Origin of the sequence: Thiomicrorhabdus heinhorstiae (genome assembly GCF_013391765.2) — a bacterium.
GTDB lineage: Bacteria > Pseudomonadota > Gammaproteobacteria > Thiomicrospirales > Thiomicrospiraceae > Thiomicrorhabdus > Thiomicrorhabdus heinhorstiae.
This window is the reverse complement of record NZ_JACBGI020000005.1, coordinates 1-56918: the sequence shown is the minus strand read 5'-3', so window position 1 is coordinate 56918 and position 56918 is coordinate 1. Positions and strand designations below refer to the sequence as shown.

Here is a 56918-nt window from a genome sequence, read left to right as displayed (position 1 = left end):
GAATGGAGCGAAAGCGGAATTACCCTTGAAGGCATGAACAAACTGAAAGACGCTCTGGTTGACGCCGGTTCCGCTGACGAAATCAAACTGGAAGGCTTAAAAGACGAGCGCCGTCCGGTTCTGGTTGGCGGCCTGGCGATCCTGATTGCAACCTTCATCGAACTGAAAATCGAACGTATGGCAGTCTCTAATAACGCTCTGCGTGAAGGATTGGTTTTTGACACTCTCGGACGCTTGCACGAAGAAGATGTACGCGAAACCAGTGTCCAAGCGATGCAGAAATGGATGAAAGTCGATCTGCAACAAGCAGACGCAATTGCCAAAACCGCCTATACCCTTTACAAGCAGGCACACAATGTCTGGGAACTGCATAGCAGCGATTACGACTTTAAGCGTTTGCTGAAATGGGCCTGCATGCTGCATGAATGCGGTATCGCCATCAGCTATAAACGTTACCGTCATCATAGCTCTTACCTGATCCGCCAGGCGGACATGGCCGGTTTCGATCAGCAGGAACAACTGCTGCTCAGCATGATGCTGTTAAACCACCGTGGTAAATTCCAAGCCGAAGTATTTAGCGAACTGGATAAATCGCTGGCGAAAAAGATGATTTTCCTGACCGTTGTACTTCGCCTCGCTGTACGAATTCACCGCGGGCGAGACAGCGGCTTGCCTGACCCGGTTCTGGTCATTAAAGACACTAATCAACTGCAATTGGAATTTGACGATAATTGGCTGGAAGAACATCCGTTAACACGAATGGATCTGGAGGTTGAGGTCAAACGTCTTGAAGCTGAGGGCTTTACCTTAACAATCACCTGATTGCTTTTGGCAATCACAGAATACTCAATAAACGTCTAATTGCAGGCGTTTTTGTTTTTTCATCTCTTTCAAATAGGCTTCGGCGGCCTCGCCGTCCAAGTCCGCTTCCGACTCCAGAATAGCTAATAAGGTTCTGTGTACCGAATCCATCAGGTTATTTTGGCTACCGCAGATATACAGATGTGCACCCTGCTGCAATCCCTGCCACACTTCCGACTTTTGCTCCCACAAGCGCTGCTGGACATAAACCTTGTGCGCCTGATCTCTGGAAAAAGCGAAATAGCATTTCAACAAGCCCGCTTTTTGCCAAGCTTCCAACTGCTCGCAGCAAAGGCAGTGTTCAGCCTGTGTCGTTTCACCAAAAAACAGCAGATTATCTTGCGCTTGTTGCTGTTCGCGCTGCTGCATGAACCCGATAAAAGGCGCGACTCCGGTACCGGCGCCGATCATGATTACCGGTACAGTAGAATCCGGCGGCAGTTTAAAGCCCGGATTGGGGCGCAATTCCGCCGAAACCACATCTCCGACGGCAAAGCGTTTCATCATGCCGGTTGCCGCTCCATGCCGGTGGCGCTCGGCATTCTCGTATGCAACCAGCTTGTATAGAATGGAAACCGAATTATCCTTGTTCATTGAGGCAATCGAATAAAAGCGCGGCGCCAACGGCGATAGCAGGCTTAAGGCTTCCTCACCCATCTCCGCAATCTGCGGAAAAGCATCCAGTAGATCAAGAATATCTTTGCCTTCGGCATAATCGATCATCGCATGGCGATCTTCCCACTCACCCAAACCATAGCTGCGCTGCAACTTGTTAAGAATCGCCGGATTGAGCTGAGTGATTTCGAGATGCTCGCTTAAAGCGCATTCCACCGTCACCTCTCCGGCACGACGCAATGTGACGAGCTGTTGCGGAGAGAGAGAAAGGCGTTCGAGCAGCGCCGAGACCAGTGATTGAGGGTTATAGGCTTTGACGCATAGCCAATCACCGGGTTGGTAGTCGAGTTTTTGGCTATCATCCAGAGGGGTCAGATTCAGCCAGAAGACTTCCTTATGAGTGGAATCCGGCGTTAGACAGTACTGTTCGAGAACGATAAAATTCTGCATATTGAATCCGTATAACCATTTGATTTCTGAAAGCTTATGATGCTGAAGCAACGACCGAAGTCAACCAAGGTGCAGTAACGAAAATCGTCAGAGCGGAAGCTAGGCCGGCGACAACACCGATAGCCAAACTTTGCATGAAATGCTTCGGATTATGCATATCCGCCATCTCTTTATCCATCGAGTTGAACAGGTCGACCTGCTTTTTCAACAAGGCATTCAAGGTCTTAATCTGCTTGAACAGCAATTGCTGCTCGCGTTCCAAGTGGACGCGCGACTGCTTCGACTCCTCTTCCAACTGCTTTAGACGCAGTAGCAACTGGTTGATTGACTCCTCGATCTCTTTTTCGATTCGACTCATGTTTGCCTGTGAAGCCGGTGGCGGCGTTTTGACATTCTGGGTTGCTGCCGACGGAGCGGAAGCTGCAGGAGTCGCTTCTTTCTGTCTGCGTTTTGCCTGTTCTAGAAGTACACTTTTTGAACCCAGTGGTTCAACTTGCCTTAAGTCTATTGCCATTTAATGATTCCTCTTCTTTCGCGAACAGAGATACCCAGTCGTCAAAAACTTGTCAATCCAAGTTCTATTCCACTGAAACAAAGCCTCTTTCGCCATTGTAATACAGAGCTATGCAAAAAGTATGCCCGAAGCTTTAAATTTGCCGCGCCTCCAAGTAGACTTTTAGCCTTCTTAACAAAATACCAATCACAGGTTCAGATTATGAAATACATCGGTGCCCATGTTTCCGCTGCCGGCGGTGTTGAAAATGCTCCCTTGAGAGCTCACGCAATCGGCGCGACCGCTTTTGCCCTTTTTACCAAAAACCAACGCCAGTGGGTGGCCAAGCCTTTGACTGAACAATCGATCGAGGCTTTTAAACATAACTGTGAAACCTACGGTTACGGACCTGGGCAGATTTTACCGCACGACAGTTATCTGATTAATCTCGGGCATCCTGAAATCGATAAACGCCAAAAATCCTTGGACGCCTTTATCGACGAACTGCAGCGTTGCGAACAGCTCGGCATCGATCGCTTGAACTTCCATCCCGGCAGCCATCTAAACCTGATCAGTGAAGAAACCTGCCTGGACCTGATTGCCGAATCGATTAATTTCGCCTTAGATGTCACCAGTGGAGTTTGTGCGGTGATTGAAAACACTGCCGGGCAGGGTTCCAATCTGGGCTACCGACACGAACACCTGGCCCACATTATCGATAAGGTCGAAGACAAATCCCGCATCGGCGTCTGTATTGATACCTGTCACGCTTATGCCGGTGGCTACGACTTGAAAAACGATTACGCAGGCGTCATGCACGACTTCGAGAAAGTGATCGGTTTCGAATTTCTCAAGGGCATGCATCTGAACGACTCGAAAGCCAAACTTGGCCAACGCCTCGATCGCCATCACAGCTTAGGTCAGGGCGAGCTGGGCTGGGAGCCTTTTAGCAAACTGATGGCCGATCCAAGAATCGATAATATTCCGATGACGCTTGAAACCATTGAACCGGACATTTGGCCTCAGGAAATCGCCGAATTAAAGCGTCTGGCGCATTTAACCTAAGCGCAAAAACCATAATTCTTCAGGGAAAACCTGGGGGATTCTTATCAGCAAATGCTTAAATTAAATTTCTTGCTTAGGCGTTTTTGATTGGAGTAAGATATGACTCTAATTCATACCAAGTTTATTCACTTCAATGAACAAAAAACAATTCATCGAATTCGTCATGCAAACCGGCGTTTTGCGCCTTGGCGAATTTACACTTAAATCTGGACGCATCAGTCCTTATTTCTTTAATGCCGGTCTGTTCAATACCGGAGCTCAATTAGCCAATCTCGCCGAAGGGTATGCATCCGCAATCCACACTTCGGGAGTTGAATTCGATGTACTGTTCGGCCCGGCTTACAAAGGCATTCCTCTTGCCGCAACCACCAGCGTTTCTCTGGCCCGTGATTTCGCCACCGATAAACCTTACGCTTTCAACCGTAAGGAAGCGAAAGATCACGGCGAAGGCGGCAATATTGTCGGCCACCCTCTAGAGGGCAAAGTTTTGATTATTGACGATGTCATCACCGCCGGAACCGCGATTCGCGAAGCAATGGACATTATCCTTGCTGCCGGAGCCGAACCGGCCGGAGTAGTGATTGCACTGGATAGAATGGAACGTGGGCAAAGCGAACTTTCTGCCATCCAAGAAGTGGAACGCGACTACGGCATTCCGGTAGTCAGCATTATCAACCTCAACGATATCATCGATTACCTGGCAGATGCCGACACTGAAGAAAGCCGTCAATATCTTACTGCAATGCGTGAGTATCGCACGCAGTACGGCATCGCCTGAAATGAAAAGTGAGCGGTCTCCCTTTTTCGATTTGTTTACGCTGCAAAGCAATGCGCAGCGCTTTTTAGGAAGCTTTTCGAGATGAAAAAGTTACGTGAATTGCTACTGATTCGCCACGCAAAATCGGATTGGAAGAATGCGGAAGATCTTTTAGATATCGAACGCCCTCTTTCTGAAAAAGGTAAAAAACAGGCCAAAAAGATCGGGGTTTGGCTTAAGCAACAAGAGATTTTTCCCGATTTAATCCTGGTCTCCCCCGCTGTTCGAGCCCAGCAGACCCTGAAACGTATCTGTAACGAATGCCCAACCGAAACCCACACCGTAGACAAACTCTATAACGCCGACCTAGATACCTTAATCGAAACTCTCTCTGAAGCACCAACTGCAGAAAGAATTATGCTCATTGGACACAACCCGGGACTGGAACAGCTGTTCCAGTATTTAAAAAACGAACACAGCACATCGGAAATTCAACTTTTCCCAACCGCATCCATCGCTCATTTTATTCTTCCCGGCGATTGGTCGCATCTGGAAGCGGGTGACGGTAAGCTTCGACAATTCATCCGTCCGAAAGAAATTCAGATTAAAAAGCCTGAATCAGCATCTACAGTATAATCTTTTAAAGATGCCTGTTACATCTATGCAACAGGCATTAATTTTCAACGTTAAGCCCCCAATTTCCCTAGGAATTCCCTATGTAAAGTGGTATATTCACGTTGAATTTTAAATTTACAAACCTTAATTTTTTATCACATAGAAAAAAGGGATACACATGAAAACTAGATTTCTTCCCCTTATTGCTGCTCTAGGTTTCGCCACTATGGCACCTGCTCATGCTGAAGACATCAGCGGCAAAGGAACTGAAGCCTACGTTATAGACAGTAATGGTAACGTCGTTCGTGACTCCTATGATCGTTGCGTTAGATCTATCAAATGGTCCAAAGAAACTGCAATCAACAAGTGTGAAGGTTGGCCTGAACCTGCTCCAAAAGCAGAGCCTAAGCCAGAACCTAAGCCACTTCCTGAAATCGCTCCGGCTCCTGCTAAAGCACCGGTAATCACTCCAGCGCCTGAAAAAGCGATGCCTGCTCCTCCAGAATTCCGAGGATTCTTCGATTTCGATTCAGCCGTTCTTAAGAGCTCAGCTCACCAGGAATTGGATGTATTCGCTGATTACATGAACGCGACTCCTGAGAGTAAAGTTCAAATCTCTGGTCACACCGATAGCACCGGTCCAGCAGCTTACAACCAAAAACTGTCTGAAAGACGTGCTGATGCGGTTAAAGAATACCTAGGATCTAAAGGTATTGCTGATGACCGTATGAACGCAACCGGTATGGGTGAAACAGCTCCAATCGCCAGCAACGCTACGCGTGCAGGTCGTGCTGAAAACCGCCGTGTTGAAGTTGAGATCGTTAAGTAATCGATTGATAAACTTCGGTTCAAACAAAAATACCCTCCTTGCGAGGGTATTTTTTTGTCTACCTAAAAAACATATCTATCCTTTCATCAAGACAGAAGAAAGCGGTCTAACAATTGAGCACTCCCTTCCTTCCATTTCAAGCCGAAAAGGCCTTAATAATCAGGGAAATACCGACCAGAACCGTAACAACCTCAAAACTGCGTTTGACCAAACGATTCCCCTTAACAATCGCATAATGCGCTCCCAAATAGCCACCGATCAAGGAACCCAGAATCAAAGCCGGTAACCAGCTCCACTGAATATCACCAAGAATACCCAAGGTCAAGGCTCCGGAGCCATTCCAGAAAATGCCGACCAGCACCAGAGTGTAGGCCACTGCCGATTTATAATCCAAACCGAACCAGCGAACCAGCCACAACGTCACGAATAAACCGGTACCGGATGTCAAAGAGCCATTCAAAGCACCAATGATAAATAACACCGCAAAACCGATTAAATAACCTTTCCTATCCCGGTTACTTTGCTGCTCAACCTGACCTAATTCCGGTTTAAACCACGAGTAAATACCCAGGCCCAAAGTCAGCAAGCCCAGAAGCCCTTGAGCGAGATGATCGTCTATCATTAAAATTAAGCTGGCGCCGAGCACGACGCCCGGCAAACCGGCCGCCAGAATAAAGGCGGCAAACTTCCAATCCAGACTGGAGCTTTTCATATGACGTGCCGTCGCGCCCAGGCCTAAAAACACGCTGGCGACTTTGTGTGTTGCCAAGGCTAATCCAAACGGTAACCCCAAGAAAAGTAGCGCCGGTAACTGTAATAGGCCCGCTCCTCCACCGGCTAAAGCAGAAAATAAGTTGGCAATTAACGAGACTAAAAACAGTAGACCTTGATCTAATAAATTCATCTTTGTGTCTTATTCCTGTAAAAACAAAAAACGGCCCTCATCGGGCCGTTCAGAAAGAAGCATAAGATTCCAAACCGAAAACTGTCGGAAACTAATTCTTTTCACCTTCGGAGACTGCTGCACTTTCAGTATGCAAATGTACATCCATTTGCGGGTACGGAATCGACACTCCGGCGTCATCGAATGCCTGTTTCACCTTCTCGTTCATTTCCCACTTTACTTTCCAGTAATCGCCACTGTTAACCCAAGGACGAACGATAAAGTCGACACTGCTGGCTCCTAACTCAGACAAAGCAATAACCGGGGCCGGTTCAGGCAGAATGCGCTCGTCTTCGCTCACCAAGCGTTCCAGAATCTGCTTCGCCAGACGGATATCGTCATCGTAGGAAATGCCGAAAACCATATCGACGCGACGCGTGTCACGCGCAGAATAGTTGGTAATCGAACCGCTGTATATCGATGAATTCGGTACGATGATCTCTTTATTGTCTCCGGTACGGAAAGTGGTGGTAAACAGTTGTACCTTTTCCGCCACGCCGCTGACTCCGCCGGCTTCAACAAAGTCTCCCGTCTTGAACGGCTTGAAAACCAGAATCATCACACCAGAAGCAAAATCCTGCATCGAGTCTTTTAATGCCAGGCCGACCGCCAAACCGGCAGCACCGATCAAAGCCACCAAGGAGGTCGTATCGACTCCAAGCTGATCAAGCGCTGCAATGATAACAACCAGTAACAGGACTGCACCGGAAATCGACATAATAAAGTTAATCAACATCTCATCAAGCTTACCTGCTCTGATAAGCCCTTTCTTCACCAGTTTAAGGACGATGGAAATTAAAAATTTCCCGACAATAAATACCAGTAATGCTGCTCCGATCTTAATCGACCAGGGCAACGCATAATCTTGAATCAGGCTGTTAAAATCCATCCGCGCCTCCGCTATGTAGAATATCTGTTAATTAGAAGTAATCAGCGTACCGACACCTTCATCGGTAAAGACTTCCAGCATCACCGCATGTTCGACACGGCCGTCGATAATATGCGAACTGTGTACACCTGCTTGAACGGCATCCAACGCGCATTGAATCTTTGGAAGCATCCCGCCGTAAATCGTGCCGTCCTTAATCAAAGCATCCACGCTTTGGGCATTCAGGCCGGTTAGCAACTCACCTTCTTTATTTAACAAGCCCGGAGTGTTGGTCAACAACATCAGTTTTTCCGCCTGAAGCGCCTCGGCGACTTTCCCTGCTACCAGATCGGCATTGATATTATAAGAATGACCGTCTTTACCGACACCGACCGGAGCAATAACCGGAATAAAATCGTCCTGAATCAGCATATCCAGGACCTTAGTGTTAATTTTATCGACTTCGCCGACATGCCCTAAATCGATAATTTCCGGCGCATTTAATTCCGGCTTATCGATGGTCATCTTCATCTTGTTGGCGGTGATCAGATTGCCGTCTTTCCCGGTCAGACCAACCGCATTCCCGCCATGTTGATGAATCAGATTAACAATCTCTTTATTGACCAGCCCACCCAGAACCATCTCAACAATATCCATGGTTTCGGTATCAGTAACCCGCATACCTTGAATAAATTCAGACTGCTTGCCGATCCGTTCAAGAAGATTACCGATTTGCGGGCCACCGCCGTGAACCACTACAGGATTCATGCCGACCAGTTTCATTAGCACGATATCACGTGCAAACCCGGCCTTCAACTTATCGTCGGTCATCGCGTTCCCACCGTATTTGACGACGATGGTTTTACCGGCAAAACGCTGAATATACGGAAGCGCTTCCGCCAAAACAGAAGCGATATTGTGGGCCTGTTGCTGATTTAAATTCATGGTCTTTTGAACTCTCATTTTTTAATCTCTAAAATTATTGAATTGCAGAGGCATCTCCAAATCCTCCATGCCTCTCAAAAGTTGCATCACTTGTTGCAAATCATCACGTTTTTTTCCCGTGACTCGAACCGAATCGCCTTGATTCGCCGCCTGCACTTTTAATTTACTGTCTTTGATCGCCTTGATGATTTTCTTGGACAGAGCAGCGTCCAAACCTTCGCGCATAATGATGTCCTGCTTAGCACTCTTCAGCTGAACATTCGGATCCTTCACTTCCATACACTTCACATCGATCCCGCGTCGATTCGCCTTCTGTACCAAAATATCGTACATCTGGTTCAATTGAAAATCAGATTCGGTGCTTAAGGTCACGGTCGTTCCGCTCAAAATAAACTCCGATCCCGTTCCCTTGAAATCGTAACGGGTCGTCACCTCTTTATTGGCCTGATCAACGGCATTTTGCAATTCATGTTTATCCAATTCGGAAACAATATCAAATGACGGCATGTTCTCTCCTATCCCGAAAAAAATGAAATGCTGTTTATTTTATCACCGAGCATATCAAAGCTCCTTAAAACTAGATCAAACTTCATCGCTTTCCGGTAACTTTTTTTCGCAAACCCTCTCCATGTATGAAATTTCACTATAATATTGATTTTTCACGCCCCGAATACCTGTTTGCCCCGGCTCTTTTTATCCACTTTACAAATGTTGTTTTAACTATGCCTCAAAACACCAACACCTTCCCTGTTTCGACTTCTGCCAGTGAAATCGAACCCTTCAGAGTGATGAAAATTCTCGGAGAGGCAAAAAAATTGCAGCAGGCCGGGCACGACATTATCCACATGGAAATCGGCGAACCGGATTTTCCATCTCCGCCTTGCGTGCATGAAGCCGCAATGCAGGCTGCAGAGCAGGGTTTGACGCACTATACGGCAAGCATGGGGTTGCCTGAGCTGCGTCAGGCTCTGAGCGACTTTTACCGTGAATTTTACGGCGCGGATGTCGAAGCCCAACGCATTGTCGTCACTCCCGGCTCTTCCTGCGCTCTGCAACTTGCTCTCAGCGCCATACTGGATCAAGACGACCGAGTGTTGATGGCCGACCCGACCTACCCTTGCAACCGCCAATTCGTTAAACTTTTAAACGCCGAGCCGCTACTAGTCAAAGTCGACCATCACAGCCGTTACCAACTCAATCTGCAAATACTGCGAGACAACTGGCAGCAAGGAATTAAAGCGGTGATGGTAGCGAGTCCTGCCAACCCGACCGGCACGCTTATCGAACAGGACGAGCTGCTGAAAATGGCGCAATTTCTAGCGCAGCAAAATGCTTACCTGATTGTCGATGAAATCTATCAGGGCTTGGTATATCAACGCCCGGCGGAGAGCGTTCTTGCGCAAGAAGATTTGCCGAATAACGTCGTTGTCATCAACTCTTTTTCCAAATTTTTCGGCATGACCGGCTGGCGACTCGGCTGGTGCGTAGCACCGCCGCATCTTATCGACATATTGGATAGATTGGCGCAAAACCTGTACCTGTCCGCTCCGACACCTTCACAATACGGAGCCTTGGCGATATTAAAAAAAGCCAATCTGACCGAATTGGAAAGACGGAGAAAAATATTTGAACAGCGCCGGGATCGTCTATACGACGCCATGCAAAACGCCGGATTCAGATTAAAGCTACTGCCGCAAGGGGCATTTTATTTGTACTGGGATATTTCCGAATGGAGCAAGGACAGTGAGGCTTTCTGTCGCGAACTGTTATTAAATACCGGTGTTGCCTTAACTCCCGGAACCGATTTCAGCCCGGGACAAGGCTGCCAGCATGTTCGACTCGCCTATACCACGGATGAAAACAGGCTTGTTGAAGCGGTCGACAGAATCGCCGCTTATCTGCAGACAAAAACGACTACTTAGGTAAAAGGGTTAATGGGTTCCGGTATGACCGAAACCGCCCTCGCCACGTTCGGTGGCATCACCGAATTCTTCGACTTCGGTAAACACCGGTTGTAAAACCGGAACAATCACCATCTGCGCGATACGCTCGCCAACCACAACCTTATACGGCTGGTCACTGCGGTTCCAGCAGGAAACCATCAAAGGCCCCTGATAATCTGAATCGATCAATCCGACCAGATTGCCCAATACGATACCGTGCTTGTGTCCCAATCCCGAACGAGGCAACAACATCGCCGCCAACCCTGGGTCATCCAGATGTATGGCCATCCCGGTAGGAATCAATACTGTTTGACCTGGCTCGATAATCATGTCATTATCAATACAGGCTCGTAAATCCAGACCAGCCGAACCTTTGGTGCCGTAGTGCGGCATATCGATCTCTTTGCCCAATCGCGGATCCAAAATTTTGTATTGCACCTGAATGGTCATAATCTAACTCGTCCATCTAATATTAAAATCGCCCCTATTTTACTTCATTCGCCAAAGGGCGGGCTTCTTTAAAAGCGGTTAACCCAAAACCTAACAATTCCCGAGGCTAATCAATAGCCGGAAACTTGTCATATAAGAGAATTATCCATCGCTGCAAAGCAAAGGAGGCTACATGGCTAAACCCGCCTATTACGACGATAAGGTAATTAATCTAAGATATCGTTTGAAAGGAAAACAACTTCTCGAATGCTTCGACAAAAATCTATTGCGGCTGCAAAGATTCGGTGTTGACGAGAATGAATCGGAAACCAGTACACTGGAACTTCTTTCCGAGTGGCTTGAAGAGGCAATCGAAAACGGCATAGAACCGTACGAACTGCAAGAGCGAGCCAACCGCCTGGCAAGATACGCTTTTGAACACGGTTATCACTACCACGAGGTGGAGGCCTTACTCACAATGCGTCCAAACCCGAACGGCCGTCGTCTTTAACGCCTTATGCCAAAATAAAAAAGGGCCCGAAAGCCCCTTTATAACCTCTCAAAAACGCCGACGCTTACTTCAAAGCATCACTGACGATCGCCTGTGCTTCAGTCAAGATCGCCTGTAAATGCTCTTCGCCTTTAAAGCTCTCGGCATAGATTTTGTAGATGTCCTCAGTACCGGAAGGTCGGGCTGCAAACCAGCCGTTTTCAGTGGTGATTTTCAAACCGCCGATCGCCGCACCATTACCCGGTGCATGCGTCAACTTGGCCAAAATCGGCTCGCCTGCCAAAGTATCGGCTTTGACCATATCCGGAGAAAGATTCTTCAGAATCGCTTTCTGTTCACGATTAGCCGGCGCATCGATTCGGCTGTAAACCGGATTGCCGAATTGCTCGACAAGCTCTTTGTATAATTCTCCCGGATCTTTACCGGTAACAGCGGTCATCTCGGCCGCCAGCAGGTTCATAATGATACCGTCTTTATCGGTACTCCACGGAGAACCGTCAAACTGCAAGAAAGACGCACCGGCTGACTCTTCACCGCCAAAACCGAAATCACCGGTCTGCAGACCATCAACAAACCATTTAAATCCGACCGGCACTTCGTTCAGTTTCAAGTTCAACTGATCGGCGACACGATCGATCATCGAGCTTGAAACCAGCGTTTTACCGATCGCTGCCTGCGCCGGCCAATCCGGACGGTGAGTAAACAGATACTGAATCGCCACCGCCAGATAGTGATTCGGGTTCATTAAACCAACCGAAGGCGCAACGATTCCATGACGGTCGACATCCGGGTCGTTACCGAATGCCAAATCGTAATGATCTTTCAAATCGATCAAACCGGCCATCGCATACGGCGAAGAGCAATCCATGCGGATCTTGCCGTCTTTATCGACATGCATAAACGAGAAGCTGGCATCGACTCGGGCATTGACCACTTCCAGATTCAACCCGTAATGTTCAGCAATCGGTTTCCAATAATCGATTGCCGCACCGCCCATCGGATCGACCGCCAACTTCAAACCGGCATCCTTGATCGCTTGCATATTGACGACCTTATCCAGATTCTCGACATAAGGCGTGATCAAGTCCGTCGGTGTGACGTACTCGGAACCCATCGCCTCATTCAACGGAATACGTTTGACGTCTTTCAAACCGGCCAAAATCAGATTATTGGCTCGCTCCTGAATCCAGGAAGTCGCATCGGTATCAGCCGGCCCGCCATTCGGTGGGTTGTATTTGAAACCTCCGTCCTGCGGCGGATTGTGTGACGGTGTGATAATGACGCCGTCGGCAAAACCGCCCTGACGACCGGCGTTGTAACTTAAAATCGCATTTGAGATCACCGGCGTTGGCGTATAACGCCCCTGACTCTGAACCTTGACTTCTATACCATTGGCTGCAAACACCTCTACCGCCGTAGAGTGGGCCGCTTCCGATAAAGCGTGAGTATCCATGCCGATAAACATCGGACCATTAATGCTCTGCAAGCGGCGGTACTCGACAATCGCCTGGCAGATCGCCGCAATATGATCGTCGTTAAAGGTTGCTTTGCTTGAACATCCTCGATGCCCGGAAGTTCCGAAGGAGACAGCCTGATCAGGATTGGTAACATCCGGTTTCAAACGGTAATAGTCGGCAACTAATTGCGGGATATTGTCCAATAACTCATGCGGTGCCGGCTTTCCGGCCAGAGGGGATAATGCCATAGATGCTTCTCTTCTATTTTTGTAGGTATGGTTTGGATTCTTCATTAAAAAGGATAGTTAGATTGTTTGTCAAACAGATGACAAATGAAAATTCCGCATCTTGCAAAAACATGCGCGCGGTCAACTAATTTGCCATCAACACCCGCGTCAAATCTTCCAAGCGATAAAACGAGTATGCTAGGATTAGTTTTCGGCCTGCTGCCGGGTTCTGATCTTTTTTAATAAAACCGGTCGTCTGAATATGGTTACATTTATCGCAACGATTATTATCGTCATACTGGCTCTAATCGCTTTCTCTTTAGGACTGTTGCTGAGCCTGCCAAAAGAGTTGCGGGTTACGCAAAGCCAGGTTCTCCAGCACCCGCAAAAGCGGATTGCCGAGATGGTTTCAAACCTGAACCTGTGGCATAAATGGAATCCATGGCTGCTACATGACCCGGAATCCAATCGTTCCAATGAATCGGAACATAGCTGGAACAGCCAATTTTTCGGTAAAGGTCGTATCGATGCCAAGAATGGCGTTCAAAACAACAAGCTTCACTTCTCCGCTGAATTCAAAGGCATTCAAAGCAAAGTCGAAATCGACTGGGACGGTAATGATTCCACTACCGAAATAACTTGGCGCATCCATAGCGCACTTCCCTGGTATCGTCGTTGGCAGCAATTCCGTCTGCAACACCTGCTAAAACAGGATTTACAACTCGGATTATTTTTGCTGGACAATCTTCTGGAAGAAAGTCCGGAAATCTTTCGAATCGAATTCGGAAACCGGGTCGAGCGTTCCGAAGCACTCGGTATCAGCCAGCATTTCTTCGGCAGCTTTGATGAATTGAGTGATTATGCATCCGAGGCCTTCGAGAAACTTTTCGGCGAGTTAAAAGAACAACAACAAGCCTCAGCTCCGCTGACTGCGTATCACAAAGTTGACCTAACCAGCATGACCACCGAATGCGAGCTCTTCATCCCGGTAAATGACGTCGCCGAGGGACAAATCTCTTCCCGTCTGCCAGGAGGCACTTATTATCGAATCGATTATTTCGGTGCTTACCGTCACCTGGAACTGGTCTGGAACCAGTCGATTCAACATTTGTTATCGATCGGACTACGCATCGACCGCAGTCGACCTTATCTGGAAGAGTATTTAACCAATCCGCAGGAAGGTGCCGAGGACACGATGCACACGGTTCTCTATTTGCCGATTAAATAAAAGGCTTTTCCGGCACGGAACAGACACACGACCATGAACCCACAATTAAAAAAGTCTCTGCGCAACAGTTTCTGGCTCTCTCTGCTGATTCTCACTTTGGGAATCTACCAGCAGGAATCTCTGCTTACCTCTTTTCTGAGCGCTCTTTTCGGATTTGCCATTATGGTCCCGGCGTTCTGGCTCTCTTTCCGTCTGACTCGATCAGGTAATTAATCGCAGCGACTGAACATCCTTCCAAAAAGGAGTATCATTTAATTAATATACGACTGCTCCTGAAGCCGATTTACGAAATTACGGTCGGCAACAGACAGGAGATCAAGATGAGTAGGGTGGGTGGCCATAACCTGAACACTCTATTCAACGGCCGGGATTGGACACGGTGACGACGCATACCTCTCCCATCGAGACGCACCGTTCTATTTATGGCTGGAATAAAGAATAAACTGCATTCCTGCACGAAGCGCTTGAAGAAGCCCATGATTGGAACGAAATGTTTGACCAGTCAGACGCTCTTTCAAGGCAATAATTTAAAAAGAGGAACACTCGCATGACACTCTCGCTGTTCTCGATTCGCACCAGACTACTCTTAAGCCTAATGTTTTTTAGCTTGCTGGGCGGATGTAGTCTTCCGGTACAAAAGGATTACGACCCGCAAGCCTCTTTCAGCAATATCAAAACCCTTGAGTGGCTTCCGGAAGAGCGACAAGTCACACCAAAGGCTGCCGAATATGCCCGTCAACAGCCGTTGCTGGCAAAACGTTTGCAACTGGCAATCGCCAACAACCTGAATGCCAAAGGTTTGTTACTGACGACAACCAAGCCGGATGCCTATATCACTTACCACATCGGCACCTATAAACGTTTACGTCCCGATCCGGTTTCCGTCTCCTACGGCTTTGGCGGTTTCTGGCGTCACGGAGGGATTTTCTTTGAAACCGCCCCCGATTACATTGAGGAGACCGAAGGTTCCATTACCGTCGATATTCTGAATGCTCAAGGCGATTTGATCTGGCGCTCAAGCTTAGAAGTTTTACTTCGCCAGCAAGAGACGCCGCAGGAAACCGAACGTTGGATTCAATCGCTTGTCGATCGCCTGTTGGCAGATTTTCCGCCTAAATAACAAAAAAGCGTCCATAAAAGAGAATACCGCTACCCGGTTGGAAAAAAGCTGTGTTACTCTTTTATGACGCACAAGGTGAATTCAGTAAACAAAGCCCGTCCTGATATAAAAATTTGACCCCCAGGTACGGCATTCCGAGGATACGAGATGAAACGATTAACTCACTGGTCGGTTGCGGCCTTCGCTTTGTGGTGCCTGGGTAGCGCGCCCGTTTACGCAAGCATCGATAACGGCGAACGTAATAAACAGAATGTTTTCACCTACTTCAAACAACTTGCCGATTTAGGCGACGCTAACGCCCAATATGTGGTCGGAAAAATGTACCATAAAGGCAGCATCGTCAAGCAGAACCACCATCATGCCAAAGCCTGGTTTAAAAAAGCCTGTGCGAACGGTTCTGAAATGGGTTGTAAAAGTCTAAGCTACTACCGCTAAACCTTAATAAGGAGAATCCGCTCCTAAAATGGAACCTTCTTCTTCACCGCGAACCATAGGCTTGATCGGTGCAATCTCCATCGGCATCGGCGGCATGGTGGGCGGAGGGATTTTTGCCGTTTTGGGAGAGGCTATTTCCTTTGCTGGCGGAGCAACCCCGATCGCATTCGGCTTCGCCGGCATTATCGCACTGCTTACCGCCTACTCCTATGCCAAACTGAGTGCACATTTTCAAAACCGCGGCGGAACGGTCTTTTTCGTTGACCAAGCTTTTCAGCACAACCTGCTCTCCGGCGGATTGAACCTGTTTTTATGGCTCTCGTATCTGGTAACCATCGCCCTGTATGCTAAAGCCTTTGCGTCCTACGGCGCCACTTTTTTTACCTCTTCTTCAAACTATCTGCTACATGTATTGATCAGCGTTTCTATTGTCCTGCCGATGCTTATCAACTTAATCAGCAGCAGTTTTGTCAGTAAATCGGAAACCATCATTGTTGCGGTTAAACTTCTGTTACTGCTACTGATTATGATACTGGGAGCAGCAACTGTGGACTCCGAACGCCTCTCTCCGCATAATTGGAAACCCGGATTGGAGATTTTTATTGCCGGCATGATCATTTTTGTCGCTTTCGAAGGTTTCGAATTAATCGCCAATTCCGCCGAAGAAATTAAAAACCCCGAAAAAAACCTCCCGTTGGCTTTCTACTTATCGGTCGTCGGCGTACTGATTCTGTATATAGGAATTGCCGTTATTGTAGTCGGCAGCGTGCCCGAGAAACAGCTGATTGCCGCGCAGGATTATGCTTTGGCCCTCGCCGCCGAACCAGCTCTGGGCAAAGAAGGCTTTCATCTGGTTGCCATTGCGGCCGTTCTGGCAACCTTTTCGGCAATTAACGCCACCCTCTACGGCAATGCCCGCTTAGGCTACCTGATTGCCAAAGAAGGCGAATTGCCCGAAGCGCTCGATCACGAAAAACGCCATATCCCGATGAACGGCATTCTGACAATTGCAATCATCAGCCTGCTTCTGGCCAACAGTATCGATTTGACTGAAATTGCCATTCTGGGCAGTGCCGGTTTTTTATTAATTTTTGCAGTGGTTAATTTCAGCGCTTACCGGCTCCGAGAGCAAATTGGCGCATCGGCTCTTATTCCTCTTATTGCGACCTTGGCCAGCCTTCTGGCTCTGATTACTTTGCTGATTCAAACTGCGCAAAGTAATCCGACTGCATTAGTCATTTTTTGTGGTTTTGTACTGGCCTCTTTCGGGTTTGAATGGCTGTATGGCCGCTCCGTGCGCGGCCATTGGTTCCACCGGAGTTACTGACAAGGTAGGCGCTGAAATAAAAAAGCGGCCGAAACGACCGCTTTAAGGAAGAAAGTTCACAAGAAGAATATCCGTAAACTCTTAGAATCCTCGAGCTTGACGGAATTGTTGAACCTGTTCCAACTGCTGAGGTGTCAGAACTTTATCGATCTCAGCTCGTTGCTGCAAACGCGCCGCTTGCATTTTTTGATGCTGGGCGGTCATAATGCCGCGAATCGCGTCTTGCTGATCCTGGCTCAACTGCAGGTTTTGCGTCATACGTTGCAGACGCACTTCCATACGTTGCTGGAAGCGCTGTTCGCGTGCAGCAGGGTCCATATTTTTCCCGCCTTTAAACATGCCCGCTTTCTGGCAACCTTGAGATGCCGGGCCAGGGCCGGCTTTCACACCAGGGCCGCCGAAGTCACCATAAGCCCATACTGAAACACTCAGTGCAGATAAAGCCAAAATTCCTACTACTTTGCTTGTTTTAGTCATGTCGAATCTCCTATTGAATCTCATTTTCGGAACCCGGTATTTCGAGCTCACAGTCCGCAGATTCGTTTCTGCTTGTAGTTAGTATGCTCTTTAAAGTTGCAAACTTTATGCAAGGAAAAAGAGACTCTGTGCAATTGATTCAACAAGCTTAATTTTTCAGGAAATTGTCTCTTTTTCCGTCTCTGATTCAGTCTCCGGAACCGGCTCAACAAATTTATAGCCGACTCCGTACACCGAATGAATCCATTCGGCTTCACCGAAAGCGGCGGCCAATTTTTGACGCAACTTCTTGATGTGGCTATCAATGGTTCGATCGGAGACGATACGATGGTCATGGTAGATATTATCGATCAGCTGGGCTCGCGATAAGATCCGGCCCGGCGTTTCAGACAGAGCCCGCAGAATCTCGAATTCGACCGCAGACAAATCGGCATCCACACCGGCGTAATGAACCTGATAGCGCTCTTCGTCCAGCTGCCAATAACTCTGCTGTTCCACGGCCGGTTGCGCCCGGCGCAATAGCGCCTTGACGCGAGCAACCACTTCGCGCGGACTAAAGGGTTTGCACATATAATCGTCGGCACCAAGTTCCAGTCCGAGAATACGGTCAATCTCTTCCACACGGGCGGTCAGCATCATAATCGGCACCTGACTGAATTTACGGATCGCCTGACACAATTGCATACCGTCGGCATCGGGCAGCATGACATCCAGCAGCACCAGATCGACCGGATGCTGCTTCAGCCAGCTTTCAACTTCGCTACCATGATCGAAATAGACGGTTTCATAGCCGTGGCTCTGCAAATATTCCACCAAAATATCGGCAATTTTATGCTCGTCCTCGACAATTAAAATAACCTGCTTACTCATTCCGCCTCCTTCGTCGCGATGGGCAGCTCAATATTAACCTCTAAACCACCCAGTTCGGAAGAACTCAATAGTATCTTTCCGCCGTGCGCTTCAACGATTCTGCGCACAATCGCCAGCCCCAATCCCGCACCGCCGGAACGGCGATTACGCGATGGCTCGGTCCGGAAAAAACGTTCGGTCAGTTTAAGCAAATGCTCTTCCGCAACACCGGGGGAACTGTCGGCGATACGCAAAGTCAAAACACCGTCTTGCTTGTGTAAGGCCACTCGAATTTCACCGGCTCTGCCGCTACTCTGCCGAGCATCGGTGTAATTAATCGAATTCTGCAACAAATTATTCAACATCTGCGTTAAACGCGCCTCGTCTCCTTTAACCCAAAGCACGTCATCTACCGTCGCTAAACTAAGCTGCAATCCCTTCGAATCGCAGGCATGACGTTGCGACGAAACAACCTGATCAAGCAGTGAGTTAAAATTGAGGCACTTCATGCGATACTGCAACGCGCCGACGTCACTTAAACTCAACTGATACAGGTCTTCAATCAAACGGTTCAATAAAGCAACTTCATCCGACAGTTTCTGCAGATTTTCACTATTCAGCGGGCGAATGCCGTCACGCATGGCTTCGATCGAACCGCTTAACACCGTCAAGGGCGTCCGCAATTCGTGCGAAATGTCGGCGATCCACTGATTGCGACTGTTTTGTGCCGCTTGCAGCGTTTTAGACAAATAGTTGAAATCGCGTTGCAAAGCCCCGAATTCATCACTGCGATCGGTCGGTAAACGCCGGGCAAAATCGCCCGCAGCCAAGGCTTTTAATGCATCGGTAAGCTGTCGGATCGGCGTCAAAAAATGATTGGCCAAAGGCCATAACAACAGCAGCGCCAGCAAGGTGATCAGCACCGCCCCCTGACTGAGCATTTTCGACTGGGTTTCCGCAAATTCGATATCGGCGCGTTCGGTCAGAGCCTTTAAATGATGATAGCCAAGTTGTGCGACCACATGATCCCCGTCACTCACAAGAATACGCATGGCGGTTGGTTCCAGTGAAGGGCCGTAAACCAGTCGACCTTTACCGTCCAATAAACTGACACGACTTTCAAATTCGTCTGGCGGCGGTGCACGACGATTCGCACGATGTTTCAAAATGAATTCCATCGGAATCGAGTTCTGCGTCAGATCGATACGGTGCGATAAATTCAGGAGTTTTAACCAGACCCTTTCCGGTATCTGATCGGCCTTCTCGGTCGGCACATCCTGCAGGTAAACCTGAAGATTATTCTTTAGTCGCTGCAAGCGCTGCTGATCTCTTTGATCGACATATTGCAGCATGGTGGTGTGCAAGACATACTGATTGCTCCAGATCAGAGCCCCCAGGACCAGAAAACCGAACAGCAGTAGAAACGCAGTCAGTTTTAAACGTATGCCCATAGTCCCTCTCTATATAAATCTCAGTCAATATCTCCTGTTACTTTAATAGATTTAAATGGCTAGAAGTTGCAAAAAGCATGCAATTTGAACACTATTCATTTCTGTGCGCGGCGATAAAATCGGTATAAGAATCACGAATGTCATACTGCTGCAGATGACGGTGCGCATGCTTGCCCCACTTTTTGCATTGAGCCGGATCCTGCAGAGCTTCCGCCAGATTCTGCACCCAAACATCAAGATCGTCGGCCTTGAGCACCAAACCGCTTTCCTGATCGTCTACCAGACTTTGCGGACCGCCGACATCAGAAACAAGGCAGCCCAGACCACTGGCTTGAGCTTCCATGACCACCTGTCCGAGCGTATCCGTCACCGACGGAAAAATAAACAATTCAGAACTGGCGTAGAGCTGCGACAGCGTTTCTCCGACCACCGGGCCTAAAAAATAGATATGCTCGGCTCGCAAACGGTCCGCCCATTTACGGTAACGCCCTTCGCCGATAAGCACCAGATCGGCCTGAATCTGCGGGAATTGCTCTCTTAAAGCCTGCCAGACATCCACCAGAAACGGAATATTTTTTTCGACATTAATCCGTCCGACATACAACACCTTCGGACGTTTACCCGCCAGACCGTACTGATTCCAGACTTCCGGATCGCGATGACGGGGATGAAATTTTTGCAGATCGGTTCCCGGAGCCAATACCGAGGTTTTCGCATAATCCAAACCAATATCGTGCGCCATGATTTCCCGGTAGGCTTCGGAGCGCGAAAATACATGTTCGAAATCTTTATAGAAGCGCGCCATAATCCGGTCGGTATAGCGCTTGATCGTCAGCAAACCGCTCAGGTCGTACAAATAGGCGGGAAAGTCGGTGTGGTAGGTTCCGATCAGACGGAAGCCCATTTTCTGCGCGATATTTTTGGCCCGCCAACCGAAAGGACCGGGAGTGGAGATATGCACCCAATCAGGCCGGATCGCCTGTAACAGTTGCTCAATCTGTTTTTTACCGCAGTAGACCAGATCAAGTTCCTGATAGAACGGCATCGGCATCCGCCAAACATAAGGAAGGTTATGAATATAATCCGCTTGCGGCAAAGTCTTGGCCGTTGACGTCACCAGATGCAACTCAACCTCTTCGCCCTGCATAGCCGCTTCGTTGGCCAAAGCACCCATATCCTGAATAAAGCGGGTCACCCCGTTCAGATCGCCCAAGGTATCGGTAAACAGACAGATTTTCATGCTCAAGCTCCGTGACAGACATTTTTCACAATTCAGCGGAGCTTAACTGTTTTTACCGGGCGACCCTTTTAAGCATTTATGACAAAGCCTTGCCGATGATTTTTAGCAGCTTTGAAGAGAGTTCGCTCTTACTGGATTGCGGAAGGGCAAGTGTTTCTGAAGCACTGATCACGGTTAAGCGGTTATCGTCACGCTCAAAGCCCAGTCCCTGACCAACCTGATTGGCGCAGATCATATCGAGTTTTTTTCGGCTTAACTTATCTCTCGCATAGCTCTCCACATTTTCCGTTTCGGCGGCAAAACCGACGACAAACGGCTTATCCTGCTGCGCCGTAACCCAAGCGACAATATCCGGATTCTTAACCAGATTCAGGCTCATGGAATCGACATCGTTCTGCTTCTTAAGCTTCTGCTCTGCCATCTGTTCGACTCTGAAATCGGCAACGGCCGCCGCACTGATAAAACAATCCGCAGCGGCATAGTACTTCTGCACTTCGGCAAACATCTGTTCGGCACTGCGCACATCGATGCGCTCCACACCAAACGGTGTCGGCAAGCTGACCGGTCCAGAGATCAAAGTCACTTCGGCTCCGGCGCACGCTGCCGCTTCGGCAATAGCATAGCCCATTTTTCCGGAACTGCGATTACCGATAAAACGTACCGGATCGATATCTTCATAAGTCGGACCGGCGGTGATTAACAAACGGCGCTGCTTCCATAACTGTGCATTGGCGAGCAGCTCGGCCTGTCGATCTTGCAAAGAGGCCTGAAAAGCTTCAACTGCAACTAAAATGTCTTCCGGTTCAGGCATGCGTCCTTCGCCGATTTCTCCGCAGGCCTGCTCTCCGCTGCCGGGTTGCAAAACCTCAAATCCCCTTGCTTTCAAAACGGCGATATTTTCTTGTGTGGCCTGATTAGCCCACATCAGACGATTCATTGCCGGTGCCAGCATAATTGGGCGATCGGTAGCGAGACACAAGGTTGTCAGCAGGTCGTCGGCACGTCCCATTCTCAATTTTGCCAAGGTTTCTGCTGTAGCCGGCGCTATGACGATCTGATCGGCCCAGCGTGCCAGCTCGATATGCCCCATCCCCGCTTCCTGGTTGGCGTCGAACAGACTATCGCGCACCGGATTGCCGGATAACGCCTGAAAGGATAACGGCTGAATAAACTCCTTGGCTCCTTCGGTCATTACCACCTGTACTTGATAACCTGCTTTGACGAACAAGCGGGTCAATAACAGTGATTTATACGCGGCAATCCCGCCGCTGACGCCCAATAGAATTTTCATTTTGCATTCAGGTTCGATTGTTAAAGTGCCTATTATGATACTGCGAAACACCTGATAAACCGTGATTTCTTTTAGAAACCATGCATGAACTTCGCTCGCTTAACTTGACGGAAAACCTTATGAACGCGATACGTTTTAGTCTGACCATTTTTATTTTGCTGTTCTTAATCGCCGCGGTCGATATCGTCTACGATTGGGAAGAACGCGGAACCATGACCACGCATATCTGGGTCGAAATCGGCATGGGGTTATTAAGCCTGAGTGCCTTTGCGGTGTTGATGGCCTATTCTTGGAAACAGAAAAACCAACTGCAGACAACACAGCAGGATTTGACCGAGACGCAAATCGAACTCGATTCCCTGGCGCAGCAGAGTGAACGTTTACAGTCTAAATTTTCCAGCCTGATTCAGAACCAATTCAATACCTGGCGTCTGACGGAAAGCGAGAAAGAAGTTGCTTTGCTACTTCTAAAAGGACTCAGTTTGGAAGAAATCGCCCAGATCCGCGAAACTAAACAGAAAACCGTACGGCAGCAGGCTTCCAACCTGTATAAAAAAGCCGGCCTGAGCGGTCGTCATGAATTAACAGCCTTCTTTTTTGAAGATCTGCTAACCCCGTAATAACCGCCGGCCGTAAGGGAAGACGCGTAATGAAACTCAGAGAGTTAAAATTACGCAAAGGTGTCGGAGAAGAGATTTCCACTCCAATTAAACATATCCTGATAATTTCGCGTGCTTGGTGCAGACGATTTTGGATAGTTTGCGCCGGAAACCAGCAGCATCTGCCCCTTGTCGCTGCGATATTCGTAGACAGCCGTCAACCATGAAGCCTCGGTTCTGGAAACCGGGCTATAGCAAGCCGAATTGGTTTTCGGCGCCGGATCCGGAGCGATACCGTTAAGCGAACGCAAAATGGCATCGGCGCAGACTTTCGCTTCCGAGTTTCCGATATGCCCAGCCTTAGGCATGGCCGTACCCTGGGCATCACCGATGATATGAATATTGCTCGCTACCGTCGACTCGTAGCTCAACGGATTAACAGGCGCCCAATTTCCCTGATTGACTCCGGCCAGGAACACCAGCTCGCCGGCTCTCTGGTTCGGAATCACATTCAGAACATCCGCCTGTAGATTCTGTGTGGTGGCGCCGTCAATCTGATAGGAAACAATTTTCTGGTCGGAATCGACAGCAACCACTTCGGCATTCGGAATATAGCTAATGCCGTATTCGCTAAATTTCTGTCCGAAGGTATCGGCTTCAACCGTGATTGCAGAGTTCTGATCCAGAACCGTCACTTGAACATTCAATCCTTTGGCGTTCAGCAGATAGTCCGCTACCACGCACGCACGCTCATAAGGTCCCGGAGGACAGCGATACGGCGCCTTGGGAATGGTCATCACAAAGTGTCCGCCATCACCGATAGCCTCAATCTGAGACTTCAATAGATCAGTCTGGGCTCCTGCTTTCCAAGCGTGTGGAACCTTATCGTAATCCAAACCGGCAATCTCGATAAAATCGATTCCCGGAGCCAGCACCAGACGGTCGTAAACCAGGCTCTGCCCTCCGGCAAGGCTAACCGTTTGCGTGGTTTTATCCACCGCCGTAACTCGGTCGTGCACAATGTTGATATTATATTTCTGGCCTAAGGTCTGATAGCTGAAGCTCAGATCAGACACACTCTTCTGACCGTTCAACACCAGATTACTTAAAATCGGAGATACATAGGTTGAGTTGATTTCGACCAGCGTCACATCAACGCTGCTTCCGCCCCATTTTTTGAGATACTTGCTCAAGGTCGCACCGGAAAAGCCTCCGCCGACCACTACGACGTGCGGACGTTCCGCAGCAAAAGCCGTGGTATGTTTCAATGCGGAGAAACCGACACCTAGCCCAAGCAACTTAAGCAGATGTCTACGTGAAAATTGAGTTTGCTTATTCATTGCGATTCTCCCTTAGTTCCCGCTTAGCCATTCAGCCAAAGCCTGACGCTCTTCGTCGGTATAACCGATGGCTTGAGCACCCATAATATGCGCCGTCGAGTACTCGTTCATTTCTTCGATGATCTCGGACGAATCACCGCTCTCTTCACGAATACTGTCCCAGCTGGTGGTCGAATAGCCGTCTGTACCGTGACACTGGGCACATTGCGATGCCAATAAACGACCTTTTTGAACGGTGTATTCGGTCACAGGCGTAGTGGTATCCGGAGTGGTTGTAGTGTCGTCTTCATAGCCGTCATTATCGACATCACGGTCATAATCATCTTCTACGCCGTCTTCATCCTGATCATTGGCGTGATCTTCATCCTGGTCATCCGGATAGCCGTCGTTATCATCGTCGTCGTCTTCACTGTTAAAATAGCCGTCGTTATCGTCATCTTCATAGACATTCGGAATACCGTCACCATCCGAATCCAGCGCATCATAACTAGGATCAGCGACCGCTTCCGCATCGTCCGGCAGTGTGACTTCAAACGGCTCGTCGATTACTCCGTCACCGTTTGAATCGATGATTTTGCTGGGATCCATTTCCAAAGCGACAAAACCGAGAGCCAAATCCCCTTTTAGATTCAAAACATCACCGCTGGTGGTACCTTCGATAAAGCGGATCGGCGAAATAACACGCGTTGCCGTATCATCTTCATTGGTCGTCATTACCACGTGGCAGTCCAAACCGCTAGGTACTTGAATCGAGAAAGGATGTTCCGAGGTGCCGTTGTCGGTTGAATTGGTGCGGTAATAGAGTCCGCCGGTGCAAAACAGCTCGATTACAGTACCGGGAACCGTCCCACTCAGCGTATAAGACGTCGTTGAGGTTGACGAAGTCGTACTGTCACCGCCTCCTCCGCAAGCACTCAACAGCGCCGCCATCACCGGCACAAGAACGCTTCCTTTTAAAGAATGAATTCTGGTTTTCATTTTGCTATTCGCTCCTTAGCCTAAAACAGGCGTTAAATCATATTTATCGGCCGTTTACTAAAAACTTTAGCGCCATTTTCCTGTCGGATTTGCCGCTAAAAAATCGACAGACCACAGTCGGAAAAATCGCACGTTCCGATTCAATGAGATTGATTGCAGACTAACAAAAGAAATTGGGTGCAAACAGGCGACATATGTCTTTTTAGACATATGTCCCATACAGATAAAGTATTGATTTAATTAGAAAGGCATTTCTATAACGAAGAATTAGAAGTATCGCTCAAGCGATCAAGATCGGCGAAAGCAAACGGTCTCCCGCGCTCGTTAACCGCCACCCCGATGGTTTTTGCCTGCAGCATCACTTTATGATCCGCTTGCCGACAAATGGTTTGCAGAAAGGCATATTGAATTTTGGAAACCTTCTCGACGCCGACCTGAATATAGAAATCGTCACCGGGCTTTAACGATGCTTTGTAATCCAACTCGGCTCGAATCACCATTAAATGAATTCCCTGACGGGCCAGATCAACAAAATCGACACCCGATTCCAATAAAAACTGGTGACGACTATGCTCTAAATAGTTCTGGTAAACCGCATTATTCACCACTCCTTGAATGTCACACTCGTAATCGCGGACCTGCATTTTGACACTAAACATTGAAAACCTACGAAAATTTACTTAAAATAAAACATCAGTCGAAACACGGATTATCTTACTATGAGCATTCGTGATTGGCACGAAAATGACCGTCCGCGTGAAAAACTGCTCCGATTCGGTGCCGGCAGTCTCAGCGATGCTGAGTTGCTGGCCATTTTTTTACGTGTCGGCATTAAAGGACAAAGTGCCGTAGCCTTGGCGGAAAATTTGCTCACTCACTTCCAGACCCTTCCGGCCCTTCTTAACGCCTCCGAAGCGGAATTTTGCCAAGCCAAAGGACTCGGTCAGGCCAAATACGTTCAACTTCAAGCAGTTCTGGAAATGTCCAAGCGTCATTTCGAGTCCGGCTTGCAAAGCGGCGAAACTTTGAGTGATCCTCATAGCGTTGCCCGCTATCTCGAATATCATATCGGACACAGCCAGAGAGAGCGTTTCGGTATTCTTCTGCTGAATCAGCAACACCAAATGATCCGTTACGTCACTCTGTTTGAAGGTACCTTAAACCAGGCCACCGTTCATCCACGCGAAATATTGAAACTCGCTCTGGATGAAAATGCCGCTGCCGTCATTCTCGCACACAACCATCCTTCAGGAGACCCGACACCCAGTCAAGCGGACATCAAGCTGACCGAAGCGATTGGCGAAGCCCTTCGACTGGTCGATATTCGTTGTCTGGATCACCTTATTATCGGCGACAAAGGGCGCTGGCACTCTATGGCACAACAGCGACAAATGCCGTCCTAAGCGGACGACCGACGAAAGCTTGAAAGATCCTTTCATGATATTTCTAACATTTTCGGATGATTTCCCTACTGCAAACGTGTTTAATATGGAGAAAGTTTCTTTCGGCCGACTTCTTGGGTGATTTTGAGATCGTTTTACACTATGCACGTATTCCCTCGACGATTTTACTGGTTCTTTATCTGGCTTTTTCTTGCAAGCCATGTAGCTTTGGCTGCAGATAATACGTCACCGAAAGCCTCCGAATCCTGGGTTGAGAGCCAGACTGTCGACACCCTCAGCCAAGAGCTCAAACAAGCGGATCAACTCTCCGACGACCAAAAACAGAGCCTGTCCTCACAACTGGATAACGCAAACAACTGGATTATCGAATCCCGACAATCGCAGCAAACCCTGCTCCAGCTTGAACAGAGCCTCGCTAAAGCAGCCATAACCATCAAAGAACAGCAAGAGGCGCAGAAGACCTTACAAAACCGCTTAAAAAATCCTCCCGAGGAAGCACCCGTCGAACTAAATGCCTTAATTAGTGCACTGCATACCGCTAATGATGAACTCGACGAAGCAGACAGTAATCTGCTTAACTGGGACAGTACGCTCAATCAATATCTTTCTATGGCAACCGATGGTGCCAACCAGCAAAACCAGATGGAAAGCATCATCACCCAGCTGAAGGAAGGGGCCGAAAAAATCCAGACCGAGGGAGCCTCAGATCTAAATCTCGCTATACAGAATCTGGCATTAAAAGCGCGCTTGCAGGCGTTGGAAACCAGCCTGCAATTGATCAACTTTCAGATGGATAACCTTGGCCGCTTAACCGAGTTGGCCCAAGTACAGCGCGATTATTGGGCTACTCGTAAAGCGCTGGCGCAAAAGAACAGCGAACAACTGCAAGTACAGCTACAAACGCTGAAAACCGCCGAGGCCGAGCAGGCCCTCAAGGAAACCATTGCAACCGGAATAGGTGCACAGAATCCGCTCTACCCGGTGCAGCAGAACATCATCAGTCAACAGAAAGAAAAAGCCGATTTAATTCGTCTTGAGCAACAGATCGGTCAGAAAATCAATGCCAGCAACGATGCGATTGCGACCATTAAGCTGCATTTTTCCAGGGATAAACAGATTGTTGCCCTGCAAGGATCGCGTGAAACCATTGCGCAGGTATTGCACAAACGCCTGGAAACCCTGACGGCATTTGAAGTCTCACAGCGCGAGATATCCAGAACCAAAGACCGTATCAATGAAGCCGTTCTGAACCAGCTATTGCTGAGCGAAAAATTACGCGAGCTGCAACAGCGCACCACCGAAGAACTATTGATAGAACAACTTGGACCAAGCGGATACCAGCTAAGTTTGGATTCCGAAGGCAAACCGGGCAAAATTGCGCTGGACTTGATTAATCAATATGTACAGAGTGCAAAAGATCTGCAAAACCTGTATCCGGGTTATATCAGTAAACTGGCGGAACTCAACGCCACCTACAACCAACAGCTTGAGCAGGTCAACAGCTATAGCCGTTTTCTCAACGACCACCTGCTATGGCTGCCGAATATCGGCCTGATCGACCTTCTTAAAGCGCAGAACCTGCAAGACAGCCTGAATTGGCTGCTATCGTTCGACAAAATCGCTGCTCTCAGCAAAGACAGTTACCAGGTCGCCGCGAATTATTTGCCGCAGATCATTCTATGGCTACTCATTCTAGTCGCGCTGTTGCTTGGACGCCGACGCTTTATCGCTGCTCAGAGCCATCTGGCACTCCAGCTGGCCTCGATCCGTACCGACGCATTCCGTTACAGTCTGCAAGCACTTACCTATACCTTGCTTCTGGCGCTTCCTTTACCGTGGTTCATGCTGGTTGCCGGCAAACTTCTCAGCCTGTCGGATCAGGCGCACGATTTCACAACCGGAGTCAGCAACGGCTTATTGGATGCCGGTTTACTGGTACTGGTTCTGAATATCTTGAAAGAAGTCTGCCGAAAAGATGGGTTGGCCGAGCGCCATTTTCACTGGAAAGAGAGCGTTCGCAGCAGCCTGCAACGAGAACTGCGCTGGGCGATTCCCCTCGGAGCCTTATTGATACTTGCCGTTGACGTCACAACCGACTCCAGCGGCCCTGCCGACACCCAGTTGATCGGCCGCATTGCCTTCCTGGGTCTGATGATTGCGTTTACCCTGCTGATTTATCGCCTGTGGAGTGGTAAGAGCCTGATCATGCGCGATTTTAAAAACAGTCAACAGCACGCTGCTTGGCTGCAACTGCACTTTATCTGGTTCCCTCTGAGTTTGATGTTCCCGTTACTGATGATCTGGAGCACGGCTTATGGCTATTATTACTCGTCGCTAGTCGTCGCCGATAAAATCAACTGGACTCTAGCAACCGTTCTGTCCCTGTATTTAATACGCGAGCTTTTCCTGCGCAGTCTGTACCTTTCCGAGCGCAAACAGCTGTATGCCGAACACCTGCAAAAACGTCAAGCACAACTGGCGCAACAGAAAGAAAATGCTCCTGCGAGCGAGCTGCCGATTCCCGAAGAGCCGGAAATGGATTACGAGAAGCTCAGCAAGCAAGTGCGCCAAGCACTGAATCTGAGTTTTATACTGGCGTTTATCGCCGCGGCATGGATGACCTGGGGAGACCTGATTTCGGCTCTTAACTTAATCAATGACACACCACTTTCGATCACCAAATCGCAAATTATCGATGGCGTTGTACAGCAAGTGCCTCTTACATTGGGCGATCTTATAATCGGTATCGCTTTAGGGGCCATGACATTACTGCTTTCCAAGGATCTTCCTGGACTTCTGGAGTATCTATTACTGCAACACCTGCCGATCAGCCGTGCTGCGCGCTATGCAATTACGTCACTGACCCAGTATTTGATCGCGATTATCGGCTTTGTGGTGATCTTCCGTTCTCTCGGTATCGAATGGTCTAATATTCAATGGCTGGTAGCGGCTCTCTCGGTCGGTCTCGGTTTCGGCTTGCAGGAAATTGTCGCTAACTTCGTCAGCGGGATCATTCTATTATTCGAACAGCCGATGCGGGTCGGCGACATCGTAACCGTCGATGACGTTACAGGAAAAGTTTCGAAAATCCGCATTCGTGCCACGACCATCGTTACCTGGGATCGTCAGGAACTGGTTATCCCCAATAAGCAGATTATTACCGGTAAATTCATCAACTGGTCCCTGTCGGACTCGGTGACCCGCATTAAAATCGATGTCGGCATCGCTTACGGCAGCGATGTGAACCTGGCACAGAAACTGATCAAAGAAACCGCTACCAGTCATCATCTGGTCTTAAAAGAACCGGAACCATCAGTCATATTCGACGGTTTCGGCGACAGTGCTCTTCTCTTATCGCTACGCGCCTATATCGATGACTTGGAAAAACTTCTCCAAACCCGCTCCGAATTGAACAATGCAATCAACGATACGCTTAACAGAGCCGGCATAGTGATCGCCTTCCCGCAACAGGATGTACATTTCGACACCACCCAACCGCTTGAGATTCACCTAAACCGAAAACCCGCAGGCAAAACTTCTGACAACAAAGAAAATTAAGGAGCCGATCACCGGCTCTTTTTCTCCCCACATATCCGTGATCGCCTCTTTAGCTTACGCACAAAACATTATTGCCATTCCAATCATTGCAAGCCCTGTATAAACAAGACTTGGTGTTTCATAAAACCGCCAAGTAACTGACATTTTTCTGCAACATTTCATGATTAAGATTCCCTTAAATTTTTATTCAATACTTCTTCATACTTCATTTAGGGGCTATTCCAACATGAAACTTAACAAACTACATTTAGCGTTAGCTGCTGCAGCTGCGGGTGTATCTCTTTCTCTGGTCGGTTGCAATACCACAGATACGACAGAAACAGCTGATTCTTCAGTCAGTGAAATTCAATTCACAGAACTAAGTGCACCAACTGACGAAGTTCAAAAAAACCTGATTCGCTCTTCTGACAGTGCAACAATCAATGATGAAGAGATGCAAATTGGCTACAACACTCTGTTGCGTACCGGTGATGTAGATAATGGTGAAACATTTGGTTTGGCTAAAGATTACCAAGACCAGGCAGTTATCGAAGCGGATGGTTCAAACTACATCTGTAACGGTACCGATGACGGCGTCGGTTCAGGTCTTGACCACGTCAGCATCTTGGATAAAGACGGCAAAATTTACATGGTATCTCAGTTCGAGTGTGCTACCGGTGCCATGTACATGAATGAGTTGGAAAAATCTTCTGACGGATCTCTTAGCCTTGTTCCAGGTTCTCTTAAATTCGTTAGCCAGAAAGAAGGTTTCGGTGGCTGGGTTCACTGTGCGGGTATGACAACTCCATGGCAAACTCACCTTGGTTCTGAAGAGTATGAGCCAAACGCAAAAGACCCTTCAACCAACGGTTACTACAACGACGTAACAACCAGCTTCTGGAACGGCGATCAAACCAAAAACAACCCTTACTACTATGGTTGGACGCCTGAAGTCGACGTTGATGCAAACGGCAATCCTGTTTATACCAAACACTACACTATGGGCCGTATGGCGCACGAACTAGCGTATGTTATGCCAGATGAAAAAACCGTTTATCTAAGTGACGACGGTACCAACGTTGGTTTATTCATGTTTATCGCCGACACGGCTAAAGACCTTTCTGCCGGTACACTTTACGCAGCGAAATGGAACCAAACAGCCGATAACGACATCGGTGGTGAAGCTGAGCTAACCTGGATCAATCTAGGTCACACCGACAATGCGTCAATCAAAAGCCTGCTTGACCCGGATAACGACATCACAACTGCTGACGGTATTACTTTCGCAAATGTATTCTCAGCGGAAACACCTGTTTCAGGTGCTTGCCCAACAGCTGGATTCACTTACATCAACACCGCCAATGGTGAAGAGTGTTTGCAACTTCAAGACATCAACGGTGACAGCACTGTGGATGCAGGCGACATCGCTCTGGCTTCTCGTCTAGAAACTCGCCGTATGGCAGCTATGGAAGGTGCAACGACTGAATTCCGTAAAGAAGAAGGTATCACCTTTAATGCAACTGACAACCAGCTTTACATCGCTATGTCAGAAGTTCGTAAAGGTATGACTGATGGTACAGGCGACATCCAACTAACCGAAAACAAATGTGGTGCGGTTTACGCTCTGGATGTTGAAGGTTCAATCAAAGATACTGACGGTGCCGACATCGCTTCTGAATTTGTTGCGATCAACATGAACGGACTAGTTGGCGGTAACTATTTAGCATCTGCCGATGCTGATGGCAACACTTGTGACATCAACGGCATTGCTCAACCTGATAACGTTGCTTATATCGACGGTACCAACACCCTGATCATCGGTGAAGATACCTCTGCGCATAACAACGACATGGTTTGGGCTTACAACATCAAATCTGGTGAGTTGACTCGTATTGCACACACTCCTTACGGTTCGGAAACAACTTCTCCATACTGGTACAACATTGACGGTAACGGTTATATCACTCTAACCAACCAGCACCCTTACGGTGAAGGCGGACCTCGTGCATATGACAAACCATTCGGAGCTGAAATCCGTTCTGAAATCGGTTATATCGGACCGTTCGATACTTCTAGCATGAAATAATCATTGTCAATCAATGATTAACAAGGCGCACGACTTCGTGCGCCTTTTTTATACCAGTCACATCTACAAGTTTTTCGGTAAGGGTGTGGGAAAAACACTTCCTTTACCAAAAAAATACATGAGGCACTATATGAACCGTTTCTTCCGCCTGGCGACGTTCCCGTTAATCGCAACGATGGCTGCTTGTTCTAACTCAGAACAGACGCAAATTCAAATCCCGCTGCTGGACAACCATGTCCAAAATACGGAAGCCGCCTATATTCCGCTACAGTGTTACACCAAAACCCAAGGAATGAATGACAAAATTCATAATCCCTGCTTTAGCTGTCACACGCCGGGAAAAATTCCGAATTACTTAGATGATTCGGAGTTTCAAATGCTCTACGACTTCAGAGAAACCACCCGTAAAAACCCGTGGATCAATGCCTTTAAAGACCGCACAAATGCCGTTGCCCAAATCTCTGACGAGCAAATGCAATCTTATGTGCAAACCAGCAATTACTTCGATCAGCACGGTAATTTAACTCTAGCCGAAACCTTAACCAAAGCGCTGCCGGACGAATGGGACTTCAACCATGACGGCCAGTGGGAAGGCTATGTTCCGGACATCTATTTCAATTTTGATAACGAAGGTTTCGACCGAAATCCAAACGGTGCCGACACGGGATGGCGCGCTTTCGCTTACTATCCTTTCCTTGGGACTTTCTGGCCGACTAACGGCAGCTCAAATGATGTCATCATCCGTTTAGCGCCGGAATATCAGCAAGACAAGCAAGGACAATACAGTCGGGAGATATACAAGCTGAACCTGGCCATCACCGAAGCCATGATTCGCGAAAAAAACATCCCAATTAAAGAAACCGACGAAACGCTCTACCAGGTTGACCTTAATAAAAACGGCCGTTTGGATAAAGCCACCGAGATCGTCTACAACTGGGCACCGCTTGAACAGCGTTTTATGAGCTATGTCGGAAAAGCCAAAGAACTGTTTGACAGCAAAGAAATCACTATGGCTGCCGGCCTCTATCCGATGGGCACCGAGTTCGTCCATACGGTTCGCTATGTCGACGTCGACCAAAACGGCAAGCTAACGCTGGCCAAGCGCATCAAGGAACTCAGATACGCCAAAAAATATTCATGGAATACTTACTTCCAGTTGCGAAACGCCGTGATGGCAGAAGAAAAAGAAGCCGTCGGTTTCCCTGAGCGCCTCAGAACGATCAAGGGCAATGCCGAAACCGGCGTCAGCAATAACCAAGGCTGGGTCTATCAAGGATTTATCGAAGACCGCAAAGGCAGCCTGAGACCGCAAAGCTACGAGGAGTCATTGACTTGCGTCGGTTGCCATTCTGGTGTCGGTGCAACAACAGACTCAAGCTTTGCATTCCCGAGAAAACTCAATGCGGATAAATTCCAACACGGCTGGTATCACTGGACACAGAAGTACATCCAGAAACTGCCGGAACCGCAGTGGTTGGACGGTACCTATGAATACTCGAAGTACCTGGTCGAAAACCACTCCGGTAACGAATTCCGTAACAATGATGAAGTGCAGAACAAGTTCTTTGATAAAAACGATCAGCTGAAGCAGTCCGAAATCGAACGCTTACATCAGGACATCAGCCTGCTTTTGGCTCCAAGCAGAGAAAGAGCGATGCAACTGAATAAAGCCTATAAAGTGATCGTTGATGAGCAAAGCTTCATTTACGGGCGAGATGCACATGTAAAACCGCTTGAAAATGTATGGGACGTCGTTCCCGAAGAAGAACTGACCGGAGTAAAAGAACCGGTGATCAGACAGCCGCTAAGATAGGAAAGCACGGTCAAAGCCAATACTGGAGCGGGATTCACTTACAAACACAATAAAACGGTTGGAATCACTTGCAATTTCAACTGTTTTCATGGATAATTCCGCGTTCTTATTTATCGGCCTCGTGTATAGCCATTAAATATAGAAATATTCGAATATTTTTATTTCATGGGATTCTTAGCGATGTGAAGTCGTTTAAGAGTTCGAAACTACTAGAAGGGATTGAGAAATGTCTAGAGTATGCCAAGTAACAGGAAAGCGTCCTGTAGTCGGTAACAATGTTTCCCACTCTCACCGTAAAACTCGTCGTCGTTTCTTGCCAAACCTGCACACGCACCGTTTTTGGTTAGAAGCTGAAAGCCGTTTTGTAAAACTTCGCGTATCAACAGCTGGTATGCGTATCATCGACAAGAATGGTATTGACGCTGTGATCGCTGATATGCGTTCACGTGGTGAGAAGGTCTAAGGAGACTAACCATGCGCGATAAGATCAAACTAAAGTCCACTGAGTCTGCTTATTACTACACTACTGATAAGAATAAGAAGAACATGGCAGGAAAATTCGAGATCAAGAAATACGATCCAGTCGTTCGTAAACACGTCTTGTTCAAAGAAGCCAAAATCAAATAAGTCTTACCAAGATGGATTTGAGAGAACCCGGTTCAAAAGACCGGGTTTTTTTATGCCTGAAAACCAGACATCAAATCTTTCTTAAGCTGGCAAAACTCCGTAGAGATGCTGTTTTGCATAACGCATTGCCGGAGGAATCGTGTCGAAAAAACCGCCCTGACTTTTCTCTTCCGACTCTCTCTTACACTGATAAGCCTCTTCCGGACTATCAAACACGGCTATGACCTGTCCGTTTTTTAAAATGGCAAAATCATCACCAAGGCATTCTACCTGATAGATTGAAGTTTCCATTGTGCGCCCCCTTTCCGCCCTGGCGGAAGTAATTTATTGAGGAGCCGTTTGTTTTTTATAGCCCCTGTATTTTATGTAACGGCCGGTAAATCATTTTTCGTAATTCTCACTCCCGACCTGTAAAAAGTGTCTAACAAATTGTATGCCTATTCGGGCATAAATTAGGTGACGCATTTTCAACACCACAGTGACATTTTGTTTACAATGCCAGACTACAAATAGCAAATACCGGAAAACAGCCATGCCTGAATTACCCGAAGTCGAAACCACCCGGCGAGGGATTGAACCCGCTTGCGAAAATGCTCTCATTCAACAAGTCGTGCTTCGCGCACCCAAATTACGCTGGGAAATCGAGCCCGGACTCCCGCAGATTCTTGCCGGGCAAAAAATACTCAAGGCAGGACGCCGCGGTAAATATCTGCTGCTGTACACTCCGGTTGGCATTTTGCTGATCCATCTGGGAATGTCGGGAACCTTGCGTGTTCTCGATCATGCCACACCGGCGAAAAAACATGACCATGTGGATATCTTGTTGGCAAGTGGAAAACTTCTGCGCCTGAATGACCCTCGTCGCTTCGGGGCGGTTTTGTGGCACCCGGTAGAAAAAGGCGATATTGACCAACACCCCTTACTCGGCAAGCTGGCTCCGGAACCTCTAAGCGAGGCCTTTAATGCCGATTACTTCTATCAAAAAATTCATTCGCGCCGGGTTGCGATCAAAAGCCTGGTGATGACCAGTGAAATCGTTGTCGGCGCCGGAAATATCTATGCCAATGAATCCCTGTTCCTGAGCGGCATTCATCCACAAACGCCCGGCAATCAACTAAGTAAAGCGCAATGCGCAACTCTAGTTGAAAATATTAAGAAGGTACTGGAAAAGGCGATTCGTCAGGGTGGAACGACACTGAAGGATTTCATGAGCCCGGACGGCAAGCCCGGCTATTTCGTACAGGAATTAAATGTCTACGGACGCGAGGGAGAGGCTTGTCCGCACTGCGGCACGCCGATTGAAAAAGTGATTATCAACCAACGCGCCAGCTTCTTCTGTCCACAGTGCCAAAACTGACAGAATAATGACCATTGAAGCGACATGATTGCATCGAAAAAATAAATTCCTTAAGATGGTTCAAAAGAATATTCGACATCAGCATACCTATATGAAACCACTCTTATTAACTTCTGTTCTGTGCCTGACAATCGCCGGTTGCAGCTCGCAAAATGACACCAATATCGAGCAGTGGCAGAGCAACAAAAAGTGCAACCTGCATAAAGAAGCCTGCAGCGTGACTCACGGCGATCAGACCGTCACCTTGCGCATTGATCCGCACCCGATTCCTATCGCACGCCCTCTCGGTATCCGCGTCGCCACCGACAACATCTCGCCTCAGGCGATCGAACTGGATATTTCCGGCATCAATATGTATATGGGCTACAATCGCACCAGTCTGCAATCCACCAAACCGAACTTCTGGGTCGGCACGTCCATGCTCGCCTTCTGTACTTCGGAACGCATGGAGTGGCAATTGACGCTGATGTTAAAAGACAAGGACAAACAGATACAAATCCCGTTCTATCTGGAAACCACCAACCGCTAACTTTAACCAACGTGGTAGTCAGTCACTCGGATGTTTATTCGGTCAGGGCAACCGATTTAATCAAAGCGAAAAGTTCCTGCCCGACTTCAAGCCCAAGACGTTCTGCAGAAAATTGCGTGATTTCAGCAAACAATTTCTGACCGTCGTTCAACTGCAGACGCACCAACATGCGGTGTTTCTTCTCCGGGATCAATTCCAGAATCTTCGCGGAAAGATGGTTGATGATGCTCAAATGCTCGGGATCACTCAGCGACAGACTGACGTCTTTGGCCAGTACACGCACCCGAACGGTTTTCTTATCGGCCGTTGAGGCTTCCGACAACCATAAGCGATTCTCTCCGAAAACCACCGGATGCAAGCCCCTTTCCTCGCTTTCGATCCGACCTTGCAAAACCGAAACCGCACCTTCATCATCGAACAATGGCGAATCCGCTCTCGACAGAGCTTCTTGCAAAGATTCGACGCGCTCGATCCGCCCCGCTTTCATAAAGACGATATTCTGCGCCAGGCGCTCCACTTCCGCCGGTGCGTGAGTGATATAAAGCACCGGAATTTGATAAGCCGCAACCAGCTCTTCAATCAGAGTCAGCATCTCCGCTTTTGAACGCCAATCCAGTGCAGACAGCGGCTCGTCCATACAGAGAATCTGCGGACGCAGCAATAGGGCACGGGCAATTGCCACTCGCTGCTTTTCTCCGCCGGAGAGGAAATTGACACCGCGATCAAGCTTGTCGGCAATGCCGACCCGACCGACGATCTCATCGAAGTCCGCCGCCTCAATCCCTTTTGGAAGCCGTTTCACACCGTACAGCAAATTCTGCCGAACCGTCATATGCGGAAACAAGGCGGCATCCTGAAAAACAAAACCGATATGGCGTTTTTGCGTCGCTAAAGATTTCTTTCCACGCTGCCACAGCTCATCGCCAAAAGACAGTTCGCCTCGAGTGTTCTTATCCAAACCGCTGATCGCTCTCAGCAAAGTACTTTTTCCGCTTCCGGAACGGCCGAATAAAACCGTCACCCCCTGCATAGGCAGATTGAACTCTCCCGATTCCAGTTTGAAGTTACCCAGTTCCAACTGTAATCGACCGCGTAAGTAATGTGTTGTCTGTTCCGTCATCATCTACCCCACCTTGACACCGAAACGACGGTTCAGAGCATACACCAGCATCAAAACACACAGCGAGAAGATCAACATCATCGCCGACAACAGATGCGCCTGATCGTATTCGAGGCTTTCGACGTGATCGAAAATATCGATCGATACCATCCGCGTTTCGCCCGGAACATTACCACCAAGCATCAACACCACCCCGAACTCGCCGATCGTATGCGCAAAGGTCAAGGTGGCGGCCACCAGAAATCCACGCTGTGACAGCGGCATAGCAATGGTGAAAAAACGGTCAAAGGCATTGGCACGCATCGTCGCCGCGGCATCCAGCAGTTTTTGCGGTACGGCTTCGAAGGCATGCATCAACGGCTGAACGGCAAAAGGCAGGGAGTAAAAGACCGAACCGACAATCAATCCGGTCTTACTGAAGGTTAACTGACCCTCGAAACCAAATAAGCGCAGGAACTCGGTCACATAGCCATTCGGATTTAAAATAATCAACAGATAGAAACCGAGTACAGTTGGCGGCAATACCAATGGCAACGCGACCAAAGCCTCCAACACAATTTTTGACGAACTCTGCAGCCGCGCCATCCACCAGGCCAGCGGCGTCCCTAACAACAAAAGAATCAGCGTTGTCCACCCGGCGACTTCAAGAGTTAACCAGATCGGATCCATACTGACTGCAATACCGAATATTTCTACCATAAAACAATAAAGCGGCCCTCAATCCTTCGAGTACCGCTTCCTCTGATTATTTCTATTTTTTAACGTTGTAAATTAAGGCGTACTATAACCATAGCTATGGATGATTTCCAGCGCAGCCGGCGTTTTAATAAACTCCATAAACGCTTTCACTGCCGCATTGTTTGCTCCACGTTTCAAAATCAAAGCACCCTGCTTAATCGGCGCGTAATCTTGTTGCGGAACGATCCAGTACTGACCTTTCTCATATACCGGACTTTGCGGATCAACCAGTTGCGACAAGGCGACAAAACCAATCTCTGCATTACCGGTAGCCACGTATTGGAAAGCATGAGCAATACTTTCGCCATTGACGATTTTCGCTTTCACCGCATCATATACGCCCTGACTTTTCATAAACGCCTCGGCACGCTCACCGTAAGGGGCGGTTTTCGGGTTAGCAATCGCCAAGTGATTGAATTTCGCCTCTTTTAAAACCTGTAAAGGGCTCTCTTTAACCGGATACTTATCACTATACAGAGCAATTTGCCCCTGAGCATAAACAAAATAGCTCTCCTTTAACCCCGTGCCGTCATCGATGGTTTTCAACGGACGGCGCTCGTCAGCGCCAAAGAAAGCGTCGTAAGGCGCGCCGTTTTTGATTTGCGCATACAGTTTACCGGTCGGACCGAAGGAAAATTTCAATTCATGTCCGGTTTTTTGACTAAAAGCCTCGCCGATCTTTTCAATGGTTTTGGTGAAATTCGCCGCCACCGCGATTTTTGCCGTATCGGCAATCGCGACACTGCTGACCATCATTCCGCCGGACAGCGCCAGCATCCAAGCCGTGACCCGCATCAATCCTTTCATAAACACCTCTTTATAAATATAAATACATAACGTTAAGTAAAAAATTTTGTTGCCGACCTCAGTCAGCAACCGCAAGTAATACATGACTGGCTTTTACCAAAGCACAGGCCGCATCGCCGAGATTCAACTCCATGCGATCAAGGCTTTCGTTGGTGATGATTGCCGAAATCTTATTACCGTTATCCAACCCCAGAGTGACATCGGCATTGACCGCACCGCGGTCGATAGAGATAACTTCGCCGCAAAACTGATTACGCGCGCTGGTTTTCAAAGCGCCGTTCAAATCTTCACTCAAGATAACCCAGCTGGCTTTAATCAAAGCAAACGCATCACTGCCGACTTCAAGTTCCAGGCGTTCCAAACTTTCCGGGGTAATCTGCGCTACCACTTCACATCCTTTACCGACCGACAGAATCACCTCGCAATTCACTTCGCCTTTCTTAATATCAGTGACGACTCCATTAAACAAATTGCGTGCACTGGTCTTCATCGATACCTTCCTCATGATTTCCAACTGTCCCCACATATCAGGAGACAGCTCTTCCAATTGGCGCACCCAATGCTGCATCTGTTCACTGAACAACTGATAGGCCGCCACCAATTTTTCACCGGCCGGAGTCAGAACCATTCCGCCGCCGCCGCTACCGCCTTTCTGGGCGCGCACCAGATCTTCACCTGCTGCCTGATTCATCGCTTCGATTGCCTGCCAGGCGCCTTTATAGCTCATATGACAAGCTTTTGCCGCGGCGTTGAGCGAACCTAATCGACCGACCTTATAAAGCAACTCCAAACGACGCTGTCCTGAACGGGTCTGTTTTGAACCTAACATAAATGACTGTACCAGTTGTTCCGGATGCGAAAATTCTTGCGTCACTTTATTCCCTTTAATTCATATATAGGTAAATACATAACGAAAGAATTATAAACAAAGCCTATCGAGAATACCAGCGCGAAGAAAAAATTACTCTGCACCGAAACAAATTCGACACTCACGGGTCACTCACGGGTCTATATAAGCAAGAAATTCGAATTTCTCTTAAAGAAACCTTTCACATCTTCAATTCCAACAGCAACCCGTTTTATCAATTTAAGGAGTTTAATCGATGCTGCCAAATACATTCTCACCTAGCCGCCAGCAGCTCCTGCATCGCTTGCCATACACCGCTTAGGGGACAGGACTGGGTCTTCACTCGACCGGCCATCTTGCCAAAACGTATTTCCAGTCTGAGTGAATAATTGATTCGATAAGACAATAAAAAAGCGCGATATGATCGCGCTTTTTTATGAAGCCAAGGCAAGGAAATATCTATTTCTCCAGAACCCCTTTCAACCAATTTTCCAATTCCTGTTCGGATGCCGGATAACTGATCTCTTCAATATGACCGTCTTTTAAACGCAAAGCCGTGACCTTATCCTCTTCGCGAGGCCAGCCATTCAGCTGTTCTTCATCATAGATCAAACCAATCTTAAAAGCATAGTCCTGCATCTTCGGTACCGCGAACATTTTGGTAATGAATCCCGGCATTGCGGAAATATCCGCCAGGTAGACGCCTTTTTGAGCTTTTAAATCCGTTAAACCTAACTTGTTCAGAACATTTTTAACCGTTTCCCCGCTGGCTTTATCCGAGGACAGTAATAACCACTCAAGTTGCCCGTCGACTACCACCGGTTTATCAAACTGATCTTGTACCGTCAGCTGCGGAAGTTGCTGCATCGATGCAGCATTCGCCCCCATCGCCACTGCCCAGAAAGCCAAGATTGCAATCCATTTTTTCATCGTTCCATCTCCATTGCGGATAAAAAAATACCGCAGCCGGAAAGGCTCCGAACTGCGGTACTTGATTAGGCTATCGTAACGAGAGCCAACTCTTGTAAATCAGAGATTAAAGCTCTTTAGTACAGAAGTAGAAGTCTTTACATTCGTACTCACCAGAAGCCATACGCGCTTTTGCTTCTTCCACAGTTGCTGCAGGAGGAACAATAACGCGATCACCTTTACGCCAGTTTTCTGGAGTCGCACACTTATTAGCGTCAGAAGTTTGCATTGCTTCAAGAAGGCGTACGAACTCGTCGATTTGACGACCGTTGCTCATTGGGTAGTAAACCATTGCACGCAGAATACCGTTTGGATCAATAAAGAAAGTTGCACGAACCGCAGAAGTATCTGCCGCACCTGGGTGAATCATGCCGTAAGCGCTAGCGACTTTCATGTTCAAGTCAGCGATGATCGGGAATTCCAAATCTACACCGAATTTCTCTTTAACATTTAGAATCCACGCATTGTGAGAGTGGTGAGAGTCGATAGAAAGACCCAAAAGTTCACAGTTCATGGCATCAAATTCTGCTTTTCGAGATTGAAAGCCGATGAATTCAGTTGTACAAACCGGAGTAAAGTCAGCAGGGTGAGAGAAAAGAATCAACCACTTGCCTTTGTAATCTTCAAGAGTCTTGCGACCGTGAGTCGTTTCTGCGTCAAACGCTGGTGCTGGTGCATTCAATTGTGGGAAGCCGATTGTAGTTTCCATTGTATAAACTCCTTGAGTTAGGGTGTTGTTGAGTAAGTTATCTACGTTGTATTTTTGATAAGTAGATTTAATTCATGGACAAGAATATCTAATCTTGTTGATAGCGTCAATTTGAAATTTCTAATATTCATTATTGTTAAAAACTATCAAGCAATCATTACGAGAAAATGAAATAAGACGCTGTAAACTTCACAAGTAAAAAAATACCCCAAGGCCTTTATATAGATCCTTGAGGTATATTTCAACTCAAATCTAAATAAAAATTATTCTTAATCAATTACATGCTGCTCAATCAATTTTTACGCCTGTTTTTGAAGCAAATCGAGATCGAGAAAACCATGCCGTTAAATAGATTTTTAATTTAACAACCAGTCTTTACGGCCTATCCCGTTCAAATCGTCTTCAAAAGAAGACTTACTGAATTTTCGACAAAAGATCCGGATTAATCACCAGATTTCTAACACCATGCGCATGATCTTCTTTAAAGGCATTGCCTTTACACCACTCGCCAACCGTTTCGATATTAACTTTAGCGACTCTTGGTCGAACTGCCCAAGACACCTGAAATGGAGAACCTTTTTCGTTATAGCTAGGACCTGTCGTAGAGCCTTCGTAATTAATTGGCGTATCGGTAAAATAAGGAATATTCAAAGCCTGGTGCAAACCATTTTTCATTCCATACTTAGTCATCTCTTTGAAGTCCAAAGCATTCTTGTCATTAACCAATACGAAAACCTGCGATTCAACTCTTAGCTGCGGGTTTTTAATATTGTCGCTTAAACAAGAGCCTAACGTTGGTCCTGGAGCGACATCAGCGGTAGAGAATACATAATGCACCTCAATCGTATCCCCGACAGATAGCGCACCATGCTTACTCGGACAAACTTCATGCTCGACAGGCTTTAATTCAGCATCGGTCAAATAGCCGCTGTACTTATAGCCACTCGAATATCCATGCCCATCTCCGTTCCCTGCGAAAGAAGCGAATTCTCCCCCCTTATGCTCAGCATTTTTATGGAAGTGGATATTGCATAAATTCATCTCAGAATAAGCCGGCGCACGGCTAAAAGTAATCGGATTATTACCCTTTACAGAGTCAATGTCTCTCGGAGACTGCGGTCCAAATCCTTTACCTTGAGTATTTTTAGCCAAGGCAGCGCGTTGATCGGCAATTACTTGGTCAGAGACGGGACCATGCGCATGTTCTTCGACATGCCCTTCATTATGTGGATTTGACTGACATGCAGTGACTAATAAAGCGGCTGCCATAGCAGCATAAAGTTTCGTATTCAAAAGATAACCCTTCCCAGTATGAATTTTTATATTTATTCGTTACTCGGTTTTTACAGCAAAAAACTGCAAACACAAACGGCCGCTTGAGCAGGCCATGCTTGCAAATCATAACGGACATTTATTCTAAAAAAAGTAAGGGCTTTGAAGGTGGTTTCTCTATCAATAGTTTTTATTAGAGATAGAGAAAAATCATAACAGGATTAAATGATATAAACAGGACTTGTTAGACACTGTTCAGCTTATCTGCTAGAGCTTTTGCAACCTGAGGATGGACAAACTCACTGACGTCTCCACCGAGAACGGAAATCTCGCGAACCAGAGAAGAAGAGATGAAGGCATACTGCTCAGCCGGCGTCATAAACATGGTTTCGACATCCGGCGCAAGTTTGCGATTCATGGAAGCCAGCTGGAATTCATATTCAAAATCCGAAACCGCTCTCAAGCCTCGCAATAGAACATTACCGCCGATTTTCTGAACAAAATCGACCAACAACCCCCTAAAACCGACAACCTCAACATTCGGCAGATGGGCAGTGACGGCTTTAGCCAGCTCCACCCTCTCTTCAAGAGAGAACAGAGACTGTTTATTGCGATTGTCGGCAACGGCGATCACTAGACGGTCATAAAAACGCGCCGCGCGTTCGATTAAATCAGAATGCCCGCAAGTAATCGGATCAAAAGTTCCAGGATAAACGGCAACAATCGACATAGTTTCTCTTCTTATTTAAGATAATTTTTAAATTCTGCTCTCAGCCTGTCGGGCTTGGTAATGGAACAGGGCATACTTAACTTGAGAGGTTTTCTTCTCCCGATACAGGGAGCAGCTCTCCGGAATCTCAGGCCAGTCAAGACCGTTTTCCTGCTCCAGATAGATCCAGGCTTCTTCCGCCAGCCAGCCGTTTTGCAATAATCCCTGCCATACAGGTTCGAGCAATCCTTTGTGAAACGGCGGATCGATAAACACTATATCAAACGCTTGCGAGGATTGCTGCTGTATCCATTGCACGCTATCCGTCTGATGAATTTCAGCTTGATCAGCTTGCAAACTCTGACGATTGGCCTGTAACTGGCGGGTATTTTCTGCCGACAATTCGAGAAAGCAGCACGATTTTGCACCGCGCGACAGAGCTTCGAAACCCAAAGCACCGGAACCGGCAAACAGATCCAGACAACGGGCACCGGGAACTTCAAACTGCAACCAGTTAAACAGGGTTTCACGTACCCGGTCCGACGTTGGCCTCAAGCCTTCGGCTTGCAAAACCGGTAATTTGCGCCCACCCCAATCGCCGCCGATAATCCGTACTTCACCGACATCGCCGCTCTTTACTGCAGCACCTCGCCTTACCGGTGTTTTCCGTTTCTGTTTCATTCTTTTACCCTGTGGATTTCATCGCAATCAATTGGACCACTGCTCCCATCCCAGTATGCAATTCCCCTTCATGCACCTCTCGTTCGATTTCATCGGCCGAAACAAACTCCAGCGACTGACACTCGCACTGCAAGCGGGACAGGTCCATCATCATGCTCGGGTCTTTCGGGCCTCCGCTGGCAAATGCAATCTGCTCCGGTCGATAAGCTTCAAGGATGAAGTGTCCACCGGGTTTCAATGCTCGACATACCTTGGCATGCACTTCGACTCTCAAGGCTTCCGGGAGGTGACAAAAGATAGAAACAATATAATCCCAACGTTGCTCGCCCAAGTCATAATCTGCCAGATCGATCACCTCAGTGCCGATTTCCACTCCTCTTGCCTCTGCCAAGGACCGGGCCTTTTGCAAACCGGTTTTCGATGCGTCAACAGCATGAACATCCAATCCCAGCTCGGCAAGGTAAACGGCATTACGCCCTTCTCCTTCCGCCAGACATAAGACTCTCTGCCCGGCTTGTGGATTCAGACGCTGTATCGCCAGTTTCAAAAAATCGTTCGCTTCGGTACCGTAAACATAATCGTCGACGGCATATCGCTGATCCCACATTACTAAAAACTCCGGTGCAAGATTTTATTAGGAAACCCGCATTATAAAACAGCTTTCCCGCCTCCCCAAAACCCGTTACTGCATTTTGTCATCTCAACGTCATCAAAACGTCACGCACCAGTCACAGTCCAGGCGCAGAATTACGCTGATTTATTCCAACTCGAAAAAAGCGACCTATGATTCATATTGAGAACGCAATCAAAGAAAAATGGCCGACCTTAGAACAAAAACCGGTCTACAAAATGGTTTTAAAACTGTTAAAGAAGTTGTTACACGAAGATGAAATTAACGACTTCATTGAAGCCAACCGACACCTGAAAGGTTTCGCATTTCTTGATCATGTCCTCGATCATTTTGATTTCAGTTACCAGGTAAACCACCGAGACCTCTACCATATTCCGTCGGAAGGCCGTGTCATTATCGTCGCCAACCATCCGATCGGTTCTTTGGACGGCCTGGCACTGTTAAAGCTGGTACGCAGCGTTCGTCCCGACGTGCGCATCGTAGCCAGTGAACTGCTTTCACATGTCGATCCGTTGAAATCACTGTTTCTTGCCGTGGATAATTTTTCCCAGCGCGCCAGTCATAAAAGCTTGTTCAAAAACATGGTCACGGCCCTGGAGGACGAGCAGGCTCTGATTATCTTCCCTTCCGGCGAAGTATCGCGCATCCGCCCAAACGGTGTTCGCGACGGAATCTGGAAAACCGGCTTTATTAAGCTGGCGCAAAAAACCAACGCCCCGGTATTACCGATCTACGTCGATGCAAAGAACTCCGCACTTTTCTACAGTCTATCAACTCTGTATAAGCCACTCGGAACTCTGATGCTGGTACAAGAGATGTTCAATAAACGCGAACAGCGTATCGAATTTCATATCGGCAAAGCGATCCCGGCCAAGGCGATAGCGGAATCCGAAGTTCAGGGTAAAAAACTCGCCAACCGCTTCCGCAAACATCTGTATCGCCTCGGCAAACCGAAAAAGCTAAAAAAGAAACCTTTTTTGGAAACCTTAGAAACCGTCGCTCATCCGGTTGACCGCAAGGCGTTGAAAAAGGAACTGGCGGCTTCTGAATTACTCGGTGAAACCTCCGACGGTAAGAAAATCTATCTGTTTGACTATGATGCCGATTCTGCAGTAATGCACGAAATCGGCCGTTTGCGCGAACTAACCTTCCGTACCGTCGAAGAAGGAACCGGCAAGCAACGCGACCTTGATGCTTACGATGCACTTTACCGCCATCTGGTGCTGTGGGATGAAAACGATTTGGAAATCGTCGGCGCTTATCGCATTGGCGAATGCGCAACCATCCTTGAAAAGAAAGGCATTGAAGGACTCTACACCTCAACTCTGTTCAACTTGAAAGAAGATATTCAACCGCTGTTAAAAGACTCTCTGGAGTTGGGGCGTAGTTTCGTGCAACCGAAGTACTGGGGAAAACGCAGTCTGGATTACCTGTGGTTCGGTATCGGCGCCTACCTAGTCAAGAATCCGCAAGTCCGTTATATGTTCGGCCCGGTCAGCTTGTCGAACGCTTATCCACAGCAGGCCAAAGAGCTGATCAGCGGATTCTATCTGCAGCAGTTCGGCGATCATCAGACACTAGCCGAAGGGAAACGCCCCTTCCAGCTCAACAAAGCCAGTCAGGCGATTGCAGAAACCGAATTCAGCGGCGACTATCAGGGAGCTTACAAAAAGCTTAATGCGCTGTTAGCGCTGGAAGGGGTTAAGGTTCCGACTCTGTTTAAACAGTATGCCGAACTGTGTGACGACAAAGGCTGTCGTTTTATCGACTTCAGTGTCGACCCGGATTTTAACGACTGCATCGACGCCTTTATCTTTGTCGAAATCGATAAGATCAAAAGCAAAAAACGCGAACGCTATATGGGTCAGGCTTAAGCAATCTGCTGACCGGAGGACGACACACTGTTGCCGATCCTCCTTGATTCGTCAGCCATTTTTCAACTTGCTATTTCGGCTCTCCTACCATAACCCGTAGCATCGGCGATTTACCGATGTGTTTCTTCCAGGCATCGATCACCTGCTGCAGACTTAGCTTTTCTACCTGCTGCGGGAACCACTGCAAATAATCCAGCGGCAAGCCGTAAAAACCGATCATGGAAATATAAGCGACGAGCTTAGCATTGCTATCCATTCTGAGCGGGAAACCGCCGATCAGATTATCTTTGATCTCCTGCAAGCGTTCCTCGTTTAACGTTGCGACGAAAGTATGCAAACTGTGATCGACCACCTCCTGCGCCTGCTTTGCCGAAGCGTTCTTAGTCGACAAACCGATGGTAAACGGGCCGGCCAGTTTCATCGGTGCGAAATAGCTGTAAACGCTATAGGCTAAACCGCGCTTCTCGCGAACTTCATCCATCAAATAAGAGCCGAAACCACCGCCACCGAAAGCCTCATTGGCAACGAACAGAGCGACATAGTCCGGATCTCCGCGTTTAATACCCTTTTGCGCATTTAAAATATAAGTCTGTGTCGATGGAAATTCGCGCATCAGCGTTTGCGGGTTTTTCATTTCTTCCACCGGCGGCAATGCTTTCGGCTTCGTACCTTGCGGCAGGGCTTGCGCCAATTGCTCGGCAATCCGTTCCGCCTGCTTTCGGTCCAGATCACCGACCAGAGAAATCACTGCATTACTCGCCGTGTAATAGCGCTGATAAAATGCCTGCAGATCAGCTTGCTTGATCGTTTCTACCGTCTGCATCGTTCCATCCGACGAATGGGCATAAGGATGATCTCCATACAGCGTCTTCCATAGAAGATCGGAAGCAAGAACTTGCGGTTGCGAGTTCTTCTGCTTCAACATAGCCAGCCAACGACTACGCTCCCTTTGCAGAATCTTATCGTCAAAACGCGCTTTACCGAGTACTTCTGAGAATTGCGCCAGAGCCTGTTTCCTTATGTCCTCGCGACTTAGACAGCGCAACGAGAAATCGGCTGAATCACGTCCGGCCTGTTGCGAAAACTCCGATCCCAAACGATTAAAACCGTCGGAAATCTGGTTCTCATTACGTGTTGCGGTCGCACTGCCGATCAAAGCGGCCGTCATCGATGCCAGCCCCCATTTCTCGCCGTCACGGGCAGAACCGGCGTCAAAAGCAACTCGCATATCCATCATCGGCAACTCCGGAGCGGCCACAAACATGACCTTGGCGCCCTGCGAGGTTTGCCAGCTTTGGATCTTAACCGCCGCCAAACTCTGAAAGCTAAGCAGGCACCCCAGAAATAGCAAGGTTAGTTGCAACTGAACTCTCTGCATCATCAGTGCACTCCTTTAGTCTGCAAACTCATCTGTTGTGCGCTTGTCGGTTTTTCACCATTCGGCAACAAAATCGCCACCGTGGCTTTTTCTGGATCGAAATATTTCTTGGCAACCGCTTGAATCTGTTGCGGCGTCACTTTCCGGAGATTCAACAACCAGTGATCGATGGTGTCCAACGGCAATCCAACACTGACCAGACTGCCCAACAACATTGCCTGACCTCGCATGGAATCCTGCCGATAGACGTAATTCGCTTCGGTCTGTGCCATCACTCGCTGTAAAGCAGCTTCTGAAACCGGCTTGTCCTGCAGCTGTTTGATCATTTCCCAGAAGCGCTTCTCGACTTCTTCGCTGGAAAACCCTGAAGACGGCGTGGCTTCAAAAGTAAATAGACTGGATAACTTCTCGGTCGGGTCGTAATAACTGCTGGCACTGACTACCGATTTTTGCTTGCGAACCAACTCTTTGGTCAGAATCGAGGAATCGTCGCCATCAATCAGGTCGTTCAGCAAGCTTAATGCATACACTTCCTGGCGTTGCTGCGCATTCTCGGCACTCTTCAAGGTAGGAACATGAACCCCGATCAGCAAGTTCGGCAGTTGCGTTGCGCCCTTCATTTTCAGGCGACGCTCCCCAAGCTGCGCCTGTTCGACTTGCGGCTTCAGCTCTTCGATGCTTTCCGCTTTGGCCGGGCCATAGTAGCGTTTTGCCAGATTTAAAACATGGTCCGTATCGACATCACCAACTACCACCAAGGTCGCATTATTCGGCGCATACCAGCGCTGATACCAGCTTTTTAAATCATCCAAAGACCAGGAATCGATATCCGATTTCCAGCCGATTACCGGATGATGCTCCGGGCTGTTAACAAATGCCATCGCTTTAAATGCCTGATACAACTTGCTTTCAGGGCGATCCTGCACACGCCAGCGCCACTCTTCGGTCACTACTTGCCGCTCGGTCGCAAATTCTTTGGCATCCAGTTGCAAATTACGCATTCGATCCGCCTCCAGACGCATAACGTCTTCCAGATGCTGTTTCCCGACCACCTGATAGTAAACGGTGTAATCATTGGTGGTAAAGGCATTTTCCTCGCCACCCATGCGGGCAACCAGTTTGGAAAACTCACCCGGCTTGAGCTTTGCGGTTCCCTTGAACATCATATGTTCAAGCATATGCGAAATACCGGTTATGCCGTTCGGTTCATAATTGGAACCGACCCGATACCAGACTTGATGAACCACTACCGGAGCACGATGATCCTCTTTGACAACAATTTTCAAACCATTTTGCAGGGTAAATTCGGACAGCTTCGCCTGGGCTGATAAACTGAAAAACCCGCATGCCAGCATGGCAAAAATTGATAACGCAAATTTGCGGGATGATGCTTTGAACATAACTGTGTAACTCTTCTTTATTGGATATTCTAAACAAGGCTATTGAATGTTCTTTTACAGAGCACAAGGGCGCCAAGCCACCAAACATCCTGTACTGGATTTGTTTTATAATAGCGAAATCATTGAAATTGAAGTATTAAATAAATCTTGAACAGGACACAGTGAATGTTAAGTTTTTTGCGCCGCAAAAAAAACACGCCAGAAGATCAGCCTCAGGAAACGGCTGTAGAAGAAACACTGGCTGAAACCGTCGAAGAGGTAGAATCCCAACCATCTCCTGCACAGGAAACACCAGCTGAAAACTTTGAACAACCGTATGAACAGCCGGTTGAGCAATCCGTTGAATTACCCGCCGAGACAGTGGATGCCGAACCGGAAAAGAAAGGATTTTTTGCCCGTTTAAAACAGGGGTTGAGTAAAACCCGCCGCAGCTTTACCGACAGTCTGGCAACCCTGGTTCTGGGCCGCAAAGAGATTGACGACGACCTGCTTGAAGAGCTGGAAATGATCCTGTTAAGCGCCGACGTCGGCGTAGAGGCGACCGATAAGATCATCCGCAATCTGACCGACCAGGTCTCGCGTAAGGAATTAAAAGATCCTGACGCACTGATCGTCTCGCTCAAACAACAACTACAGGCATTGATCGACCCGATGGCTCGCCCTTTGCAAATCGATGAATTCCTGCAAAGCAACGGCGGACCTTATGTCATCCTAATGGTCGGCATCAACGGCGTCGGCAAAACCACGACCATCGGCAAGCTGGCTAAGAAATTCCAGCTGGAAGGTAAATCGGTCATGCTGGCTGCCGGCGATACCTTCCGCGCCGCAGCGGTTGAGCAGTTGCAAACTTGGGGCGAACGTAACAATGTTCCGGTAATCGCTCAAAAAACCGGTGCTGATTCCGCAGCGGTTATTTTCGATGCGGTACAGTCTGCCAAAGCCAGAAACATCGATGTTCTAATCGCCGATACCGCAGGACGCCTGCATACTCAGTCCAACTTAATGGAAGAACTGAAAAAGGTGAAGCGCGTGATCGGCAAGGTTGACGATACGGCCCCGCATGAAGTGATGCTGGTCATCGATGCCGGCACTGGACAGAATGCTCTGAACCAAACCAAACAGTTCCATGAAGCGGTCGCTGTTTCCGGTATCACCCTGACTAAACTGGATGGAACCGCAAAAGGCGGGATCATTTTTGCGCTGGCGGAACAGTGCCAGATTCCGATCCGCTACATCGGTGTCGGAGAATCGATTGACGACCTGAAACCGTTTGACAGCAAACAGTTTACTGAGGCATTATTCGAAAACGATTCCGAATAGCGGCAGCCATGATGAGATTACCGGACACACAAAACGCCAATTATCTTTACGCCTTTAAAAAAGGGTACCGCGCCGCCACCGAAGGCAAAAAGCTGACCAGCATGCCGGGCACTGTCCGCCGAGACGACGTCATGCGCGGCTATTTTATGCAAGGTTGGGAACAGGCCCAAGATGAGATGTCCACGCCGGTTCAATCGGAGCAAGGTAACAACCCATGGAAATACCGGGCAATTTGGACCTCTATCACTCTACTTGCAGGGGTTCTAACCGCAGCGCTGATTATCAAAGACGTAAACAAAGACAAGGTGCCAGAAAATGCATCATCCGCAGCCGAACTCAAAACTCAGGCCCTGACGGAACTCCCTCCGCCCTCCATTAATCAGCCAGCGCAATCAGCACAAGAGTCCTCATCTATAACACCTGCACCGCTGGAAGAGAGCTTGCCGGTGCAAACAGAGCCGGCAACGCCTCCGGAAAGCAGTGAAACCGTTGAACCTGCACCAAGCCCGGTGAGCGAGTCCGAAGAGGAAAAAACCGCAAGCAGCCTGAGTTTACTCAGTTCCGAAGCCAGAAAAGATGCGGAGCTTAACCGTCAGGAATTTGCCGAAACTCAGGCCGGCAAGACCGATTTACCGCCAATCGTTGCCAGTCCGATCAAAGTCAAAGCAGCCGTCTTAACCACTGACATTCGTGGCCACGAGCCGACCGAGCATTTTGACAATCAGGTCCCTAAATATGTACGTTCTCTTAAGTTTTTCACCAACCTCAAGGTAGATCGACCGCAAACCATCTATCACCGTTGGCGTTATCAAGACAGAATCATGGCGACAATCGCACTTAACATCCAACCCGGCGGATTCAGAACCTGGTCAAGTAAAAACTTCACCAGTGCCTGGCAAGGACAGTGGTATGTGGAAGTGTTGAACGAGAAACGCCAGGTCGTTTACCGAAAAGCGTTTACTTACGGAGCCCAATAATAAAATGAAACCGTCATTTCGACTCTGGTTGAGTTTGCACTTGATTACCGCTCTCTCGATGCTTCTTGCCGGCTGTAGCAGCGGACCACCGCCGAAAAGCACTCACGACAATCTCTGTTCGATCTACTACTTCGACGATGATTGGTACGATGCTGCCGAAGATTCATATGATCGCTGGGGAATTCCACCGTATGTTTTGATGGCCTTCGTGCATCAAGAATCCCGTTTTCAGCCGGATGCCCAGCCTGATCGCCCCTATTTTCTGGGTTTTATTCCGCTGCCACGGCCTTCCAGTGCTTATGGTTATGCCCAAGCCCAGGATGAAGCCTGGTACGATTACCAAAAAGCTACCGGCCGCTGGGGAGCAGATCGCGACGATATCGACGACGCTCTGGATTTCATCGGTTGGTATAACAACCGCTCTCATCAACTGCTGGGAATCGCTAAAACCGACGCATACAACTTATATCTCGCCTACCATGAAGGGCACGGCGGTTATAAGCGTAAAACTTACAACGGCAAAGCCTGGTTGAAAAAGGTCGCCAGCAAGGTTTCGACCCGCGCCAACCTGTACAAAAAACAATCGGCTAATTGTCGCTAAGAGCCCCGACATTTTCCAAGATTCCTAAAACAAAAAACCGAGCTTATGCTCGGTTTTTTTATTCTCATTCGAGTATATAGACGGAGACCTCCTGTCTATAAACAAGTATCAGCCATTATAACGCTCGAAAACCAGTGAAGCATTGGTTCCACCGAAACCGAAGCTGTTACTCATGATGCGATTCAAACCGGCGTTCTCAACCAATTGGGTAACGATCGGCATGCCTTCACATTCAGGATCCAGAGTTTCGATGTTGATCGACGGAGCGATAAAGTCATTCTCCAGCATGCACAGGCTATAGATAAACTCGTGAACACCAGCCGCACCCAAAGAGTGGCCGGACATCGATTTGGTTGAACTGATTTTCGGTACATTACCACCAAACACTTCTCGGATAGCTGCCGCTTCCTTGGTATCACCAACCGGTGTGGAAGTGCCATGCGGATTAATGTAATCGATTGCTCCATCAACACCGTTTAACGCCATCTGCATGCAACGGACAGCACCTTCACCGGAAGGAGCTACCATATCGTAGCCGTCTGAGTTGGCACCGTAACCGGTAATTTCCGCATAGATTTTTGCGCCGCGAGCCAAAGCGTGTTCGAGCTCTTCAACAACGACCATTCCACCGCCGCCGGCAATAACGAAACCGTCACGATCCGCATCGTAAGCGCGCGAAGCCTTGTCAGGAGTTTCATTGTATTTGGTAGACAGAGCGCCCATCGCATCGAACAGGACCGACATGGTCCAGTGCAACTCTTCACCGCCACCGGCAAAAACAACATCCTGCTTGCCAAGCTGAATCTGCTCAACGGCCGTACCGATACAGTGCGCAGAAGTCGAACAGGCAGAACTGATTGAGTAGTTGATCCCTTTAATCTTGAAAGGAGTCGCCAAACAGGCTGATACGGTCGACCCCATAGTCCGGGTTACCATATAAGGACCGACTCGACGCACACCTTTTTCACGGGCGATCGCAACAGCTTCTGTAGAGTTGGAGTTCGACCCACCGCCGGAACCGGCAATCAAACCGGTTCTCGGATTAGAGACTTGTTCCGGAGCCAGGCCTGAATCTTCAACCGCTTGTTGCATGGCAATATAGCTGTAAGCAGCCGCATCACCCATAAAACGTAACTGCTTGCGATCGATATGATCGGCAAAATCCAAATTTTTGATCGCTCCATGCACCTGAGAACGCATGCCGTTTTCAGCATATTCCGGAGCAAATACGATACCTGAACGTCCGTTACGTAAAGAATCAGTAACTTCTTCTTTATTATTCCCAAGACTGGAAACAATCCCAATACCCGTAATAACGACTCTTTTCATAACTTAAAAACTATCCGTATTTGTAAATAATCCGACTTTCAGATCCGCCGCGCTGTAAATTTCGCGTCCGTCGACAAATAATCTGGCATCTGCAAGTCCCATATAAAGCTTACGCTTAATCACGCGCTTGATATCGATCACGTATTCGACTGTTTTGGCAGTCGGCAATACCTGACCGTAAAATTTAACCTCTCCTGAACCCAAAGCGCGTCCACGCCCTGGACCACCGGTCCAACCAAGATAGAAACCGATCAGCTGCCACATCGCATCCAAACCTAAGCAACCCGGCATAACCGGATCTTGGTTAAAGTGACATTCAAAAAACCACAAGTCTTCAGTTATATCCAATTCAGCTCTGATTTCGCCCTTTCCGTAAGCACCACCTACCTCGGAAATATTCGTGATGCGATCAAACATCAACATAGGAGGAAGTGGAAGTTGAGCGTTGCCTGGCCCAAACAGCTCGCCACGTCCGCAAGCTAAAAGTTCTTCTTTTGTATAACTAGACTGTTGTTCCATTCACGTTTCCAGTTTTGAATAAAAAATATTAGGCATTATAACAGTTTGCGCAAAGACAGTACAATTCGTCGCCCGGTTTCCGGAATACAAAAAAGCCCGTAAAACCGAGATTTTACGGGCTTTAGAATAATGGTGCCGACAGAGGGACTTGAACCCCCAACCTACTGATTACAAATCAGTTGCACTACCAATTGTGCTATGTCGGCGAGATGGGCGTATTATAAGCAAACAGCTTGCTCTGTCAACAAATTTTCATCAATTTTTTATGCATTCTTCAATATTGACCATTCCCTGTAGGACAAGGTCAGGCACCCAGTTTACATCGCAATCAATCAACGATTTCAAACGACTTGAATCGCCGCCGGTAAGCACAACTTTAAAACTTGTTCCGACCTGCTCATTCAAATCGTGAATCACCTGATTTATAAAGGAGGCAGTCATGTACAAAGTTCCGCCAAGAATGGCCGAATTTGTGTCTTTGGCCAACAAGGTTTCATTTTCATCACCTTCTTCTGAATATTCAAAAGAGTCGATCATTTGCAAATCGGCCGTGTCAGTTGCCAAAGCGGAACGCAGGCTTTTCAAACCAGGAACGATAAAGCCACCCAGATGGCGACCATCCAGAATCGCATCGATAGTCAAGGCAGTACCGGCATCAATAACAATACAGGGATCAGAATAATAACCAAGAGCGCCCTGCATTGCCATCCAGCGGTCATCACCTAAAGCCGACGGTTTTGTATAACCGGAAACCAGACCGCAGCAATCTTTTTGCGCACTCATTTGGATTGGAATCAATCGCCAATTTTTTTGAACGAAAGTCTTTAAGTTATCAATAACTTCTTCACCGGCAACAGAAGTGAAATAAACCTCATCTGGTTCACCGATTTCTTCAAGAATTCGCTCATTGCCATCACCGAAGAAGTTTTCTATCGATTCCGCACCACCGTACTCATATTCATCGTCGTAAACCGACGCCCATTTAATTCTTGAGTTGCCTAAATCTAAAAATAATTTATTCATAATTCTTTTTCTATAGCCCGGATTGATGTCATACCGCTCTGATAATTCATTATCTCGCCGTCAATCTCTACCAACACTTCTCCATTGTCAGCTAATCCTTTATACAGGCCTATTTTCGACTGTCCGCTATCATACACAATAACCTTCTGATCAACGGAGAAATAATCCAATTTTTTAAAACGCCTAATCCAGGAAGAGTTTTCGTCTGCATAACCACCTACGCATGCAGAAAGGTGTTGCAGAAGACCTGCTAGCACAACTTCGTCTTCAAGATCATTTTTCAAAATCAAAAAACCGACAGGATAAGACAAGGCAGAACTGTCACCTGCATCCACAGTGGTTTTAAGAGATAAATTTTGCTCTGAAAAATTTAATCCGATACCAATAACCAGCCAACAATTCCCCTCCGAGTAAGAAACGACTTCGGTCAAAATACCACCGACTTTTCCTTCCGAACAAAACAGATCATTAGGCCACTTTAAAAACAACTTACCACTTATCTCAGTCTCTAAAAACAAAGCTGTCTCAAGCGCTATATACTGCGCAATACCGGCTAATTTATGAACAGGCCTGCCAACCTTAACCAACAGGCTAAAAGTCCATGAATCCCCGTTTGACAACCAATTTCGACCACGCTGACCATACCCCGCTGCCTGAAAATTTGCGACGCATACAGATTCAACTAAATTTTGTTTCGCGACGGTTTTTAAGAATGCATTTGTTGAATCGATCTCCTCAAACAAATAGGAGGAGACACTGGGAAGACGTGCGTTTAAGAGAATTTCTAATCGTTCTAAATTAAGCATAAATTAAAAGATTAAAGAATAGCCCGAATATAAGCAGAAAGCAAAATAAACTAAACTAAGTCTGCAAATATCTTTTTTATTCAAAGAAAAATCCAGACAAAAACTACCGCCCCTTAGTCAGGGTAAGAAGTTTTTAGGATATACACCTGATCGGATGGTAGCGCTCTTATAGGTGTAAAAGCTTGCCGATGACCCAGCACAGAGGCCTGGTCGCTCGCTTGCTAAAATTCATCCGTTAGGATGAATTTCTTAACGCGTCTCGCCCTACTTGAAGAACAGGAGTGCAAATGGCGAGGGCACATGGATGTGCAGGAACGGCCTCACGTAAATCATTTTTCGAATGCAAAAAAAAACCGCTATTCCAATTAAGGGATAGCGGTTTTTTAGGATATAAGCTTGGCGATGACCTACTCTCACATGGGACCTCCCACACTACCATCGGCGCTAAGACGTTTCACTTCTGAGTTCGGGAAGGGATCAGGTGGTTCCATCTTGCTATGTTCACCAAGCAAT

General features: G+C 47.9%; 58 protein-coding genes, 1 tRNA gene and 1 rRNA gene (1 of these 60 running past the window's edge). 25 read left to right on the top strand and 35 right to left on the bottom strand.

Features of this window, described 5'->3' with window-relative positions; all coding sequences use genetic code 11:
* Positions 1–822 carry the 3' portion of an exopolyphosphatase gene (gene ppx / locus H8792_RS04690; protein ID WP_185977774.1) on the top strand. It extends 702 nt beyond the left edge of the window, so 822 of the gene's 1524 nt are visible here — the last part of the coding sequence; the start codon falls outside the window, past its left edge; the stop codon is at positions 820–822.
* A gap of 24 nt (positions 823–846) precedes the next feature.
* Here ppx and H8792_RS04685 read toward each other — a convergent pair whose 3' ends face one another.
* Both H8792_RS04685 and H8792_RS04680 read right to left on the bottom strand, forming a co-directional pair.
* Complete coding sequence (locus H8792_RS04685; protein ID WP_185977773.1) at positions 847–1926, bottom strand: flavodoxin domain-containing protein; 1080 nt, start codon at positions 1924–1926, stop codon at positions 847–849.
* 34 nt (positions 1927–1960) lie between these two features.
* Entirely contained in the window at positions 1961–2440 is a 480-nt protein-coding gene (locus H8792_RS04680) for a hypothetical protein (RefSeq protein WP_185977772.1), read from the bottom strand.
* 201 nt (positions 2441–2641) lie between these two features.
* Here H8792_RS04680 and nfo point away from each other — a divergent pair, with 201 nt between their 5' ends.
* From nfo to H8792_RS12565, 4 genes are all read left to right on the top strand, one after another.
* Complete coding sequence (nfo, locus tag H8792_RS04675) at positions 2642–3484, top strand: deoxyribonuclease IV (protein ID WP_185977771.1); 843 nt, start codon at positions 2642–2644, stop codon at positions 3482–3484.
* Between the two features lie 133 nt (positions 3485–3617).
* Positions 3618–4262 carry an orotate phosphoribosyltransferase gene (pyrE, locus tag H8792_RS04670; protein ID WP_185977770.1) on the top strand — a complete coding sequence of 215 codons (645 nt, stop codon included), beginning with the start codon at positions 3618–3620 and terminating at the stop codon, positions 4260–4262.
* An 81-nt stretch (positions 4263–4343) separates the two neighbouring features.
* Positions 4344–4877, top strand: a complete 534-nt coding sequence (locus tag H8792_RS04665) for a SixA phosphatase family protein (protein ID WP_185977769.1) — start codon at positions 4344–4346, stop codon at positions 4875–4877.
* A 157-nt stretch (positions 4878–5034) separates the two neighbouring features.
* Entirely contained in the window at positions 5035–5685 is a 651-nt protein-coding gene (locus H8792_RS12565) for an OmpA family protein (protein ID WP_228766948.1), read from the top strand.
* A gap of 136 nt (positions 5686–5821) precedes the next feature.
* Here the strand turns inward: H8792_RS12565 and H8792_RS04655 are convergent, their stop codons facing one another.
* The 4 genes from H8792_RS04655 to H8792_RS04640 form a co-directional block, all read right to left on the bottom strand.
* On the bottom strand, positions 5822–6589 hold the full coding sequence (locus H8792_RS04655; protein ID WP_185977768.1) for a sulfite exporter TauE/SafE family protein: 768 nt from the start codon (positions 6587–6589) through the stop codon (positions 5822–5824).
* Positions 6590–6680: 91 nt separating this feature from the next.
* Positions 6681–7517: a mechanosensitive ion channel family protein gene (locus tag H8792_RS04650; protein WP_185977767.1), complete on the bottom strand. Its 837-nt coding sequence runs from the start codon at positions 7515–7517 to the stop codon at positions 6681–6683.
* Between the two features lie 27 nt (positions 7518–7544).
* Positions 7545–8459: an acetylglutamate kinase gene (argB, locus tag H8792_RS04645; protein ID WP_185977766.1), complete on the bottom strand. Its 915-nt coding sequence runs from the start codon at positions 8457–8459 to the stop codon at positions 7545–7547.
* A 3-nt stretch (positions 8460–8462) separates the two neighbouring features.
* Entirely contained in the window at positions 8463–8948 is a 486-nt protein-coding gene (locus tag H8792_RS04640) for a YajQ family cyclic di-GMP-binding protein (protein WP_185977765.1), read from the bottom strand.
* A 215-nt stretch (positions 8949–9163) separates the two neighbouring features.
* Here H8792_RS04640 and H8792_RS04635 point away from each other — a divergent pair, with 215 nt between their 5' ends.
* On the top strand, positions 9164–10363 hold the full coding sequence (locus tag H8792_RS04635) for an aminotransferase class I/II-fold pyridoxal phosphate-dependent enzyme (RefSeq protein WP_185977764.1): 1200 nt from the start codon (positions 9164–9166) through the stop codon (positions 10361–10363).
* A gap of 9 nt (positions 10364–10372) precedes the next feature.
* Here H8792_RS04635 and dut read toward each other — a convergent pair whose 3' ends face one another.
* Entirely contained in the window at positions 10373–10834 is a 462-nt protein-coding gene (gene dut, locus H8792_RS04630) for a dUTP diphosphatase (protein WP_185977763.1), read from the bottom strand.
* 172 nt (positions 10835–11006) lie between these two features.
* Between dut and H8792_RS04625 the strand changes: the two genes are divergently transcribed.
* On the top strand, positions 11007–11324 hold the full coding sequence (locus H8792_RS04625; protein WP_185977762.1) for a hypothetical protein: 318 nt from the start codon (positions 11007–11009) through the stop codon (positions 11322–11324).
* 64 nt (positions 11325–11388) lie between these two features.
* Here the strand turns inward: H8792_RS04625 and pgm are convergent, their stop codons facing one another.
* The gene (gene pgm / locus H8792_RS04620) at positions 11389–13029 is read right to left on the bottom strand and encodes a phosphoglucomutase (alpha-D-glucose-1,6-bisphosphate-dependent) (RefSeq protein WP_185977761.1); all 1641 of its coding nucleotides are present in this window, start codon (positions 13027–13029) and stop codon (positions 11389–11391) included.
* Between the two features lie 241 nt (positions 13030–13270).
* Here pgm and H8792_RS04615 point away from each other — a divergent pair, with 241 nt between their 5' ends.
* From H8792_RS04615 to H8792_RS04595, 5 genes are all read left to right on the top strand, one after another.
* Positions 13271–14236 (top strand): effector binding domain-containing protein, encoded by a 966-nt coding sequence (locus H8792_RS04615; protein WP_185977760.1) that lies wholly within the window; start codon positions 13271–13273, stop codon positions 14234–14236.
* Between the two features lie 33 nt (positions 14237–14269).
* Positions 14270–14449, top strand: coding sequence for a hypothetical protein (locus tag H8792_RS04610; RefSeq protein WP_185977759.1), 180 nt, complete (start codon positions 14270–14272; stop codon positions 14447–14449).
* A gap of 334 nt (positions 14450–14783) precedes the next feature.
* Positions 14784–15356 (top strand): DUF4136 domain-containing protein, encoded by a 573-nt coding sequence (locus H8792_RS04605; RefSeq protein WP_185977758.1) that lies wholly within the window; start codon positions 14784–14786, stop codon positions 15354–15356.
* 147 nt (positions 15357–15503) lie between these two features.
* A complete protein-coding gene (locus tag H8792_RS04600; RefSeq protein WP_185977757.1) occupies positions 15504–15791 on the top strand; it encodes a tetratricopeptide repeat protein in 288 nt (95 codons plus the stop codon).
* A gap of 28 nt (positions 15792–15819) precedes the next feature.
* Positions 15820–17118 carry an APC family permease gene (locus H8792_RS04595; protein WP_185977756.1) on the top strand — a complete coding sequence of 433 codons (1299 nt, stop codon included), beginning with the start codon at positions 15820–15822 and terminating at the stop codon, positions 17116–17118.
* Positions 17119–17199: 81 nt separating this feature from the next.
* On the opposite strand, the gene H8792_RS04590 is transcribed toward H8792_RS04595, so the two are convergent.
* From H8792_RS04590 to coaBC, 5 genes are all read right to left on the bottom strand, one after another.
* On the bottom strand, positions 17200–17595 hold the full coding sequence (locus H8792_RS04590; RefSeq protein WP_185977755.1) for a hypothetical protein: 396 nt from the start codon (positions 17593–17595) through the stop codon (positions 17200–17202).
* Between the two features lie 156 nt (positions 17596–17751).
* Complete coding sequence (locus H8792_RS04585) at positions 17752–18465, bottom strand: response regulator (RefSeq protein WP_185977754.1); 714 nt, start codon at positions 18463–18465, stop codon at positions 17752–17754.
* Positions 18462–19895: an ATP-binding protein gene (locus tag H8792_RS04580; protein WP_185977753.1), complete on the bottom strand. Its 1434-nt coding sequence runs from the start codon at positions 19893–19895 to the stop codon at positions 18462–18464. The genes H8792_RS04585 and H8792_RS04580 overlap by 4 nt, the downstream gene beginning before the upstream one ends.
* Before the next feature lie 91 nt (positions 19896–19986).
* Positions 19987–21135, bottom strand: a complete 1149-nt coding sequence (locus H8792_RS04575; RefSeq protein ID WP_185977752.1) for a glycosyltransferase family 4 protein — start codon at positions 21133–21135, stop codon at positions 19987–19989.
* A 76-nt stretch (positions 21136–21211) separates the two neighbouring features.
* Positions 21212–22426, bottom strand: a complete 1215-nt coding sequence (coaBC, locus tag H8792_RS04570) for a bifunctional phosphopantothenoylcysteine decarboxylase/phosphopantothenate--cysteine ligase CoaBC (protein WP_185977751.1) — start codon at positions 22424–22426, stop codon at positions 21212–21214.
* A 119-nt stretch (positions 22427–22545) separates the two neighbouring features.
* On the opposite strand from coaBC, the gene H8792_RS04565 reads away from it, so the two are divergent.
* A complete protein-coding gene (locus tag H8792_RS04565; RefSeq protein ID WP_228766947.1) occupies positions 22546–23046 on the top strand; it encodes a helix-turn-helix transcriptional regulator in 501 nt (166 codons plus the stop codon).
* 50 nt (positions 23047–23096) lie between these two features.
* On the opposite strand, the gene H8792_RS04560 is transcribed toward H8792_RS04565, so the two are convergent.
* The 3 genes from H8792_RS04560 to H8792_RS04550 all read right to left on the bottom strand — a co-directional run bounded on the left by H8792_RS04560 (position 23097) and on the right by H8792_RS04550 (position 26002).
* Positions 23097–24365 carry an FAD-dependent oxidoreductase gene (locus tag H8792_RS04560; protein ID WP_185977750.1) on the bottom strand — a complete coding sequence of 423 codons (1269 nt, stop codon included), beginning with the start codon at positions 24363–24365 and terminating at the stop codon, positions 23097–23099.
* Between the two features lie 12 nt (positions 24366–24377).
* Positions 24378–25343, bottom strand: a complete 966-nt coding sequence (locus H8792_RS04555; protein WP_185977749.1) for a c-type cytochrome — start codon at positions 25341–25343, stop codon at positions 24378–24380.
* A 254-nt stretch (positions 25344–25597) separates the two neighbouring features.
* Positions 25598–26002, bottom strand: coding sequence for an acyl-CoA thioesterase (locus H8792_RS04550; protein ID WP_185977748.1), 405 nt, complete (start codon positions 26000–26002; stop codon positions 25598–25600).
* A 60-nt stretch (positions 26003–26062) separates the two neighbouring features.
* On the opposite strand from H8792_RS04550, the gene radC reads away from it, so the two are divergent.
* The 6 genes from radC (at position 26063) to rpmG (ending at position 34809) form a co-directional block, all read left to right on the top strand.
* The gene (gene radC / locus H8792_RS04545) at positions 26063–26746 is read left to right on the top strand and encodes a RadC family protein (protein ID WP_185977747.1); all 684 of its coding nucleotides are present in this window, start codon (positions 26063–26065) and stop codon (positions 26744–26746) included.
* Between the two features lie 207 nt (positions 26747–26953).
* Positions 26954–30304 carry a mechanosensitive ion channel domain-containing protein gene (locus H8792_RS04540; protein ID WP_185977746.1) on the top strand — a complete coding sequence of 1117 codons (3351 nt, stop codon included), beginning with the start codon at positions 26954–26956 and terminating at the stop codon, positions 30302–30304.
* A gap of 226 nt (positions 30305–30530) precedes the next feature.
* A complete protein-coding gene (locus H8792_RS04535; protein ID WP_185977745.1) occupies positions 30531–32369 on the top strand; it encodes a PhoX family protein in 1839 nt (612 codons plus the stop codon).
* 118 nt (positions 32370–32487) lie between these two features.
* Positions 32488–34182 carry a hypothetical protein gene (locus tag H8792_RS04530; RefSeq protein ID WP_228766946.1) on the top strand — a complete coding sequence of 565 codons (1695 nt, stop codon included), beginning with the start codon at positions 32488–32490 and terminating at the stop codon, positions 34180–34182.
* A gap of 226 nt (positions 34183–34408) precedes the next feature.
* Complete coding sequence (gene rpmB / locus H8792_RS04525; protein ID WP_185977744.1) at positions 34409–34645, top strand: 50S ribosomal protein L28; 237 nt, start codon at positions 34409–34411, stop codon at positions 34643–34645.
* Between the two features lie 11 nt (positions 34646–34656).
* The gene (gene rpmG / locus H8792_RS04520) at positions 34657–34809 is read left to right on the top strand and encodes a 50S ribosomal protein L33 (protein WP_130538181.1); all 153 of its coding nucleotides are present in this window, start codon (positions 34657–34659) and stop codon (positions 34807–34809) included.
* Between the two features lie 81 nt (positions 34810–34890).
* Here the strand turns inward: rpmG and H8792_RS04515 are convergent, their stop codons facing one another.
* Positions 34891–35100 (bottom strand): hypothetical protein, encoded by a 210-nt coding sequence (locus tag H8792_RS04515; RefSeq protein ID WP_185977743.1) that lies wholly within the window; start codon positions 35098–35100, stop codon positions 34891–34893.
* 241 nt (positions 35101–35341) lie between these two features.
* On the opposite strand from H8792_RS04515, the gene mutM reads away from it, so the two are divergent.
* On the top strand, positions 35342–36166 hold the full coding sequence (mutM, locus tag H8792_RS04510) for a bifunctional DNA-formamidopyrimidine glycosylase/DNA-(apurinic or apyrimidinic site) lyase (protein ID WP_185977742.1): 825 nt from the start codon (positions 35342–35344) through the stop codon (positions 36164–36166).
* A 91-nt stretch (positions 36167–36257) separates the two neighbouring features.
* Entirely contained in the window at positions 36258–36695 is a 438-nt protein-coding gene (locus tag H8792_RS04505) for a hypothetical protein (RefSeq protein WP_185977741.1), read from the top strand.
* A gap of 34 nt (positions 36696–36729) precedes the next feature.
* Here the strand turns inward: H8792_RS04505 and modC are convergent, their stop codons facing one another.
* From modC to H8792_RS04455, 10 genes are all read right to left on the bottom strand, one after another.
* Entirely contained in the window at positions 36730–37818 is a 1089-nt protein-coding gene (gene modC / locus H8792_RS04500) for a molybdenum ABC transporter ATP-binding protein (RefSeq protein WP_228766945.1), read from the bottom strand.
* On the bottom strand, positions 37819–38514 hold the full coding sequence (gene modB / locus H8792_RS04495; protein ID WP_185977740.1) for a molybdate ABC transporter permease subunit: 696 nt from the start codon (positions 38512–38514) through the stop codon (positions 37819–37821). It abuts the gene before it with no gap.
* A 72-nt stretch (positions 38515–38586) separates the two neighbouring features.
* Positions 38587–39360, bottom strand: coding sequence for a molybdate ABC transporter substrate-binding protein (gene modA, locus H8792_RS04490; RefSeq protein ID WP_185977739.1), 774 nt, complete (start codon positions 39358–39360; stop codon positions 38587–38589).
* 58 nt (positions 39361–39418) lie between these two features.
* On the bottom strand, positions 39419–40234 hold the full coding sequence (locus H8792_RS04485) for a TOBE domain-containing protein (RefSeq protein WP_319558421.1): 816 nt from the start codon (positions 40232–40234) through the stop codon (positions 39419–39421).
* Between the two features lie 432 nt (positions 40235–40666).
* Entirely contained in the window at positions 40667–41137 is a 471-nt protein-coding gene (locus H8792_RS04480) for a hypothetical protein (RefSeq protein ID WP_185977738.1), read from the bottom strand.
* 106 nt (positions 41138–41243) lie between these two features.
* Positions 41244–41885, bottom strand: coding sequence for a peroxiredoxin (locus H8792_RS04475; RefSeq protein ID WP_185977737.1), 642 nt, complete (start codon positions 41883–41885; stop codon positions 41244–41246).
* 414 nt (positions 41886–42299) lie between these two features.
* Positions 42300–43178 (bottom strand): delta-class carbonic anhydrase, encoded by an 879-nt coding sequence (locus tag H8792_RS04470; RefSeq protein ID WP_228766944.1) that lies wholly within the window; start codon positions 43176–43178, stop codon positions 42300–42302.
* Between the two features lie 223 nt (positions 43179–43401).
* Positions 43402–43887, bottom strand: coding sequence for a pantetheine-phosphate adenylyltransferase (coaD, locus tag H8792_RS04465; RefSeq protein WP_185977736.1), 486 nt, complete (start codon positions 43885–43887; stop codon positions 43402–43404).
* Positions 43888–43914: 27 nt separating this feature from the next.
* Positions 43915–44547, bottom strand: coding sequence for a 16S rRNA (guanine(966)-N(2))-methyltransferase RsmD (gene rsmD / locus H8792_RS04460; RefSeq protein ID WP_185977735.1), 633 nt, complete (start codon positions 44545–44547; stop codon positions 43915–43917).
* A gap of 4 nt (positions 44548–44551) precedes the next feature.
* Complete coding sequence (locus H8792_RS04455) at positions 44552–45154, bottom strand: SAM-dependent methyltransferase (protein WP_185977734.1); 603 nt, start codon at positions 45152–45154, stop codon at positions 44552–44554.
* A 176-nt stretch (positions 45155–45330) separates the two neighbouring features.
* Between H8792_RS04455 and H8792_RS04450 the strand changes: the two genes are divergently transcribed.
* A complete protein-coding gene (locus H8792_RS04450; protein ID WP_185977733.1) occupies positions 45331–47052 on the top strand; it encodes a lysophospholipid acyltransferase family protein in 1722 nt (573 codons plus the stop codon).
* A 70-nt stretch (positions 47053–47122) separates the two neighbouring features.
* On the opposite strand, the gene H8792_RS04445 is transcribed toward H8792_RS04450, so the two are convergent.
* Complete coding sequence (locus H8792_RS04445; protein WP_228766943.1) at positions 47123–48433, bottom strand: M16 family metallopeptidase; 1311 nt, start codon at positions 48431–48433, stop codon at positions 47123–47125.
* On the bottom strand, positions 48433–49830 hold the full coding sequence (locus H8792_RS04440) for a M16 family metallopeptidase (protein WP_228766942.1): 1398 nt from the start codon (positions 49828–49830) through the stop codon (positions 48433–48435). The genes H8792_RS04445 and H8792_RS04440 overlap by 1 nt, the downstream gene beginning before the upstream one ends.
* 165 nt (positions 49831–49995) lie before the next feature.
* Here H8792_RS04440 and ftsY point away from each other — a divergent pair, with 165 nt between their 5' ends.
* Genes ftsY through H8792_RS04425 form a run of 3 tightly spaced genes read left to right on the top strand, consistent with a single transcriptional unit; the run spans position 49996 to position 52728 of the window.
* Positions 49996–51150 (top strand): signal recognition particle-docking protein FtsY, encoded by a 1155-nt coding sequence (ftsY, locus tag H8792_RS04435; RefSeq protein WP_185977732.1) that lies wholly within the window; start codon positions 49996–49998, stop codon positions 51148–51150.
* A gap of 8 nt (positions 51151–51158) precedes the next feature.
* Positions 51159–52127, top strand: a complete 969-nt coding sequence (locus tag H8792_RS04430; RefSeq protein ID WP_185977731.1) for a DUF2914 domain-containing protein — start codon at positions 51159–51161, stop codon at positions 52125–52127.
* A gap of 4 nt (positions 52128–52131) precedes the next feature.
* Positions 52132–52728 (top strand): transglycosylase SLT domain-containing protein, encoded by a 597-nt coding sequence (locus H8792_RS04425; protein WP_228766941.1) that lies wholly within the window; start codon positions 52132–52134, stop codon positions 52726–52728.
* A 108-nt stretch (positions 52729–52836) separates the two neighbouring features.
* Here the strand turns inward: H8792_RS04425 and fabB are convergent, their stop codons facing one another.
* The 6 genes from fabB to rrf form a co-directional block, all read right to left on the bottom strand.
* Positions 52837–54057, bottom strand: coding sequence for a beta-ketoacyl-ACP synthase I (gene fabB, locus H8792_RS04420; RefSeq protein ID WP_185977730.1), 1221 nt, complete (start codon positions 54055–54057; stop codon positions 52837–52839).
* A 3-nt stretch (positions 54058–54060) separates the two neighbouring features.
* A complete protein-coding gene (fabA, locus tag H8792_RS04415) occupies positions 54061–54576 on the bottom strand; it encodes a 3-hydroxyacyl-[acyl-carrier-protein] dehydratase FabA (protein ID WP_185977729.1) in 516 nt (171 codons plus the stop codon).
* Between the two features lie 130 nt (positions 54577–54706).
* A tRNA-Thr gene (locus H8792_RS04410) sits at positions 54707–54782 on the bottom strand.
* Positions 54783–54831: 49 nt separating this feature from the next.
* The gene (locus tag H8792_RS04405; protein ID WP_185977728.1) at positions 54832–55599 is read right to left on the bottom strand and encodes a type III pantothenate kinase; all 768 of its coding nucleotides are present in this window, start codon (positions 55597–55599) and stop codon (positions 54832–54834) included.
* Positions 55596–56405 (bottom strand): biotin--[acetyl-CoA-carboxylase] ligase, encoded by an 810-nt coding sequence (locus tag H8792_RS04400; protein WP_194947646.1) that lies wholly within the window; start codon positions 56403–56405, stop codon positions 55596–55598. The genes H8792_RS04405 and H8792_RS04400 overlap by 4 nt, the downstream gene beginning before the upstream one ends.
* 394 nt (positions 56406–56799) lie before the next feature.
* Positions 56800–56914 (bottom strand): 5S ribosomal RNA (gene rrf, locus H8792_RS04395).
* Positions 56915–56918: the final 4 nt, after the last annotated feature.

Excerpts from the sequence above, each read along its gene's own strand:
- mutM (WP_185977742.1), top strand. The coding sequence starts at position 35,342 with ATGCCTGAATTACCCGAAGTCGAAACCACCCGGCGAGGGATTGAACCC.
- H8792_RS04440 (WP_228766942.1), bottom strand. The coding sequence starts at position 49,830 with ATGTTCAAAGCATCATCCCGCAAATTTGCGTTATCAATTTTTGCCATG.
- H8792_RS04590 (WP_185977755.1), bottom strand. The coding sequence starts at position 17,595 with ATGACTAAAACAAGCAAAGTAGTAGGAATTTTGGCTTTATCTGCACTG.
- coaBC (WP_185977751.1), bottom strand. The coding sequence starts at position 22,426 with ATGAAAATTCTATTGGGCGTCAGCGGCGGGATTGCCGCGTATAAATCA.
- fabA (WP_185977729.1), bottom strand. The coding sequence starts at position 54,576 with ATGGAACAACAGTCTAGTTATACAAAAGAAGAACTTTTAGCTTGCGGA.
- H8792_RS04535 (WP_185977745.1), top strand. The coding sequence starts at position 30,531 with ATGAAACTTAACAAACTACATTTAGCGTTAGCTGCTGCAGCTGCGGGT.
- radC (WP_185977747.1), top strand. The coding sequence starts at position 26,063 with ATGAGCATTCGTGATTGGCACGAAAATGACCGTCCGCGTGAAAAACTG.
- pyrE (WP_185977770.1), top strand. The coding sequence starts at position 3,618 with ATGAACAAAAAACAATTCATCGAATTCGTCATGCAAACCGGCGTTTTG.
- fabB (WP_185977730.1), bottom strand. The coding sequence starts at position 54,057 with ATGAAAAGAGTCGTTATTACGGGTATTGGGATTGTTTCCAGTCTTGGG.
- modB (WP_185977740.1), bottom strand. The coding sequence starts at position 38,514 with ATGGTAGAAATATTCGGTATTGCAGTCAGTATGGATCCGATCTGGTTA.
- H8792_RS12565 (WP_228766948.1), top strand. The coding sequence starts at position 5,035 with ATGAAAACTAGATTTCTTCCCCTTATTGCTGCTCTAGGTTTCGCCACT.
- H8792_RS04555 (WP_185977749.1), bottom strand. The coding sequence starts at position 25,343 with ATGAAAACCAGAATTCATTCTTTAAAAGGAAGCGTTCTTGTGCCGGTG.
- H8792_RS04625 (WP_185977762.1), top strand. The coding sequence starts at position 11,007 with ATGGCTAAACCCGCCTATTACGACGATAAGGTAATTAATCTAAGATAT.
- H8792_RS04650 (WP_185977767.1), bottom strand. The coding sequence starts at position 7,517 with ATGGATTTTAACAGCCTGATTCAAGATTATGCGTTGCCCTGGTCGATT.
- H8792_RS04515 (WP_185977743.1), bottom strand. The coding sequence starts at position 35,100 with ATGGAAACTTCAATCTATCAGGTAGAATGCCTTGGTGATGATTTTGCC.
- H8792_RS04640 (WP_185977765.1), bottom strand. The coding sequence starts at position 8,948 with ATGCCGTCATTTGATATTGTTTCCGAATTGGATAAACATGAATTGCAA.
- H8792_RS04565 (WP_228766947.1), top strand. The coding sequence starts at position 22,546 with ATGAACGCGATACGTTTTAGTCTGACCATTTTTATTTTGCTGTTCTTA.
- H8792_RS04600 (WP_185977757.1), top strand. The coding sequence starts at position 15,504 with ATGAAACGATTAACTCACTGGTCGGTTGCGGCCTTCGCTTTGTGGTGC.
- dut (WP_185977763.1), bottom strand. The coding sequence starts at position 10,834 with ATGACCATTCAGGTGCAATACAAAATTTTGGATCCGCGATTGGGCAAA.
- pgm (WP_185977761.1), bottom strand. The coding sequence starts at position 13,029 with ATGGCATTATCCCCTCTGGCCGGAAAGCCGGCACCGCATGAGTTATTG.
- H8792_RS04430 (WP_185977731.1), top strand. The coding sequence starts at position 51,159 with ATGATGAGATTACCGGACACACAAAACGCCAATTATCTTTACGCCTTT.
- H8792_RS04550 (WP_185977748.1), bottom strand. The coding sequence starts at position 26,002 with ATGTTTAGTGTCAAAATGCAGGTCCGCGATTACGAGTGTGACATTCAA.
- H8792_RS04615 (WP_185977760.1), top strand. The coding sequence starts at position 13,271 with ATGGTTACATTTATCGCAACGATTATTATCGTCATACTGGCTCTAATC.
- H8792_RS04480 (WP_185977738.1), bottom strand. The coding sequence starts at position 41,137 with ATGAAAAAATGGATTGCAATCTTGGCTTTCTGGGCAGTGGCGATGGGG.
- coaD (WP_185977736.1), bottom strand. The coding sequence starts at position 43,887 with ATGTCGATTGTTGCCGTTTATCCTGGAACTTTTGATCCGATTACTTGC.
- modA (WP_185977739.1), bottom strand. The coding sequence starts at position 39,360 with ATGAAAGGATTGATGCGGGTCACGGCTTGGATGCTGGCGCTGTCCGGC.
- H8792_RS04585 (WP_185977754.1), bottom strand. The coding sequence starts at position 18,465 with ATGAGTAAGCAGGTTATTTTAATTGTCGAGGACGAGCATAAAATTGCC.
- rpmB (WP_185977744.1), top strand. The coding sequence starts at position 34,409 with ATGTCTAGAGTATGCCAAGTAACAGGAAAGCGTCCTGTAGTCGGTAAC.
- H8792_RS04530 (WP_228766946.1), top strand. The coding sequence starts at position 32,488 with ATGAGGCACTATATGAACCGTTTCTTCCGCCTGGCGACGTTCCCGTTA.
- H8792_RS04665 (WP_185977769.1), top strand. The coding sequence starts at position 4,344 with ATGAAAAAGTTACGTGAATTGCTACTGATTCGCCACGCAAAATCGGAT.
- H8792_RS04405 (WP_185977728.1), bottom strand. The coding sequence starts at position 55,599 with ATGAATAAATTATTTTTAGATTTAGGCAACTCAAGAATTAAATGGGCG.
- H8792_RS04450 (WP_185977733.1), top strand. The coding sequence starts at position 45,331 with ATGATTCATATTGAGAACGCAATCAAAGAAAAATGGCCGACCTTAGAA.
- H8792_RS04560 (WP_185977750.1), bottom strand. The coding sequence starts at position 24,365 with ATGAATAAGCAAACTCAATTTTCACGTAGACATCTGCTTAAGTTGCTT.
- argB (WP_185977766.1), bottom strand. The coding sequence starts at position 8,459 with ATGAGAGTTCAAAAGACCATGAATTTAAATCAGCAACAGGCCCACAAT.
- H8792_RS04400 (WP_194947646.1), bottom strand. The coding sequence starts at position 56,405 with ATGCTTAATTTAGAACGATTAGAAATTCTCTTAAACGCACGTCTTCCC.
- H8792_RS04575 (WP_185977752.1), bottom strand. The coding sequence starts at position 21,135 with ATGAAAATCTGTCTGTTTACCGATACCTTGGGCGATCTGAACGGGGTG.
- H8792_RS04505 (WP_185977741.1), top strand. The coding sequence starts at position 36,258 with ATGAAACCACTCTTATTAACTTCTGTTCTGTGCCTGACAATCGCCGGT.
- H8792_RS04605 (WP_185977758.1), top strand. The coding sequence starts at position 14,784 with ATGACACTCTCGCTGTTCTCGATTCGCACCAGACTACTCTTAAGCCTA.
- H8792_RS04580 (WP_185977753.1), bottom strand. The coding sequence starts at position 19,895 with ATGGGCATACGTTTAAAACTGACTGCGTTTCTACTGCTGTTCGGTTTT.
- rpmG (WP_130538181.1), top strand. The coding sequence starts at position 34,657 with ATGCGCGATAAGATCAAACTAAAGTCCACTGAGTCTGCTTATTACTAC.
- H8792_RS04445 (WP_228766943.1), bottom strand. The coding sequence starts at position 48,433 with ATGATGCAGAGAGTTCAGTTGCAACTAACCTTGCTATTTCTGGGGTGC.
- H8792_RS04455 (WP_185977734.1), bottom strand. The coding sequence starts at position 45,154 with ATGTGGGATCAGCGATATGCCGTCGACGATTATGTTTACGGTACCGAA.
- H8792_RS04680 (WP_185977772.1), bottom strand. The coding sequence starts at position 2,440 with ATGGCAATAGACTTAAGGCAAGTTGAACCACTGGGTTCAAAAAGTGTA.
- H8792_RS04475 (WP_185977737.1), bottom strand. The coding sequence starts at position 41,885 with ATGGAAACTACAATCGGCTTCCCACAATTGAATGCACCAGCACCAGCG.
- H8792_RS04655 (WP_185977768.1), bottom strand. The coding sequence starts at position 6,589 with ATGAATTTATTAGATCAAGGTCTACTGTTTTTAGTCTCGTTAATTGCC.
- H8792_RS04595 (WP_185977756.1), top strand. The coding sequence starts at position 15,820 with ATGGAACCTTCTTCTTCACCGCGAACCATAGGCTTGATCGGTGCAATC.
- H8792_RS04610 (WP_185977759.1), top strand. The coding sequence starts at position 14,270 with ATGAACCCACAATTAAAAAAGTCTCTGCGCAACAGTTTCTGGCTCTCT.
- modC (WP_228766945.1), bottom strand. The coding sequence starts at position 37,818 with ATGATGACGGAACAGACAACACATTACTTACGCGGTCGATTACAGTTG.
- ftsY (WP_185977732.1), top strand. The coding sequence starts at position 49,996 with ATGTTAAGTTTTTTGCGCCGCAAAAAAAACACGCCAGAAGATCAGCCT.
- nfo (WP_185977771.1), top strand. The coding sequence starts at position 2,642 with ATGAAATACATCGGTGCCCATGTTTCCGCTGCCGGCGGTGTTGAAAAT.
- H8792_RS04635 (WP_185977764.1), top strand. The coding sequence starts at position 9,164 with ATGCCTCAAAACACCAACACCTTCCCTGTTTCGACTTCTGCCAGTGAA.
- H8792_RS04425 (WP_228766941.1), top strand. The coding sequence starts at position 52,132 with ATGAAACCGTCATTTCGACTCTGGTTGAGTTTGCACTTGATTACCGCT.
- rsmD (WP_185977735.1), bottom strand. The coding sequence starts at position 44,547 with ATGAAACAGAAACGGAAAACACCGGTAAGGCGAGGTGCTGCAGTAAAG.
- H8792_RS04685 (WP_185977773.1), bottom strand. The coding sequence starts at position 1,926 with ATGCAGAATTTTATCGTTCTCGAACAGTACTGTCTAACGCCGGATTCC.